We start from the raw sequence: 55,922 nt of genomic DNA on the forward strand, positions 1-55,922 counted from the left end.
CCCTCGCCACCGCCGCCGGCTTCGCCCTCGTCCTGAACGCCGGTACTGCCGGCTCTGTGGGTACCGACGGCAGCGCCGGTGGAGACACCAGCGGCACCGGCACCATCGGCACTGATACCGGGAGCAGCACCGGCTCCGGCAGCGACGGCCTGCTGGGCGTCCAGGGCTCCGGCGGCGCCGGCATTGACGGCAGCGGTTCTGCTGCCGGAACTGTAGACGGCACCGACTCAACCATCGGCGCCGGCGGCACGCTGGGCGCCGCTGCGGCGGGATCCACGTCCGCAGGCGGAGCGATTGCCGCAGCTGTTGAAGGAAGCAACGCGAGGAGTTCCGCAGGCCTGGCAGCCACCGGCGCCGACGCGTCACTGGCTCCGCTCGCGTTGCTCCTGGTATTCGCAGGACTCCTGATGCTGCGTCAGCGGAAGACGGTTTAGGCCCCCTGGCCGGCACCGCATCAGGCACCCGGACAGGAAGGAGGACAGCCCACCAGAAGCACGCGTAAAGCAGAACATGTCATCAGCACACATGTCCTTGTAACCGGTGGTCCGGCGGCGAATGCGCAAGATATCCGCTGCCGGACCGTCGGCATGCCCGGCCGCCGGAAGCGGCCCTGCAACCGGCGCTGGATCCGGTTCTCCCGTTACGCCGGTATAATTTGGGGTACGACAGTGCCACAGCGCACCGGGAGGAACGGGACATGGTGGCGGAATCGCCTAGCTCCATCAAAAATGAAGTGGTTGGCGGACGTTATCGGCTGGGCGAGGTCATTGGCCGCGGCGGAATGTCATCCGTCTACTGCGCGCACGACGAAAACCTGCACCGCGACGTAGCCCTGAAGCTCTTTGCACCGCAGGCCCCTGATGCGGATGAACTCAAACGGCAGGAAGCGGAAATCCAGCTCCTGGCTACCCTCAACCACCCCGGACTGGTCACCCTTTTCGACGCCGGCATCGACAACCGCGTTCCGGATGAGCCCCGCCCGTTCCTCACCATGGAACTGGTGGAGGGCCAGGATCTCCGCAGCCGTATCCGCCACAGCCGGGTCCCGCTGGAGGAGCTGGCCGTGATCGGTGCTGGCATCGCCGACGCCCTCGCCTACGTCCACGGCCTGGGAATCATCCACCGGGACATTAAGCCCGGCAACATCCTGTTGGTCCAGATCCGCCCCGGCGAACCGCTCCGCCCCAAGCTGACGGACTTTGGCATCGCCAGGATCGTTGACGCCACCCGCTTGACGGCCACAGGCACGATGGTGGGTACCGCCGCCTACCTGAGCCCGGAGCAGGCGATGGGGCAGCCGCTCTCCCCCGCCACCGATATTTACTCGTTCGGCCTGGTTCTGCTCGAATGCATCAAGGGCACCGTGGAATACCCTGGCGGCGCCGTGGAATCCGCGGTTGCCCGGCTTCACCGCGCCCCCGAAATCCCGGAGGACGTCCCGGCCGAGTGGGCGGACCTGATCCGCTCCATGACCGCGCTGGATCCATTGGACCGCCCCGCTGCGGAGGATATCGAAACCGTCCTGCGCCAGGCGCTCGTCTCGCCGGCATCCACGCCCGGCGAACTGGCGGCCGAAACCACCAGGGTCCTCCCGGCGATGCCGCTCCGGCCGCCCACCATCACGGCTGAGGAGTCGGTGGACGACCTGCAGGAGGCAGCAGCGGCGGCCACCTCCGGCAAACGACGACGCCGCGCGGCGTCGTCGCGTGCCAAGGGTTTCTGGATCGCGGTGACGCTTGCCGCCGTGGTGGCCCTGGCGGCGGTGGCGGCACTGATGATGAGCCTGTCCACCCAGACCGCTCCCGACGTCGTGCCTTACCCCACGGTGACCGGGACGCTGGGCGCCCACCTGGAGGAACTGCAGGAAAGCGTGAAGCCGTGAAACGCGCGTGGGTTAGCGCGGTGCTCACCGCTACCCTCCTGCTCACCGGCTGTGGGCAGGCCGAGACCGGGCTGGAGCGGGACACTGCCCGGCAGCTTCAGGCCCGGGTCCTGGAGATTACACAGGCGTCGTCCCAGAACAAGCCCGAGGCCGCGCTGAAGGCCCTGGACGGGCTTGAGGCGGAGCTTCGGGCAGCCAAGGACAGCGGCCGCATCACCGAGGAGCGGCACCGCAGTATCACCACCATCGCCACAGCTGTACGCGCCGACCTGGATCGTGCCATTGCCGCCGCGAAAGCCACGCCGCGGCCTTCGACAACCCCCACGCCGCAGCCCACTGTCCCGGCCACCCCCGAGGCCACGGAATCGACCCAGTCAAACCAGAGTGACGCGGGCAAGAGCGATGACAAGAAGCCCGAGGCGCCCGAACAAAAGGGCAGGGACAAGGACTAAAAAGCGGACGACGCCGGCGCCCCCTTGGGCGGCTGCGCCTCCTGATCCGCGTCCCCGGCTGCGTTTCGCGCCCGTTCCCGGACCAGCTCCAGTACCGCTGCTGCTGCGGGCCAGGCACCCCCGCCCCGTCGTGTGCGGGCATAGGCGCGCATCCGCAGGTCAGGGTTTGCCAGCGGCAGCAGTGCGACTCCCGGGCGCGGGGTCCGGTCGGCGGGCAGCAGTCCCACCCCCATCCCGGCGATGATGAGGTCCTCCACCAGTTCCAGGCTGTCGGCCTGGTGCCGGACTCGGATTTCGAACCCCGCCATGGAAGAGACCAGCCGCAGCACTTCCTCGTCGGCGCTGTTGCGGGAGTTGCCGATCCAGTCCGCATCCCGGAGGCGGTGGAACAGGTCGGGCGCGGGCAGCGGCCACTCCCCCGGGTTCGACCGGCGTGCGGGTCCAATGGCGGCGGCCACGTCGGCGGGCACGCCCAGGCTCCATGGGGTGCTCCACAGCGGCGTTGACTCGAAGCCGGCCGCGCTTGCGTCCGGCGCCAGGTTGTAGTCGTAAGTCAGGGCCAGGTCCACTGCGTCCGAGGACAGCAGAGCCAGTGCCTCTGCCGGCTCGTGTTCCCGGACATCGATGCGCACCTCCGGATGGATCCGTGCCAGGTCTCCGACGATGGGCATCAGCACCTTCCTGACTGCCGTGGCGAAGCCCGCCACCCGGACGGTTCCGGCTGGCTCGGCGCGCGGATCGAGTTCCGCCGTTGCCGCTTCCACCGAGGCGAGGATGTCCACGGCGCGTTCGGCCAGCCGCCTGCCAGCAGGAGTGAGACGGACGCCGCGGCCGAGGGGCTCCAGCAGCGGCGTCCCCGCCTCACGGGCCAGGGCCGACAGCTGCTGCGAGACCGTAGAGGTGGTAGTGCCCAGGGCGTCAGCGACGTTTCGCATGGACCCGTGCCGAGCCAAAGCAACAAGCACTTCCAGCCGGCGGGTCTCCATAGAGGCCATTGTCCGCAAATCCTGAACGATTTGCCAGTCATTCCCACGTGGACGCGGAAGGTCCGGGACCGTTCTACTTGATTCATGGGATTCTCAACAACGGCCGGGAGCCGATTTGCAGGAGCCGGCACGGGCACGGCGATGGCCGGTGCAGCGATGGTTTTCGTCCAGCTGGGCCTCGCGGCGTCGGTGGGCTTGGCGGACCAGCTTGGGCCGGACGGCGTAGCCTGGCTCCGACTGTCCTGGGCGGCAGTGATCCTGGTGGTCCTTGCACGGCCGTGGCGTGCCGCGCTGAGCCGCAGCGGGCTAATGACCTGCATCCTCCTGGGCCTGGTCACCGCCGGAATGACGCTGCTGTTCATGGCGGCAGCCGTCCGGATTCCGCTGGGCACGGCCAGCGCCCTTGAGTTCCTGGGTCCGCTGGGCGTCGCAGTGGTCCGTGGGCGGGCGGCCGGGCGGTGGTGGGCGCTCGTTGCCGCGGCCGGCGTGGCTGCCCTGACCGAGCCGTGGCACGGTGGCGCGGACCTGCCCGGCATCCTCTTCGCACTCGGTGCGGGCGCCTGCTGGGCGGCCTACATCCTCCTCACCCAGCGCGCCGGCGACGAAGCCAGCGGCCTGCAGGCCCTCGCCATCTCCATGCCGGTCGCCGCCGCGGCCACCACCCTCGTAGCGGGCCCCGCCGTCGTGGGTCACCTCGACTGGCCCGTCCTGCTGGCCGGCGCCGGCCTGGCGCTGCTGATGCCCGTCATCCCGTTCAGCCTGGAGCTCATGGCATTGCGCCGGCTGAAGGCGGCGGCGTTCGGCACGCTGATGAGCGTAGAGCCGGCCATCGCCGCCGCCATCGGCCTGGTTGTCCTGGGGCAGGTGCCCGGGCCGACGGTCCTGGCCGGAATCGCCCTGGTAGTGGCAGCCGGTGCTGGGGTGACCCTGCAAGGCACCGGGGAAGCCGCCGCTGATCAGGCTTTGACGGCCCCGACACGAACGGACACAACAGCCACGGACGTATCACCCACGGACGACGGCGGAACCCGGATTTTGAGCCAATAGCGCCAGAGGCGGTGCTCCGGGCTGTCCGGGGCACCGCCTCTGCCGTGTGCGCCGTCTGGGTTGCCGGCGGCGGCACGGGAATTAACCCAGGGTTGCCAGAACCTTGTTCAGGGTGGCAGACGGACGCATCACAGCGGACGTCTTCGTGTTATCCGGGTGGTAGTAACCCCCGATGTCCACTGGCGAGCCCTGGACCTCAGCCAGCTCGCCTACGATCGTCTCTTCCTGGGAGGACAAGGCGTCGGCGACGGCAGCGAACGAGGCGGCCAGGCCGGCGTCGTCCGTCTGCTTGGCCAGTTCCTCGGCCCAGTAGCGGGCCAGGAAGTAGTGGCTGCCGCGGTTGTCCAATTCGCCTGCGCGGCGGCTCGGGGACTTGTTTTCCAGCAGGAAGGTGCCGGTGGCGCGGTCCAGGGTGTCGGCCAGGACCTGTGCACGGGCGTTGCCGGTCGTGGTGGCCAGGTGCTCGAAGCTGACGGCCAGGGCCAGGAACTCGCCCAGGCTGTCCCAGCGCAGGTGGTTTTCCTTGAGCAGCTGCTGGACGTGCTTCGGGGCGGAGCCGCCGGCACCGGTCTCGAAGAGCCCGCCGCCGTTCATCAGGGGAACCACCGAGAGCATCTTGGCGCTGGTGCCCAGTTCCAGGATGGGGAACAGGTCCGTGAGGTAGTCGCGGAGGACGTTGCCCGACACGGAGATGGTGTCCTGGCCCTTGCGGATCCGCTCCAGGGTGAAGGCGATGGCCTTGACCGGGGACATGATCTGGATGTCCAGGCCCTCGGTGTCATGGTCCTTGAGGTACTCGTTGACCTTGGCGATGAGGTTGGCATCGTGGGCGCGCTCCTCGTCCAGCCAGAACACGGCGGGGGTCTGGGAGGCGCGGGCACGGGTGACGGCCAGCTTCACCCAGTCGCGGATGGGGAGGTCCTTGGTCTGGCAGGCGCGCCAGATGTCGCCCTCGGAGACCTGGTGTTCGATCAGGACGTTGCCGGAGCCGTCAACGATCTGGACGGTGCCGGCTTCCTGGATCTCGAAGGTCTTGTCGTGGCTGCCGTATTCCTCGGCCGCCTGCGCCATGAGGCCCACGTTAGGGACCGTGCCCATGGTGGTGGGGTCGTAGGCGCCGTTGGCGCGGCAGTCATCGATGACCACCTGGTAGATGCCGGCGTAGGAACTGTCCGGCAGGACCGCCAGGGTGTCGGCTTCCTTGCCGTCCGGGCCCCACATGTGGCCGGAGCTGCGGATCATGGCGGGCATGGAGGCGTCGACGATCACGTCGGAGGGGACGTTCAGGGTGGTGATGCCCTTGTCCGAGTCCACCATGGCCAGCGCCGGGCCGTCCTCCATGCCCTTCTTGATCAGGTTCTGCACGCCCTCGCGGACGTCCTCGGGAAGGTCCTCGAGGCTGCTGAGGATGGCGGCCAGACCGTTGTTGGGGCTGATGCCGGCGGCGGCGAGCTGCTTGCCGTAGGTCTCGAACAGCTCGGAGAAGTAGGCCTTGACCACGTGTCCGAAGATGATGGGGTCGGAGACCTTCATCATGGTGGCCTTCAGGTGGGCGGAGAACAGCACGCCCTCTTCCTTGGCACGGGCCACCTGGGCCTTGAGGAACTCGTCCAGGGCGGCGGCGCGCATCACGGTGCCGTCGATGACCTCGCCGGCCAGGACCGGGAAAGCCTTCTTCAGGACCTTGACCGACCCGTCTTCACGGACCAGCTGGATGGCGATGGTGCCCTCGGAGTCCATGACCACGGATTTCTCGTTGGAGCGGAAGTCGTCCTGGCCCATGGTGGCCACGTTGGTCTTGGAGTCTGCGGTCCAGGCACCCATGGAGTGCGGGTTCTGGCGTGCGTAGTTCTTCACGGAAAGCGGAGCGCGGCGGTCCGAGTTGCCCTCTCGCAGGACCGGATTCACTGCGGAACCCTTGATCTTGTCGTACCGGGAGCGGACGGCGGTCTCTTCGTCCGAGGAGGGGTTGTCCGGGTAGTCCGGCAGCGCGTAACCCTGGGACTGGAGTTCCGCGATGGCGGCCTTAAGCTGCGGAATGGACGCGCTGATGTTGGGCAGCTTGATGATGTTGGCTTCCGGCGTCTTCGCCAGTTCGCCCAGTTCAGCAAGGGCGTCACCGATCTGCTGCTCCGAGGTCAGGTAGTCACCGAAAACGGCGATGATGCGGCCGGCGAGCGATATGTCGCGGGTCTCCACCTCCACACCTGCGGTCGAAGCAAAAGCCTCGATGATGGGCAGGAACGAATAGGTAGCCAGCATCGGCGCTTCGTCGGTGTGGGTGTAGATAATCTTGGACATGCGCGGGCGTCTCCCTGTGGGTCGGCTAGGTTGTGAAATATAGGTCTGTTTCACCGTCTCTAACTTACCCGAGTAGTGCCGTTTGAACCCCACGGCCGGCGCTGGTTACCCGTCCGGGCGCAGCATTACAGCGCTACATGATAGGTCACTCCTATTTACAAAGTTGTCATATCGCGGTAGGTTCACTTCGTCAACTCCGGCCCCCGCGGGGCAGTATTCACAGTTCAGACAGGACAAACATGACACGCACCAGGTCTCTTGCCTCCGGCCTCCTGAGCCTCTCGGCAGCTGCCGTTCTGGCCCTCACTGGAGCCGGCGGAGCCACCGCCACCCCGGCCGCATCCGACGATCAGCGAACCCCGTCCGTTGCACGCGCATCCCTGGCCACCGCCGGTGTGGCCGAGTACTGGACGGCCGAGCGCATGCGCAACGCCATCCCCGGCGACGTGCTCGCCAAGCGTGCGGTGGAACGCGGCGTTGCCTCCGGTGCGTCGAAGGCTGTCCAGGGCAAGGCCACCAAGGTTCCCTCCACCAAGGGCAAGCCCACCATTGCCGCCGCCGAGAACCCCGTTTCGCACATCGGCAAGGTGTTCTTCACCATGGGCGGCTACAACTATGTCTGTTCCGGAAACTCCGTGGCCTCCACCAACAAGAGCACAGTGTCCACTGCCGGCCACTGCCTCAACGAGGGCCCCGGCGCCTTCGCCACCAACTGGGTTTTCGTCCCTGCCTACGAGAACGGTGCAGCCCCCTACGGCAAGTGGGCCGCCAACCAGCTCTTCGCCCCCACCCAGTGGAGCGCCAACGGCGACATGACTTATGACACCGGCTTTGCCGTCGTCAACACCAACGCCGGCGGCCAGCGCCTGGGCGACGTCGTGGGCGGCTCCGGCGTTGCCTTCAACCAGGACCGCGGCCTCTCCTACAAGGCTTTCGGCTACCCGGCAGCTTCACCCTTCAACGGCGAAACCCTCAAGAGCTGCACCGGCGCCGCGTCCAACGATCCCTACAACCCCCAGTTCAACAGCCAGGGCATCAGCTGCGACATGACGGGCGGTTCCTCCGGCGGCCCGTGGTTCATCGGCACCAGTTCCAGCGGGGTACAGAACTCCGTGAACAGCTACGGCTACAACCGCATGGCGGTGATGTACGGCCCGTACTGGGGCCCAGTCATCCAGTCCACTTACAACAGTGCAGCAGTCTCCTGACCAGCGGTCTTCCGGGCCTGGGCCCTCTAAGCAGGAGCACCCCGACCGGGACACCGTCAGCAGCTCACCGGTGAACCCGGCACCGGAGGAAAGCCTGGAGTACTGGACGCCGGAACGCATGGCGGAGGCCAAACCGCGGGAAATCGTCCTGCCGGATCCGGAAGCCCCGGACCCCGAGGGCCCGCACCCCGCCGGCCCGGACTCCCGGTAGAACCACCGACGGGGCCCGTTCCCTGGAAAGGGGACGGGCGCCGTCGCACGTTAAGCACCGTCCATTGCTCCGTACTGGTCGTTATCACGCGGGAAAACGACCGGTACGTGGGCCCACACCGGCGGGGTTCCCGGGCCGAGCTTGCGATGGCAGTGAGCCCGGGGCGGACGAAGCGAGGTGAGGGTGCCGGTGGGGCCTAGTGGAAGAAGTGGCGGGCTCCGGTGAAGTACATGGTGATGCCCGCGGTGTTCGCTGCCGCGATGACTTCCTCGTCCCGGACGGATCCGCCGGGCTGGACGACGGCGCGGACACCGGCGTCGATCAGGATCTGCAGTCCGTCGGCAAACGGGAAGAACGCGTCGGAGGCCGCAACGGCACCCCGGGCGCGCTGCGGCGCTCCGGCACCGCTGGCGTTTGAGGCACCGCCGGCGCCTTCGACGTCGGACTCCACCGTGACGCCGAGCGTGTTGGCCCGCTCCACGGCCAGGCGGCAGGAATCCAGTCGGTTGACTTGGCCCATGCCGATGCCGACGGCGGCACCGTCCTGGGCGAGCAGGATGGCGTTGGACTTCGCGGCGCGGCAGGCGGTCCAGGCGAAGGCGAGGTCCGCGAGGGTCTTCTCATCCGCAGCGTCGCCGGCGGCGAGGGTCCAGTTGGCGGGGTTGTCGCCGTCGGCGTCCACCTTGTCGCTGGCCTGGACCAGCATGCCGCCGGACACTTGGCGGAACTCCGTGGGGTACCGGCCGTAGCCCTCGGGCAGGGCGAGCAGGCGGATGTTCTTCTTCTTGGCGAGGATCTCGACGGCCTCCGGCTCGAAGCCCGGGGCGATGACGACCTCCGTGAAGATGTCCTTGACCGTGTTGGCCATGCCCGTGGTGACCGTGCGGTTGGCCGCGATGACGCCGCCGAAAGCGGAGACGGGGTCGCACGCGTGGGCCTTGGCATGGGCATCGGCGATGGGGTCCGCGGCGTCCGTGGAACCTACCGCGACGCCGCACGGGTTGGCGTGCTTGATGATGGCGACGGCGGGTTCGCTGAAGTCGTAGGCGGCGCGGAGTGCGGCGTCAGCATCCACGAAGTTGTTGTAGCTCATGGCCTTGCCGTGTAGCTGGTCGGCCTGGGCGATGCCCACGGGCGCAGCCTTGTCCACGTACAGGGCGGCCTGCTGGTGCGGGTTTTCGCCGTAGCGCAGCACCTCGGAACGTTCCAGGGACAGGCCGGCGTAGGCGGGCCAGTCAATGGTGCCGTCGCCGTCCTCATCCAGGAACTGGCTGGCGGTCCAAGTGGCCACGGCGTTGTCGTAGGAGGCCGTGTGGGCGAAAGCCTTGGCGGCCAGGCGCCGGCGGGTCTTCAGGTCGAAGCCGCCTTCCGCTGCCGCCGCGACCACCTGGCCATAGAAGCCGGGGTCAACCACGATGGCGACGGCGGCGTGGTTCTTCGCGGCGGAGCGCACCATGGCGGGGCCTCCGATGTCGATCTGCTCCACGACGTCGTCCTGCGCGGCTCCGGACTTTACCGTTTCCACGAAGGGGTAGAGGTTCACCACGACGAGGTCGAAGGCTTCGATCTCCATGCTGGCGAGGGTGTCCATGTGGGCCGGCACGCGGCGGTCGGCGAGGATGCCGCCGTGCACGCGCGGGTGCAGGGTCTTGACGCGGCCGTCGAGCATCTCCGGCGAACCGGTGACTTCTTCGACTTCCTGGACCGGGATCCCGGCGGCGGCAATCTTTTTGGCGGTGGAACCGGTGGAGACGAGCTTCACGCCGGCGGCATGCAGGCCCTGGGCGAGCTCCTCCAGACCGGTCTTGTCGTAAACCGAGATCAGCGCCCGGCGGATGGGAACACGGTCGATGGATACGCGCTCATGCTGCGTGAAGCTCACAAATGTCTCCGTCTTATCTCGCGGACCAGTGCCGCGGTTGGTGGGGATAGGGCCAGTTTATCGCGAAGCGTCCGTGGCCAGGCGTGTGTGCGCGACTGTGAACGGCTGCGGCCCGGGCTAGAGTTTTCACAGGAGGCTGCAATGAACATTTACACCACGGTGCCCAGCGGCGAACAGGTGGTCCAGGAACTGCCCTGGCGGTGGAAAGTCCAGGGGCGGATCTTCCTGATCGGCGGACTTGGTTTCATGTTCGACGCTTGGGATGTGACACTGAACGGCATCCTCATTCCGCTGCTCTCCAAGCACTGGTCCCTGACACCCGGGGAAGCAGCCTGGGTGGGAACCTCCAACCTGATCGGCATGGCGCTGGGCGCGTTCATCTGGGGAACCATCGCGGACACCATCGGCCGCAAGAAAGCCTTCACGGCCACGCTGCTGATCTTCTCCCTCTTCACGGTCCTGGGTGCCTTCTCCCCCGACTTCGTCTGGTTCTGCATCTTCCGCTTCATGGCCGGGTTCGGATTGGGCGGCTGCATCCCGGTGGACTACGCGCTGGTGGGCGAATTCACCCCCCGCAAGCAGCGCGGCAAGGTGCTCACCGCCATGGACGGCTGGTGGCCCGTGGGGGCCGCGCTGGCCGGTTTTGTTTCTGCCGGGCTGATGGCTGCTTTCGCCGACTGGCGGTTCACCATGGTGGTCATGGTCCTGCCGGCGCTGCTGGTTTTTTGGGTCCGGCGCAGCGTACCGGAGTCCCCGCTGTTCCTCATCCGCAAGGGACGGCGGGAGGAGGCGGCCAAGGTCATCGACGGCCTTGTCGCCGCCACCGGCGCTGAGACCCGCGCCTACAGCCTGCCCGACGCGCAGTCCGTGCCGCGGCTGTCCGCCGGCAGTGCGTGGCAGCAGCTGCGGCTGGTATGGCAGTTCAACTGGAAGATCACTGCCGCTGCCTGGTCCTTGTTCTTCAGCATCCTGTTGGTCTACTACCTGGCCCTGACCTGGATGCCGCGCATCCTCATTGGCGCCGGGTTCGCCGAGTACAAGGCTTTCGTCACCACAGCGTCCATGGCCGCCGTCGGGCTCCTGGGTGTCGTGGTGGCCGCCCTGCTGGTGGAACGCGTGGGCCGCAAGTGGATCCTGGCGGTCACCGGCCCGCTGTCCGCGCTCACGTTGGTGATTGTCGCCGTCGTGGTTGATATCCCCACCGCGGCGGTGTTCTGGCTCCTGGCCTTCGGGTTCGTGGTGCAGGTGGCCATCCCCGTGCTCTACGCCTATGTGTCCGAGCTCTACCCCACGGAACTCCGCGGGACCGGCTTCGGCTGGGCGTCCACGTTCTCGCGGCTGGGTGCCGGTTTCGGGCCGTTGGTCTTTGCGAACTACTTCTGGCCGGAGCTGGGCCTGGCCACGTCCTTCGCCCTTGCCGGCGGACTGGTGCTGCTGGCGATCATCTGGATGGCGTTCTTCTCGCCGGAGACCAAGCAGCGCCGGCTGGAGTAGCTTACGTTTTCGACGCTCGTCTCGGGAATCGACGCTCTGGTGCGCGGGCGCGCCTCATATATGGGCCGCACCGGCGCACCAGCGGGTCGATAACGAATATGCGCGTCGAAAACGTTCAGGCCTGGGCGGTGGCCAGGTCTGCGAGGGTTGAGACCAGCAGCCGGCGCTCCACCACCTTGATGCGCTCGTGCAGGGTTTCTTCGGTGTCGGTGTCCTCGATAGCCACCGCTTCCTGCGCGATGATGGGGCCGGTATCCACGCCTGCATCCGCCCAGTGCACAGTGCAGCCAGTGACCTTGACGCCGTAGGCCATCGCATCCCGGACGCCGTGCGCCCCGGGGAAAGCCGGCAGCAGCGCGGGGTGGGTGTTGAGGTACTTGCCGCCGAATGCATCGATGAATTCGGGGCTGGCAATCCGCATGAAGCCGGAGGAAACCACCACATCCGGGGCGTAGGATGCCACGGCTTCGGTGAGCGCAGCGTCCCAGTCCGCCCGGTCGGCGTAGGCCTTGAAGTCCACCACGAACGTGGGGATGCCGGCGGCCGCGGACCGTTCCACGCCGTACGTCCCTGGCCGGTCGGCACCTACGGCGGCGATCTCCACGTCCAATTCTCCGGCCTTGACTGCGTCAATGACCGCCTGGAGATTGGACCCGGTGCCGGAAACGAGGACTACGATGCGCATTGGTCTAGCTTATGGGCACGCTCGCGTACGCTGGAAAACATGAACACCCCGCCGGAACCGGGCGCACCGCTGCGCAGCAAACCTCCCCTCAGCGACGCGGCCAAAGCCTCCCTGGCCACGACCCACACCCTGTTCCGGATCTTCGTCCCCACAGTGCTGGGCGCCTTCTTCGTCTACCAGCTGGACGTCAGCCACCTGTGGCTCACAGCCCTGCTCACCGCAGCGGGCCTGGTTCTGGGCGTGGTGCTGCTGATCCGCTGGGCGCGGCTTAAGGACTCCCGGCTGGTGCTGGTGGGGACCATCTCCGGGCTGGTGGTGTCGGTGCTGATGGTGCTGATCATCCTGGTCAGCGCGGTCTTCTTCGAACCGGTGCGCGCTTACCAGGACTGCTCGCGGCAGGCGCTGACGGAGCAGGCCCTTTCCGCGTGCCGGGTGCAGCTGGAACGCTCGCTTCCCACCCAACTGCGGTAGCTGCCGGGCGTCAGGATGCGTGCGCGGGTTCGGCGTTGGCTGCCTGCTCGCGTTCCAGCCAGGGGCCGGCCGCATAACCGATCACGACGCCGACGCCCACTTCCGCGGCCAACCAGACTGCCGTCCACAACGGGTCGGGCCCAATGTCGGTGAGGCGGCCGATACCGGCCGAACCATGTGCCACCCAGGCAAGTCCCATGGCCATGATGCCCGCCACCAGCCCGGCCAGTACGCCCAGCACCAGAGTGGAAAGCGACGCGGTAAACCAGCGGGCGTGGACCTTGATGGAGAGCCATTCGTCAAAGTGGTTCTCCCCCTCGCGGAGAAACCACCAGCCGCCCAGCACACCCGCGAACACCGGAATGATGAGGACCGCGAACGCGTAATCCAGCGGCCCGGACGGAATGGCGGCCAGTACCGGGATGGAAGGCAGCGGACCCACGGCGGTTCCGAGCGGGCCCACCTGGGAGCCGACGCCCATGGCAAAGCCTGCGCCGGAGGTCCAGGCGAGGGCCAGGATCACCAGATTGGGAAGGAACCCCAGCTGCGCGATGGTGAGGACGGCACCTCCGACAATTCCGGCGTCGAGCGCTTCATAGACAGAAACCACAAGGTTCCAATGGATGAAAAGGTCCAGGGCGAGCAGGAAGGCGGCGAGCGCCACGGCCGCGACGGCAGCCACGAAGCCGGCCTTTACCACCGAGGCGATGTAGGAGCCCGCCCAGCGCGAATGCTGGCTGGTGCGGGAGATCCAGTCAACGGCGTCCACGCCGATGAGCCTGCTCCAGGAGCCGGCTTCGCGGCGGGCGCCGATGATCATGCCCAGCGCGAAGGGAATGAGCGGAACCAGAAGGGCGTGGAGGGGGTTAATGCCGACATCCGCGGTACGGCAGACGAAACCGGTGGCTGTTCCAAAGGCGGCGTATACCACCCAGGAGCCCAGGAGAGCTTGCCACAACTGGTCGGAGTATGAGGCCCGCGCGAGCCGGCGCCCGGCCCGCCAGGCCAGGAGGAACGGGATAAGGGTCAGTCCCAGCGGAACGAGGGTGAGGACGCCGGAGTCGATGTTGGCCGCCGCTTCGGTGCCTCCTCCGGAGAGCTCCAGCGGTACGCCGTGGACCAGGAGCCAGGACTGTCCGGCCAGCCTGGCAAGGGTGGCGAAGTCTCCCTGCTGGAATCCGGCGGCGGCCCACACAGCCACGATGGGCGCGATCACCGCCAGCGCGGAAATGAAGGCCGCCTGCGCCGTTTCGAGGGCGCCCTGCAGCCACAAGGGCATGGGAAGGCCACGGTCTCCGGTCTGATCAGCACGCAGTTTCATCGTGCTCAATGGTGCCACGGCAAGCCCTGCGCTCCGGTGACCGACAGGCTCTGCAGCCGCCGTTCCCGGGCGGCCCGCGGACGGGTTCCAGCGCTTTTTTCCTGTGCTGGCCGTAAAATTGCAGGTAACTGTAAGCAGTGTCACACCCACCGCCGGCGTCCTCCAAAAGGCCCACGATTGGGTCGGTGCCGACCGGGCAGATGCTTTTTACATCCGGCCGTAGCTGCCGCGGCCGGCCAAGGCCCGGACCCCAACACCGGGAAACAGGAGCCGCGAATGAGAGATGAACCGTAAGTTCTGAAGATGTTCGTACTACTGGCTGGTGCAGCCAAGCCCCCCGGCTTCGGCTGCATCAGCGTTTTCGTCGATCCGGGAGCGGCGTCAATAACGCGGTCGCCTGCTACTGCCGCACACACCGAAGGTGCTGCCGCACGTGGCGGCAGCACCTTCGGTTGCTTAGCGGCAGCAGGGCTTAGAGCCTGCGGTCTTCATCAAGGCCGTCGGCTTCGATGCGCTCCTTGCGGACGTCGTCACTGACGGTGACGTCATCCTGGACCACGTCCTTATCCAGGCGGACCCGTTCCACCGGAACGGTTTCCTTCTCCACAACGGGCCGCTCCTCATGGAGGGTGACCTCGTGCTCCTCCTCGCTGAGGTCCGGCCCGGAGAGTGCCGCGCCACGGTTCGCGTCCGTGATGGGCTCCCGCTCCAGGCGGACCTCCTCGCGCTGCACGGGAACGGTGGTGGTGACGTTCTCCGTGGTGACGTACTTGCGCAAGCGGGCCCGGCCTGTGGCCTGCCGCTCAGTGCCGACGTGGAGCTGCTCTTCCGAGCGCGTCATGGCGTCGTCGGTGTTGGGGCCCGAGGTGTCGTGGCCCGCCGTACGGCCAAGACCCGCCGTGGGCGTGCCGGCATTCAGGTCGGCATCGCCCTGGAGGTCCACGTCATTACGGGTATCGGCGTAGCTGCGGGTTTCCCGGTTGTAGTGCGTATAGAGCCGGTCCTCTTCCTCCGGGGTGAGGTGGCCGTCCACCTCTACGCGGGGAGCGTCTTTGACGTGCTCCTTGGCGAACGGGACCACGAGGTCATCGCCCTCAGTGCGGGCCCCTTCCACCGGTACAAAGGACTGCGAAGTTCCGAACAGCCCGGTCTTGACAGTCACCCACGTGGGCTCTCCGGTGTCATCATCCGCGTACAGCTGGCCGATGCCGCCAATCTTCTCGCCGTCAGACCCAATGACATGGCCGTTCCGGGTGAGCAGGTCTTCAATGTTTTCCCTGTTGAGCATGACGTCTCCTTTGGATATGTCGTTGCGTGGGGTCGCCAGCAATGGAGCTACCGGCCCCGGGATGTTCCCCGGCGGCCGCCTCCGCCCCGGCTGCTTGAGGCTTCGTGCTGGCTGCCCCTCTACAGTAAGCATGCTTAGTACAAAAAGAAAAGCCTACTTAGTAAATTGCCGCCGGCGGCCGGAGGTCTGCCCCCTCCCAGGCTGCTGTTTACCCAACTTTTCCCTCCGCGCCACCCCTTCTCCCCCACCGAGTCAAGGGGGACGCCCACGGTGGAGGAGTGAGGATCGCAATTGTCGCTGAATCATTCCTGCCCCTGATGAACGGGGTCACGCACTCCATCCTGCGGGTCCTGGAGCATCTTCAGGAGCGCGGCGACGACGTCCTGGTCATCGCTCCGGCGGGCCAAGAGGGCGGAGACGCTGGACCGCAGAAAGTCAGCGGAGCACGTATCCACCGCCTGCCGGCAGTGCCGCTGGCAGGCTACACGAATGTCAGGGTGGCGATGGGCGGTGTGTACCGGGTCAAGCGAATCCTTGCCGACTACGCACCGGACGTGGTCCACCTGGCCTCCCCGTTCATCCTGGGCTGGCGGGCCGCACAGGCGGCGCACCAACTGGGAATTCCCACCGTTGCCATCTACCAGACCGAGGTCCCCAGCTACGCAGCCCGCTACGGCGTCCCGTTCCTGGAAAACTGGGCCTGGAGCCGGGTGGAAAACATCCACCTGCTGGCCACCCGGACCCTGGCGCCCTCCACGTTCGCACTGAACCAGCTGCGCGGCCGCGGCATTCCGCGGGTGCAGATGTGGCGTCGAGGTGTGGATACTGCAAGGTTTTCGCCGGACAAGCGCGACGACGCCTGGCGGGCCGCCGTTGCCCCGGGCGGCGAACGCATCATCGGTTACGTGGGCCGGCTGGCAGTGGAAAAGCAGGTGGAGGACCTGGCGGCCCTGGCCGCCGTGCCGCGCACGCGCCTGGTGATCGTGGGAGACGGCCCGCAACGGGCTGCGCTGGAGGACGCCCTGCCGGATGCAGTCTTCACCGGTTTCCTCGGCGGCGACCAGTTGGCCCGGGCGGTCGCGTCCTTTGACCTGTTCATCCATCCGGGCGAATTCGAAACCTTCTGCCAGACCATCCAGGAAGCCATGGCCTCCGGCGTTCCGGTGGTGGCCACCGGACGCGGAGGGCCGCTGGACCTGGTTGAAAACTCCCGGACCGGTTGGCTCTATGAGCCAGGCGACCTCTCCGCCCTGCGCGCCCACGTGGTGGATCTGATGGGCGACGATGCCAAGCGCCGGGCCTTCGCGGCCGCAGCGCATGCGTCCGTCCAGGACCGGACCTGGCCCGCGTTGAGCGCCGAACTGGTCCGCCATTATTCAGCCGCCATCCATGAAGGTGCCCCTGCAGCCCGTGGCCGCGGAGCGCAGTTGGCGGCCCGCCAGGCAGCATCAATCCCGGCAACCCGGGCCGGAGCACCCCAGTGAAAGGCATCCCCATGAAATCCCGTGTCCTCAATATCTCGGTCATCGGCTGTGGCTACCTCGGAGCCGTCCATGCCGCCACCCTGGCCGCCATGGGTCACAACGTGGTGGGTATCGACGTCGACACAGCCAAGGTGGAGCAACTGGCCCGCGGGAATGCCCCGTTCCATGAACCCGGGCTCGACGAACTGCTGCAGGATGGCCGCGCCACTGGCCGCCTGCGCTTCGCCACCGATCCGGCAGCAGCCCGCGATGCCCAGGTGCATTTCCTCTGCGTTGGAACACCGCAGGACAAGACGTCCGACGCGGCCGACCTCAGCTACCTCCTCTCCGCCACCGAAGCCCTGCTTCCGCACCTGGCGCACGGTGCCGCCGTCGTGGGCAAGTCCACGGTTCCCGTGGGCACGGTGGAGATGCTCCGGGGCGTCCTTGCCGGACGCCCGGACGTGCACGTGGGGTGGAACCCGGAATTCCTGCGGCAGGGAACGGCCGTGAAGGATTCGCTGGTGCCTGACCGCCTGGTCTATGGCGTTCCCGGCGGCCGGGCCGGTGCCTTCAGTCCTGCCACGGGGGCTGCGCAGGGCGTCACGTCAGCCCTGGACGCTGTGTATGAACCGCTGCTGCGGGCCGGAATCCCCCGGCTGGTCTGCAACTTCGCCACGGCCGAACTCATCAAGTCCGCGGCCAACGCCTACCTGGCCACCAAAGTCAGCTTCATTAATGCCGTCTCTGAACTCTGCGATGCAGCGGGAGCAGATGTGGCTGAGCTGAGCGAAGCGATGGGACTGGACCCGCGGATCGGCAACCGGTACCTGCACGCAGGGCTGGGTTTCGGCGGTGGCTGCTTGCCCAAGGACATCCGCAGCTTCCGCAAGCAGGCCGGGGACCTCGGCGTCGACGCCATTGGGGACTGGATGCGCCTGGTGGACTCGGTGAACCTTGACCAGCGGCAGCGAACGGTGGACCTGGCGGCGCAGATGTGTGGCGGAAGCGTGTCCGGCCGGACCATCGCGGTGCTGGGCGCCTCCTTCAAACCGGACACGGACGACATCCGTGATTCGCCGGCACTGGACGTGGCCGACCGCCTCGCCGCCGCCGGCGCCCATGTCACCGTTACCGACCCCAAGGCCGTGAACAACGCGTGGCGGCGCTACCCGCGGCTTCGTTTCGAGAGCCGAACCGCGCCCGCCCTCGAGAATGCCGAACTGGTGCTGCTCCTGACTGAGTGGGATGAGTACCGCAGGCTCTCCCCCGGTGATGCGGGCACGCTGGTACGACGGCGGATGGTCCTGGACGCCCGTAATGTCCTGGACGCGGCGGCCTGGCGGAATGCCGGCTGGACGGTCCGGGGCCTAGGGACCTCTCCTGCGGCGGCGCATCAGGAAAGCGGGCTGGCCGGCGCCCCGGCCGCACGGCAGGCATCGGCAAGCCTGTCGTAGGACACCGGGAAGCACTCAAAGCCGCTATGTGGATAGCGTGGACGCGTCCGGCGCCAGCAGGCCCAGCTCCGCGAAGGCAAGCGCCACGCCATTGCCCGCCGGCCCGGCAGTGACGCGGTCCGCGACCGCCAGCACAGCCGGGTGTCCGCCTTCCACAGCGATGCCCGTCCCGGCGTACTCCAGCATTTCGATGTCGTTGGAACTGTCGCCGATGGCCACGATGTCCGCCCGGTCCAGCCCCAGGCGCTCTTCGATCACCTGGATGCCCACGGCTTTATGCGTGCCGGCCATGAAGATTTCCCCGGCCCCGTCACCCAACGCAGACAGCGAACTGGGGATCAGGCCGACGCCCGGGCCCAGCGCATCGGTTAGTTCGCGCAGCGGCAGGGGCGCATCGAAGCAGGAAATCTTGGCGTAGGAAGCCCTTCGGAGGTCTCCGCCGTACTGGACCGGGCCAAGGATGTCCTCCAGCGGATCCGGCCGGCCGGCATGCTGACCGGCGGCATGGTGCCCTGCGCCATTCCCAGCGGCCGGGGAACCGCCCTCGGCTGCCGCCCTCTTTTCGAAGATGGGGCCGAGGACCCGCCGGAGCCGCTGGTCCACGCCTTCCCGGCCGTAGAGTGCCTCGGGCGCTTCCAGAATGTAGGCGACATCGTGGGCGTCCAGGACCTCCACGATCCGCGCCGCGAGGTCCTGCTCGAACCGCGTATCTTTCAGGACCTCCCCGCCGAGTTCCACCCGCGCGCCGGCACCGGTAATGGTTCCGTCGAAACCGGCCGCCAGAATGTGGTCCGGAACCATGGACAACGGCCGGCCGGTGCAGACAAAGACGAGGTGGCCCAGCTTGCGGGCGGTCTGCACGGCGTCCACGTGGGCTTCCGGGGCCAGTCCGTGGTCCGCATAGGTGCCGTCGATGTCGAGAAAAATGGCCCGGGCCGCCGGGGTGCTGGTCATGCCGTTCCTTAGGTTTGGGGCGTCCGGACGGGCAACTGCCCCCGCCAGGCGAAGACCCAATCCTATCCAAAGCGCCCTTGGGCCGCCGCGCCCGCGGCTCCCAGCGGGGCAAACCTGGGAAATCCGGCAGCCGAAACCCGGAAACCCTGAAATTGACAGTCATCCCGTGATATTTGAAGTCTTGAAGTGCAGTAAGCACGCTGATTGAATGATGGAACCGGAAATGGGGGCACGGCACAACTTACTGATAAAGGAGTGACAACATGGGTATTCTCGGATTTCTCATTTTGGGCCTGATTGCCGGAGCCATTGCAAAGGCCGTCCTCCCGGGACGCCAGGGCGGGGGCTGGATCGTGACGATGATCCTGGGCGTCGTCGGGGCTATCCTGGGCGGCTGGATCGGCTCGCTGATTTTCGGCGGCGGGCTCGCCGAGTTCTTCGACATCCGCACATGGCTGCTTGCTATTCTCGGTTCCGTGATCGTGCTTCTTGTGTACGGTGCCATTACCAACCGGAGCCACCGCAGGGTATAGCAACTCTTCCAGCAAAGCGCCGTCTTCCTTCAAAAGGGGCGGCGTTTTTGTGTAAGGAAGACTTTATGATGACCAAGGGGGTGGTCTCATGAACGACCCGATGCAGGGACAAGTTCATATGGCGCAAGCGCTGGAAGCCGTGCTGGACCTCAGCCCCGATGCGCTGTTGGTCGTCGCCGCTGACGGGACCGTGGCCGCCGCCAATGCCCCTGCCGGCAGACTGTTCGGAATGGCTGTGCAGGACCTTGCGGGCCTGGACCACCGCTCGCTGCTGGCGGGCGACTTCCGGGAGGACATCCGCAAGCTGTTCCGCCGGCTCCTGGTGCACCCGGAGGAACACCCGGAACCGGTGCAGACGTACTGCGTGGACCGCGGCGGCACCGAGTTTCCGGCAGAACTGGCCGCCTCGTTCCTGCCCGGGGCCGGCCGGCAGCGCTCAGACGCCGGCCAGCTGCTCCTCTCGGTCCGCGGCACGGCCCACCACAAGTCCGCCGACCATCGCCGCGAGGCCATGTCCCTCCTGGCGGCAACCCTCGAGTCCACCGCGGACGGAATCCTGGTGGTGGACTCCGATTGGAACATCGCCGGGTACAACGACAAGTTCCTGGCGATGTGGGCCATACCGGCAGATCTACTGGACGGCACGCAGGCCATAACGGTGAGCACCCAGCACGAAGTCATGCCCCTGATCCTGGACCAGCTATCCGATCCCCGGCAGTTCATGGCCAAGCTGGGTGAACTGGAGGCCGATCCGGCAGCGGAGAGCCACGACGTTCTCGAATTCAAGGACGGCCGGACCATCGAACGGTATTCCCGGCCACACCGTTCCGGCGACGGGATCGTCGGCAGGATCTGGAGCTTCCAGGACGTGACCGAGCGCCGCCAGGCGCAGGAACAGGCTCACCGGGCCATGGCGGACCTCGCGGCACAGACCGAGAAACTCCGCGGCATGGCATTCCGGGATCCGCTGACCGGCTTGGCCAACCGGGCCGTGTTCAATGATGCCCTCGGCGAGGCCGTGAGGTCGCCCCGGCTCAAATCCGTGGACGTCCTGCTCCTGGACCTTGACGACTTCAAGGAGGTCAATGACGTCCTCGGCCACCAGGCGGGCGACGACATGCTCATCGAGGTGGCCCGCCGGCTCCGCGGCTGCGCGCCGACGGCGGACGTGGTGGCCCGGCTGGGCGGCGACGAGTTCGTGGTGCTGCTGACCGCGTGCCCCAATGCGGACGAGATTGCCACGTGCATGGTGCGCTGCCTGCGCGTCCCCCTGACCGCGGGAGGGAAGGTTCTGCGCCCCAGCCTGAGCCTGGGGCTTGCGTCCCTGACCTCCGAGGACCAGAACGCCTCGGAGCTGCTTCGCCGGGCGGACATCGCCATGTATGCGGCCAAAGCGGCGGGGAAGAACCGCTTCCTCCGGTTCCAGCCGGACATGATGACCAAGCTGATGCAGCGCACCGCCATGGAGTCTGGCCTGGTCCGGGCCGCAGAGCACGGCGAAATCTCGATAGAGTTCCAGCCGATCGTGTCCTACCAGCGGGGTCAGGTGGTGAAGGTCGAGGCGCTGGCTCGGTGGGACAGCGAGGGCGGCCGGGTGCCGCCCTCAGTCTTCATTCCGCTCGCTGAGCGGACCGGACTGATCGGCGGCATAGGCATGGAGGTGATGGGGCTGGCCATGCGGCGCATCGCAGGCTGGCTTACCGGCGATCCGTCGCGGTCCCTCGCCGTTAACGTGTCAGGCGTGCAGTTGCAGGAGCACGACTTCGCCGAGCAGGTGCTTCGACTGGCGGAGGCCAGCGGCGTCGCGCCGTACCAGCTGGTGATCGAAGTCACCGAAAGCGTGTTCTTCGACGCCGACTGCAGCCTGGTCAAACAGCTCAGCACCCTCCGGGAGGCCGGCGCGCGCGTCGCCCTGGACGATTTCGGCACCGGTTATTCGTCGCTGGGGCGGCTGCAGGACCTTCCCGTGGACACGGTTAAGATCGACAAGTCTTTTGTATCCATGATCCGCACCGGACGTGAGCGGCTGCCCATTCTCAGCTCCATGATCAACATGGCGCACAGCCTGGGCCTGACGGTCACAGCCGAGGGCATTGAGACCGTTGAGCAGGCGCAGTACCTGGCTGCCCTGGAATGCGATTCGATGCAGGGCTACCTGTTCTCCCGGCCGGAGCCGGAAAGCCGTCTGACCCTCGCCTTGAGCCACGCCGAAAAGGTCCTCCGCACACTGAAGGAGGGGTAGGGATGGCCGCGGTGGAGTCCGGAAGCGATCAGGAAGGACGGGCCTGGCCCGCCGCCGGCAGGGGCCGGATCCTGGTGCCGGCCGCGCTGACGGCTGCGGTTCTGACCGCGCTGGGGATCTTCTTCGCGGCAAACAACGGAAGCGCGCCGGCGCTCGTCATGGGGGATTTCCTCATCCTTGCGGCGTCCTTGCTGGCCGGTGCGAGCTGCGCGAAGGCCGCCAGGCGCGGCGGCCCCAACGCCAGGGCCTGGGCCCTCATGGCGATGGCCGTTTTCTGGTGGGCCGCCGGCATGGCCGTCTACGCGTACTATGGCCTCGCCTACAATCACGCCTATCCCTTCCCATCGCTCGCCGACGTCGGCTTCATCGGGTACTCGGTTCCGGCCGTCGTCGCGCTTTTCGCTTTCAAACGCCGGCCAGGCAATCCGGTGGCCCTGTACCGGGCGGTGATGGATGCGGCCGTAATCGCAGGCTCGGTGCTGGTGGTCAGCTGGTACACCGCGCTCGGCCCTGCGTACAGCGCGGAGGGTGATCCGCTGGCGCGGTTCACCGGCATGGCCTACCCGGTGGCGGACTTGGTGATCACGTCCCTGGTCCTGGTCCTCGGGATGCGGCGGAGGCCGGGCGAGCGGCTGCCCTGGCTGTTCTTCGGCGGCGGGTTGGTGGTGCTTTCAGTTACGGACAGCATCTACATCCGCCTCACGTTCGACGGCGTCACGGGCACCACGGGGTCGCCCCTCGCCTTGGGCTGGATCGTTGCGTTCCTCCTGATCGCACTGGCGCCCATGGCACCTTACGCCGAGAACGCGGAAGCCGAACGGCGCGGGTACACGCTGGCCCTGGAGCTGCTGCCCTACGCGCCGCTCCTGCTGGCCATCATCCTGTTTACCGGGCCGCATCTGCACGAACTGGAGCCCTTCCTGCTGGCTGTTTCCGCGGCCGTCCTGGGGGCCGTGTTTATACGCCAGGTGCTGATCATCTTCGAGAACATCACTCTCACCAGCGGGCTCGAGGAGGAGGTGGCGGCCCGGACAACGGAACTCGAGGCAGCGCGGAGGGAAGCGCTGGAATCGAGCCGACTGAAATCAGAGTTCCTGGCCACCATGAGCCATGAGATCCGCACTCCCATGAACGGCGTCGTGGGTCTGACCTCCCTCCTCCTGGAAACCCGGCTGGACCAGACCCAGAAGCAGTACGCAGAGGGCGTCAAGGGTGCGGGCGAAGCGCTGCTGGCCCTCATCAACGACATCCTGGACTTCTCCAAGCTGGAGGCGGGGAAGGTTGACCTCGACGTCCGGCCCTTCGACCCGCGGGCGCTCATCGAGGAGGTGGCGGGCCTGTTGGCCGAACAGGCGCAGGCGAAGCGCCTGGAACTTATCGCCTACTGCGAGCCGGACGTGCCGGCCAGGCTGCTGGGAGATGCCGGCAGGATCCGGCAGATCCTCCTGAACCTCGCGTCCAACGCTGTGAAGTTCACGGCATCCGGGGAGGTTTCCATCCGGGTGCGGTGCGAAACTCCCGGCGACGTTCCAGAGACAAGCGTTCCGGTCTGTTTCGAGGTGCGGGATACGGGGATAGGCATCGAACCCGCGCAGCACACCCGGCTGTTCGAGTCATTTTCCCAGGCCGACGCGTCCACCACACGGCGGTACGGGGGCACGGGCCTGGGCCTTGCCATCTGCCGCCGGCTCACCGAGGCCATGGAGGGCGAGATCGGCGTTAAGAGCGCACCGGACCAGGGCAGCACCTTCTGGTTCCGGCTGCCGCTGCGGGTGGCCCCGATCTCCACGGATCCGGTTCCCGCGGCAGGTTTCCTCAACGGCCTGCGCGTATTGGTGGTGGACGACAATGCCACCAACAGGCTGGTGCTCGAATCCCAGTTGCGGGGCTGGGGGCTGCAGCCTGAGGCTGCGCCGGATGCCCGTTCGGCCCTTGCGCGGGCAACCGAGGCGGGAAAGGCAGGGACTCCCTTCGACCTTGCCGTCCTGGACTTCTGCATGCCGGACACCGACGGGCTGGAACTGGCCCGCCGGATGAAGGCTACGCCTGGGCTGGCGGACATCGAGCTCATGATGCTCACTTCCACGATGCAGGTGGACGCCGGTGAAATTGCCGCCGCGGGTGTCCGTGAGTGGCTGATGAAGCCGGTCCGCAGCTCCGAGTTCTACGACCGGCTGGTCCGCCTCATGTCCACGCGTGGCCCGGAGGTTCCTGCACCGGAAGCATCCTCCGCTCCACAGCCAGCCGGTGCAACCGCTGCCGGATCGCACCGCGGGCGCATCCTGGTGGTGGAGGACAACGAGGTGAACCAGCTCGTGGCCCGCGCCATGGCCAGCAGGCTGGGCTACCTGGTGGACGTGGTGCCGGACGGCGCCCGGGCCGTCACCGCCACCAAGTCCGCCAATTACGCCGCAGTGCTGATGGACTGCCACATGCCGGTGCTGGATGGCTTCGAGGCCACCCGGAGGATCCGGGACCGCGGCGGCAGCGGTGCCGTGCTGCCCATCATCGCGATGACGGCCGGGGCCCTCGACGGGGACAAGGAGCGCTGCCTGGCCGCCGGCATGGACGACTACCTCGCAAAGCCGGTCGACCCGGCAGCCTTGGAGGCGGTGCTGTCCCGTTGGATTCCCGAACCGCAGCCGCAGCCGCTGGCGGTCACCGGGGGCGGACGCACCGGCGTCGGAATCCGCCCCGCACTGGACCCGGACCGGCTGGCGATGCTGCGCAACCTGGGAGGGAACGGACAGGACCTGTTTGCCGCTGCCGCGGCGGCCTTCCGGGACAGCGTTCCGGCCCGTCTGGCGGCGCTTCGGTCTGCAGTCCACGCTGGCGGCGGTCCGGCCCTCGTGGAGGCCGCCCACGCCTTGAAGGGTTCAGCGGGCAACATTGGGGCAGGCGCCGTTGCGGCGCTCTGTTCGGAGCTCGAAGGGATGGGCCGCAGCGGCAGTCTCACGGCAGCCGCCGCTCTCCTCCCCCGGCTGGAGGCAGAACTGCAGCGGGCGAACGACGCGCTGGATAAGGAGGTGGCGCAGTGAAAGTGCTGGTGGCAGACGACGATCCGGGGTCGCTGCTGGTGGCCCGCGCCGCCGTCGAACGCGCCGGACACGAATGCCTGGCCGCCGCTGACGGTGACGAGGCCTGGAAGCTCTTCCTGGCCCACCGGCCGGACGCGGTGGTGACGGACCGGATGATGCCCGGCATGGACGGGCTGGCCCTGTGCCGGGCCATCCGAGCCAGTGAAACCGACCTCTATACGTACATCGTGCTGCTCACCTCCCAGGATTCACGGGAGGACATGCTGGCCGGACTGGAGGCGGGAGCGGACGATTACGTCACCAAACCGCTGGACCCGTTCGTGCTGCGCGCCCGGCTGCTGGTGGCGGTCCGCGTGACCACGCTGCACGCCGACCTGGCGCACTACCGTAAAGTGCTCTCCCGGCAGGCCCGGACCGATCCGTTGACCGGGTTGTACAACCGCCTCAAGCTGTCCGAGGACCTGGAGCAGCTCCATGCCCGCAGTGCCCGGTATGGCGAGGAGTACAGCGTTGCCATGTGCGACGTGGACAATTTCAAGAGCTACAACGACATCTACGGCCACCAGGCCGGCGACCTTGCGCTCCGGAACGTAGCAGCGGCGCTGCTGGGCCAGGTGCGCAAGAGCGACGGCGTCTACAGGTTCGGGGGCGAGGAGTTCCTGCTGGTGTTGCCGCGCCAGGGCATTGCTGAGGCGAGGGTGCTGCTGGAGCGGGCGCTGGAGGCTGTGCGGAAGCTGAAGATCGAGCACCACGGCGACCCCTCCGGCGAATTGCGCCTCAGTGCAGGGATCTCAATGTTCGGCGCCGGACACGCCGTGGACGCCGACATGTTGCTGGGAGAAGCGGACACGGCCCTCTACTCAGCGAAGGCAGCGGGCAGGAACCGGGTGGAAGCAGCCTGGTAGCTCCGAGGGTTGGCAACCCTCGGGCGCGGACGGGTCAGGCGGCCTTCCTGGAGCTTGACTTTTTAGTGGCGGTCTTCTTGGTGACCGCCTTCTTACCGCCGGGGGTCTTCGGCGCGGGCTCTGGGATGTGCGGATTCCGGATGCGGGGCCCGGGACGCGGAGCCTCCACGGCTGGCGCTTCGGCGGCGACCGGCCCTTCGGCAGACACTTCCGCCTGCCATGCGTGGTCCTGAGCAGCGACCCGGTTGCGGCGCCAGCGCCGCACGAGGTCCACAAGGGCGAGTGCCCCGGCCAGCGGGGTCAGCGCAGCCGACGCGTAAACGAACAACAGCCACGTGAGGGTGGTCAGGGGCGGCTGGTTGTTGTGCAGCAGGGATAGGCCGCCCAGCAAGCCCACGGTCCAGTAAATGAGCACGGCACCCAGTACTGCGGCAGCAGGAAAATACTGATTGGTCACGATTTTTTTCAGGGTTTCCACGCACTTCCTCCTGCCTGGCCGGGGGACGGCTGAAGCCGTTCAAGACAAGTATGGGCCCGCGCTTTGGGGAAACCCTGCAAGACGGCGCGGCGAGTGATGAACATAACGCGACGTCCCGTCGTCGGGCGTTTTATCGCGGGTGCCGGACCCGCTCTACGGCGGCAGCGGACGCCCCCAGCCCCTCGGCGCGGAGGCCGGCCGCGACGCCCCGCGCGTCGTCGTCGGACCTGTTCTGGCTGTGCTTCTCCTTCGCCTCGATCCGCGTAATGAGCAGCTCCACTCCTACGATGGCGCGCAGCTGGCCGCCGATGAACGGCGCAGGGGCGTCGTCGACGGACCACGGGTGTTCCCGGCCGTCTTCGTGCAGGCCGGTGAGGCGGCGGACGTGGCAGGCAAGCCAGGCCGGGGCCTCGTGCACCACCAGCCGGCCGTACACATGCACGGTGGTGTAGTTCCAGGTGGGCACCACCCGGCCGTGCTCTGCTTTCGAGGCATACCAGGAGGGCGAAATGTAGGCATCGGGGCCCTGGATGATGACGAGCGCTTCTCCGGCCGGGGCGCAGGACCACTGGGGATTGTTCCGCGCGAGGTGTCCTTGGAGGGAACCGTAGCCGTCCCCCGCGTCCGCCCCGGCGCCCTCGTCCCCGGGCGGCTCATAGACGAACGGCACCAGGGTGGCCAGGAGTCCGGCGTCGGTCATGGTCACCAGGTTGGCGGCGCCGGGGTGCGTCAGGAGGTCCCGGACCGTGGCCGGGCTTGGGGCGAAGTGGGCGGGAATGTACACGGGGATCCTTTCGGCGGGTGGATTCAACGTCAGGCGGGCCGGCGGGACCGGACCCGCACCGCTGCGCCGGCGCATCCCATCACGGCGAGTCCGCCCAGCACGGTGGTCCACGTGAGCGCTTCGCCGAGGAGCAGCGCCGCCCAGCAGATGCTGAGGACGGGCTGGACCAGCTGCACCTGGCTGACCTGCGCGATCGGGCCGATGGCCAGCCCCCGGTACCAGGCGAAGAACCCCAGGAACATGCTGACGACGGCAAGGTATCCGAATGCCGCCCACTGTGCCACAGTAGCGGCCGGCGGCTGGTCCGCCACGGTAAATGCGGCCAGCGCCAGCATCGCCGGGGCGGCCAGTACGAGCGCCCATGCAATGGTCTGCCACGAGCCGATTTCACGGGCCAGCAGGCCGCCCTCGGCATACCCGACGGCGGCCGACCCCACCGCGGCGAGGAGCAGCAGGTCCGCCCAGTGAAGGGGGCCGATGCCGCCCGACTGCATGAACGCGAACCCCAGAGCCGCCAGGGACCCGAGCGCCGCCACCGCCCAGAACGCGGGCCGGGGGCGCTCCCCGGTGCGCAGCACGGCGGCAGTAGCAGTGGCGGCGGGGAGCAGGGCGATCACCACAGCGCCATGGCTGGCGGGAACCGCGGTGAGGGCGTAGGACGTGAGTATCGGAAAGCCGACGACGACGCCGCCGGACACCAGCGCGAGCCGCCCCCAGAGCCTGGGGCGCGGGAGCCGCTGCCGGGCCAGGAGGAGGGCTGCGGCCGCGAGCGCTGCGGCGATCACAGCCCGTCCTGAGCCGATGAACAGCGGAGACAGGCCGGCTACGGCAACCCGGGTAAAGGGAACAGTGAAAGAGAAGGCCATGACGCCGAGCAGTCCCCACCAGACACCGGCAGCTGGGGAGGAAGCCGGGCCGGACCCGCCGGCCCCGTTGGGAAAGCTGCCTGCGGGGCCTGTCCGGCGCGGTACCGCTGTCTCCTCAGGAGCAGTAGCGCTACTATTGTTCTTCATGAATAACGATAGCAGTTCTCGGATCGTTCTGGCACTCAAGGAATGGATCAGCCGTGCCGCACCAGGCGCACGGCTGCCCTCCACACGCCAGCTGGTCGCAGAATACCGGGCCAGCCCCGTGACGGTGCAAAAAGCCCTGCAGACGCTCACGGCGCAGGGACTCGTGGAGGGGCGTCCCGGCGTCGGAACCTTCGTGCGTGCCGCGCGGACGGTGAAGCCAGCCGATTACGGCTGGCAGACCGCCGCACTGCGGGCACCGCAGTCGCTGCTGCCGGCGGCGTCGGGCACCATGCGGAACGTGCCCAACGATGCCATCAGTTTCCATTCCGGCTATCCCGACCGGGAGTTGCTGCCCGAGCGGCTGGTGCGGGCGGCACTCACGCGGGCAGCGAGGGGCGATGCTGCCCTGTCGCGGCCGCCGGCGGCCGGACTGCCGGAACTGCAGGCCTGGTTCGCCCACGAACTCGGTTCCGTGACTCCTGCAGGCACCACTCCCCCGACGCCCAGCGACGTGATCGTTCTTCCCGGAAGCCAAAGCGGGCTCAGCTCCATCTTCCGGGCGCTGGCCGGGGCGGGGCAGCCGGTCCTGCTCGAGTCGCCCACCTACTGGGGCGCCATCCTGGCCGCCGCCCAGACCGGGGTACGGGTGGTTCCGGTGCCCAGCGGACCGGAAGGGCCGGAGCCGGCGGTGTTGGCCCGCGCGTTCGAGGAAACGGGCGCCCGGGTGTTTTACGCACAACCCAACTACGCCAACCCCACCGGCGCGCAGTGGGCTCCAGGACGCGGCGAAGAGGTGCTGGACGTGGTCCGGACCCATGGCGCCTTCCTGGTGGAGGACGACTGGGCCCACGATTTCGGCATCACCTCCGACCCCGTTCCGGTGGCAAGCCGCGACGATTCAGGGCACGTGGTGTACATCCGCTCCCTGACCAAGAGTGTGTCCCCCGCCATCCGGATTGCTGCGGTCATGGCCCGGGGCCCGGCGCGCGAACGCATCCTGGCCCAGCGCGCGGCCGAATCGATGTACGTCAGCGGGCTGCTGCAGGCGGCCGCGCTGGACGTGGTGACGCAGCCCGGGTGGCAGACCCACCTGCGCAGCCTGCGCCATCAGCTGCAGTCGCGCCGGGACCTGCTGGCAGCCAGCATCGCCGAGCACGTGCCCCAGGCCCATCTGGAACTGCTGCCCAAAGGCGGCCTGAACCTGTGGCTGCGGCTGCCCGACGGGACAGACCTGCCACAGCTGACCCGGGACTGCGAGGACGCCGGCGTGGTCATCGCCGCCGGCACGGAATGGTTCCCGGCCGAACCCGCCGGCCCGTACATCCGGCTCAATTATTCGGGCCCGAACCCGGCCGCCTACCCCGAAGGCGCACGGATCATAGGAGAGGCGCTGGCCAACAACGCGCACGCCTGACGCGGGGGGGGGCAGGCGTGCGCGGGAGGGTCAGGCGGCGGTCAGCTCTTCGCTCTTCTCCCACAGGCCCTGCGCCAGGCCGGCGTCGTAGGCCTGGGGGTTGGCTTTGGCGATGGCCCGCTTGGCGTAGTAGGCGCCGGATACCCAGTCGGTGCCGGGAGTGCCGTTGATCAGCCACAGCAGGGTGTCCGCGCCCTGGTCAGGGGTGAGCATGAAGCGGTTCAGGAGGGTCTTGTACGCGTGCCGGAACCAGCTGCTGGACTCCGCCGCAAAGTTGGTGCGCACCACGCCCGGGTGGAATGCCGCCGTCGTAATTCCCCGGTCATGGAAGCGGCGGTGCAGCTCCGACGTGAACAGGATGTTGGCCAGTTTCGCGGTGCCGTAGGCGCGGTTGGTGGAATAGCTGTGTTCGGAGTTGAGGTCGAACAGGTCCAGTTTGCCGAATCCGTTGGCCATGCTCGCCGTGTTGATGACCTTGGCATCGCTGGCAACGAGCGTATCCATCAGCAGCGTGGTCAGCAGGAACGGCGCCAGGTGGTTGATTTGGAAGGTGGATTCGTTGCCGTCCACGGTGAGCGTGTGGGTGCCCATGATGCCACCGGCGTTGTTGGCCAGGACGTGGATGCGCGGGTAGTCGGACTTCAGCCGGGCGGCGAGGTCGCGCACCTGGGCGAGTTCGGCGAAGTCGGCCACGAAATAGTCCGCGTCCAGTTCCTTGGCGAGCGCGCGGGTCTTCTCCGCGGAACGGCCGACGACGACCACCCGCTCGCCTGCCCCGGCCAGCGTCCGGGCGGCTGCCGCGCCGAGGCCGTCGCTGGCGCCGGTGATCACAATGGTGCGTTGGGGCAAGGGGTGTCCTTTGGTTGGCTTGCGGCGCCCGCTTCAGGCACACAATAGGAAACAACGACGGCGGCGCGCCAGGTGTTCCCGCGGGTCACCCCGCCCCCCCCAAGTAGGTAGCGCCAAGTGCCGTTTTGGGGGTCCAAAACGGCACTTGGCGCTACTCAGTTGGGTGGGGGTCAGCCGGCGACGCCCGCCACCATGAAGATGACCGCGGCGATGCCGAAGCCCATCACGCCGATCAGGGTCTCCATCACGGTCCAGGTCTTCAGCGTGGTCTTGACGTCCATGCCGAAGAAGCGGCCCACCAGCCAGAAGCCGGAGTCGTTCACGTGCGAGACCACCACGGAACCGGCGGCAACGGCGATGACCAGGGTGGCCAGCTGCATGCCGTTCATTCCGGCGGCGGCAACGGCGGGGGCGATCAGGCCGGCCGTGGTGGTCAGCGCCACGGTGGCTGAACCCTGGGCGATGCGCAGGATGGAGGAGATCAGGAAGCCGGCCAGGATCAGCGGGATGCCGAGGTCGCCCAGGACGTCGGCCAGCGCCGCTCCAATGCCGGAGGTGCGCAGGACGCCGCCGAACATGCCGCCGGCACCGGTGATCAGGATGACGGAGCAGACAGGGCCCAGGGAGGACTCGAGCAGCTTCTCCAGCGCCCCGGCGTCCTTGCCGCGCTTGGCGCCCAGAACGAACATGGCCACCAGGACCGCGATCAGCAGGGCAACAGGCGTTTCACCGATGGTGCGCAGGATCTGGTACCACTGCTGGTCCTTGGTGCCTTCGGCGAGCACGCCGGACGCGGCAAGGGTGTTCAGGCCGGTGTTGAGGAAGATCAGGCCCAGCGGCAGCAGGAGCAGGCCAACAATGGTGCGGAAGCGCGGCGGGTTCTTTTCAGCCTCTGCGGAGGCGTGGCCCAGCAGTTCCGGCACGGGCAGGACCAGCTTCTTGCCGGTGTACAGGCCGTACAGGTAGCAGGTGACGTACCAGGTGGGGACGGCCACGATGATGCCGACGATCAGGACCAGGCCGATGTTGGCGTCAAAGAATGCGGAGGCGGCAACCGGGCCGGGGTGCGGCGGAAGGAAGATGTGGGTCACGGAGAATGCGCCGGCGGCAGGCAGGCCATAGCGCAGCACTCCCCCGCCCATGCGGCGTGCCACGGCGAAGACCACAGGCAGCATGACCACCAGGCCGGCGTCGAAGAAAATCGGGAAGCCAAAGATCAACGAGGCAAGGCCCAGCGCGAACGGTGCGCGCTTTTCGCCGAAGACGCCAATCAGGTATTCGGCCAGCACCTTGGCGCCGCCGCTGGTCTCCACGATGCGGCCGAGCATCGCGCCGAGGCCGACCAGGAGGGCAACCGTGCCCAGCGTGGTGCCGAAGCCGTTCAGCAGTACCGGGACCACCTGGCCTGCAGGGATGCCGGTGGCGAAGGCCGTGGCGAGGCTGACGAGGATCAGCGCGATCAGGGCGTGGACGCGCAGCTTGATGATGAGGAACAGCAGGACGACGATCGCGGCTGCGGCGATGAGCAGCAGCGGACCTGCTCCCAGCGTCTGGGTCCATCCTTCGATGGTCATGGTTCTCCTTTGAAACAGATATTTTGGGTGGTTTTTTCGGTCGGTTCAGGGGTGCCGGGCGCCTATTGGGCGGAGAGGCCCAGGGCCTCCACGACGGCGGCAGCCAGCTCCTCCGGCGAGCGTGCGATATCGAGGCGGAGGCTGCCTGCGCGGAGCTCTTCCCCGGTCAGCGGCTCAAGGGTGGCGAGCTGGCTGGGAAGCAGCGCCGGCGGCATGAAGTGGCCTTCGCGGCCCTGCATGCGTTGGCTGATCAGGTCCGCGCCGCCCTCCAGGTGGAGGAACACGACGCGCCCCTCGGCCGCGGAAAGCAGCTGCCGGTAGCTTTGCTTCAGCGCCGAACAGGTGAGGACGGTGCTGGCCCCGGCGCGGGCCTGGGTTGTCATCCAGTCCCGGATTTCGGCCAGCCAAGGCCACCGGTCGGCATCTTCAAGCGGGATTCCCCGGCGCATCTTGTCGATGTTCTGCTGCGGGTGGAACTCGTCCGCCTCCGCGCAGGTCCAGCCCAGCCGCTTTGAAAGCGCGGCCGCCAGGGTGGTTTTGCCGGACCCGGCCACGCCCATCACCACGAGGTGCGTGGGTTGCTGCATGTCATACCTCCGGAGAAGACGTCGTTGGCTTTGGAAGAAGCTCGGTGTGGGCCCGCCGTGGAGTGGGCTACGCCATAAGGTATCACCTTTTGAAAGCAAAGATACTATCTTTTCGTGTCACAAGTCATACCTTTACAGATCTTCGCTATCCTGTAGGGGCGCTGCGGCGCGGAAGAGAGAGCGGGAAGATGTCGACGGCGACAGTACAGGGCGCAGACAACGCGGACGACGGCGGGTCCTCACCCGCGATGCATGAGCGCGTCCTCGAAGCGGTGGGGATAGCGATCGCTTCGGCTGAGCTTCCGCCGGGCAGCCGACTCACCCTTGAGGGGCTGCAGCAGGATTACGGGATTTCCCGCACCGTCGCACGGGACACCATGAAGGTCCTGGAATCCATGAACTTGGTCTACTCGCGCCGGCGGGTGGGGATTGTGGTGCAGGAGCGCAGGTTCTGGAACGTCTTCGACCCCAAGCTGGTGCGCTGGCGACTGGCCTCAAACCGCCGCGAGATCCAGTACAGCAGCCTGACCGAGCTGCGTATCGCCGTCGAACCCATTGCGGCGGCAGGTGCGGCGCGGCGGGCGACGTCCACCGAACGCCACCAACTGCTGGCCCTGGCAGCGGACCTGCGGCGGCTCGGCGAAGCAGGGGACCTCAAGGGATTCCTGGCGGCCGACATTGAGTTTCACCAGCTGCTGCTGCGCAGCTGCGGCAACGAAATGTTCCAGGCGCTCGAGGGCATGGTGGCGGAAGTCCTGACCAGCCGGACGCAGCAGGGGCTTATGCCGTTCAAGCCACGGAACGAGGCGCTGCAGGCGCACGAGGACGTGGCGGCAGCCGTGGCAGCGGGCGACACCGTGGTGGCCGAACAGGCTATGCACCACATCCTCAACGAAGTGCGAGAGGCGATGGGCCTGCACTAGCGGCCGCGCGGCTGCTAGGCCAGGGAGAGGAAGAGCTTCTCCAGGTCCTTGCGGTCCAGGCTGGCGTCCTCCTGGACGATGCACTGCTCCAGGCCGCTGGCGATAATGGCGAAGCCTGCGCGGTCCAGCGCCTTGGACACGGCGGCGAGCTGCGTGACGATGTCCTTGCAGTCGCGCCCCTCTTCCAGCATGCGCGTTACGGCAGCAAGCTGCCCCTGCGCGCGCTTGAGCCGGTTGACCACCGGGGTCAGTTCAGTTGTGTCCAGTTGCACGGCGATCTCCCATTTCCAGAATTCGTACCCCACCATCGTATACCCAGAGGGGTGTTTTGCCTACCCCCTGGGGTATATAGGATACTCGGTGGGGTATTGAGCAAGGCGGCCGCTGCCATGGCAGAGTGCAACAACTCAACCGGCACGGCCCCTCATCGTGATCTCAGGAAAAGCACCGGCACGCCCTCTTTTCAAGATACCCCTAGGGGTAGACGATATTTATTAACCGAGTTCAGGAGATCCCATGCTTATCGAACGCATCTATGACGAAGACCTCGCGCAGGCCAGCTATTTCATCGGCTGCCAGTCCAAGGGCGAGGCCATCGTGGTGGACGGCCGCCGCGATATCGCCGTGTACCAGGACCTCGCCGCGAAAAACCACATGAAGATCGTGGCGGTGACTGAGACGCACATCCACGCCGATTACCTCTCGGGGACCCGTGAGCTGGCTGCCGCTACCGGTGCCACGATGTACGTTTCCGGTGAGGGCGGGCCGGACTGGCAGTACGGGTTCGACGCCGAGCGCCTCTATGACGGGGACGCCATCACCCTGGGCAACATCAGTGTCAAGGCCCTGCACACCCCCGGGCACACCCCGGAGCACCTGTCCTTCCTGGTGACCGACGGCGCGTTCAGCGACCAGCCCGGCTACCTGCTCTCCGGTGACTTTGTATTCTCCGGAGACCTGGGCCGCCCGGACCTGCTCGATGAGGCAGCAGGCGGCATCGACACCCGGTTCGAAGGCGCCAAGCAGCTCTTCGCCAGCCTGCGGGATAAGTTCCTCACCCTGCCCGACTACGTCCAGGTCCACCCCGCCCACGGCGCCGGCAGTGCCTGCGGCAAGGCCCTCGGAGCCATCCCCTCCTCCACCGTGGGCTACGAACGCCTCTACGCCTGGTGGGGCCCGTACCTGGCCGCCAACGACGAGCAGGGCTTCATCAACGAACTCCTCGACGGCCAGCCCGACGCACACGCCTACTTCGCCCGCATGAAACACGAAAACCGTGAGGGCCCGGCCGTCATGGGTAAACGTGCACCGCTGCCGGAACTGGACGCTGCCGCCGTCGTCAAGGGCTTGGAAGAGGACACGCTGACGTTTGTCGATACCCGCGGCAACCGCGAGGTGCACCGGGGAACGGTGGCCCGCTCGCTGAACATTCCCGCCGGCAAGATGGCCAGCTACGGCGCCTGGGTGGTGGACCCGGAGAAGGGCAAGAACCCCCTGGTGCTGCTGGCGCCAGGCCGGGAAGCCGCCCAGGAGATGTGGGACCACCTGGTCCGCGTCGGCATCGACAACGTGGCCGGTTACGTCACCACCCTTGACGGCCTGCCGATGACCACACCCCGGCTGCTCCAGCCCGAGGAACTGGACGGGTTTGACGCCGCGCTCCTTCTGGATGTCCGCAACCGATCCGAGCACGCCGCCGGGCACATCCCCGGCTCTGCTCAACTCGGTGCCGGCCGCATCATGTGGCACCTGGACCAGCTCCCCGAGGACGGACCCATCGTGACGTACTGCCAGAGCGGGGCGCGCAATTCGGTTGCCGCCAGCGCCCTGCGGCGTGCGGGGTACGACGTCGTCGAACTCGACGGCAGCTATGCCGCCTGGAGTGCCTCGCGGCTCAGCGCCCAGTCGTAAGCCGCAGTACGGCTCCCCAGCAGATGGACATTTCCCCCTGGGACCCCGGCGGGAAATGTCCATTCGGCGGGGACAAACGGCAGCAGGCACCAAAAAAAACAGGACCCGCCGTGTTGAAACGGCGGGTCCTGCTTTTAAGTGGAAACCTAACGGTCCCGGAACTCTAGGAAATTAGAGAGCCTGGATGTTGGTGGCCTGGGGACCCTTGGGGCCCTGCTCGGTGTCGAAGGAAACCTTCTGGTTCTCTTCGAGGGAGCGGAAGCCGTTGGAGTTGATCGCGGAGTAGTGCGCGAAAACGTCCTGCGAGGAGTCGTCCGGGGAGATGAAGCCGAAGCCCTTTTCAGCGTTAAACCATTTGACGGTACCAGTAGCCATTATTTTTGTCCTTCGTGAAGGTGGAGGGATAGTCCCGACTTTCGGGCCCTCCGGTGTGGGGTGTTCAAAACCGCTACTTCAGAAGAACGCGGACTTTCGACCGCGCGTACTGCCTGAACTACCAACTGCATAAACACAACAACAGTTTCGAGACTACAGGAGTTTTCCGCCGCACCCTAAACGGCTGCCGCCGCGTCCCTCGACCGCCCCGGGTATATCCTGCATCCGGATCCGAAGAACGCCTGCCCCCGGGAGATGACGCCATGGATATGCCCAAAGCCACCGACGCCGAGAAAGCACACTTCCGCGCCCTGGTCCCGGACCGGCCGGATGTGGTGGTCAAACCGATGTTCGGCAACCTGGGGGCCTTCGTGAACGGCAACATGTTTGCGGGGCTGTTCGGGCCCACCGTCGGCGTGAAGCTGTCCGCCGAGGACCGCCGAGTGCTCGAAACCACCGAGCGGACGGTCCCGTTCGGTCCCGCGGAACGCCCCATGGGTGGGTACACCGGACTGCCTGAGATGTGGAATGAAGAGGGCGACGGCGACGAGGCCCGGGCGCGCGCGTGGGTGGAGAAGGCGCTGGACTACGTTTCCACGCTGCCGCCTAAGGCGCCCAAGGCCCCCGCCCGGAAAGCCCAGCCCCGGAAGTAGCCGCTCCCCCGCCGCGAGATGGCACCAACGGCCGGGACCAGTCAGCCGGGGAATCCGAAGCAGGGGAAGAACCCCTCCACCCCGGGACGGGCGACTTCAATGCACCGTGACTTCACCTGTTCCAGCACAGCGTTGGGATCCGTGCCCGCGGCCGTCATGCCGTCAACTGAGACCGCCACGTCGGCAGCGGCGGCCCGGCGCAGGTTGTTGTCCGTTGCGTTGACGGTGCCTTCATCCGGGTAGTTGCTGTGGGTATGGACGGTATCGTGCTCCAGTGGACCGGTGGCGGTCCACGTTGCCGAAAGGCTGATGGTCACGGGGTTGCCCTCGCCATCCGTGCCGGCCATGCCGGTACTGATGGAGGCGGTGTTCAGCCGCGGGTCAACCACCAGCGGCGCCATGTTCTGGCCTTCGGCCTGGAACAGGACCGTACCGCCGCCCGCAGCTGCAGTGACCACACCGGCCGGAGCGGCGCAGATGTCCGTGACGCGCACAAACACGGCACTGAGTCCCTGCTTGTTGACGGGCCCGGGCTGGCTGGCGTACATCGCCACACTGGAGGAGACAAAGACTTCGGTCTGCTCGCAGCCGCTGGTGCTGGTCACCGTTGCGGAGCCATGCGTCGACGAGATGGTGTGGTAAATGTTCGGGGCCGCCCCGGCCGGGGCCGCGGCCAGGACCATCGAGGCTGCGGTACAGAGAAGAACGGGAAAACGCTTCATGACAACTCCTTTGTATGAGGGGAGGCTACTCCCGGCTGCAGGCCGCCGGCAGGGCCCAATGGCCCAAAAGTTTTCCCAGGTCACCCATCCGACCTGCGGCAGCAGCCGAATAGCTTGCATAACCCTTTGGGTCGGCAGCAAGCGTTCTGCTGATCCATGAATCCATACCGCATTCAGGAGAACATCATGGCTACACACACCAGCACCGGCACGGCAGTCCGCACCAACGTCCAGAAAGCGTCCATGGCAGTAGGCGCCGTATTCCTGCTGGTCGGCGTCCTGGGCTTCGTCCCGGGCATTACCGGCAACTTCGAGCAGCTGCACTTCGCAGGGGCGCACTCCGAGGCCATGCTGCTGGGCCTCTTCCAGGTGTCCGTGCTCCACAACGCGGTCCACCTGCTGTTCGGCGTTGCCGGCCTCGTCCTGGCCAAGACCGCCGGCGGCGCCCGTTCGTTCCTGCTCTACGGCGGCGTGATCTACCTGGTCCTGTTCGTCTACGGCCTGGTGGTTCCCCAGGATTCGGCCGGCAACTTCGTCCCGTTGAACCTGTTCGACAACATCCTGCACCTGCTCCTGGGCATCGGCATGGTCGGCCTGGCGCTGGTCCTCACCAAGGGCCACAAGGCACACGCCTAACCACGCAACGCACGACGCCGGGACCCGCCAGATATGGCGGGTCCCGGCGTCGTTTTCGTGGCTGGGCGGGTTGGGGCCGGCTACTGCACGGCCAGGCGCCCTTCGATCTGCGGATCAACCGGTGAGTGGTGCTCCAGGTAGTGCACCACGGTGTCCACCAGGTTGATGCCGGTGTCCACGGTGCCGGCGCCCTGGGTGAAGGTGGTGAACTGGTCGCCGCCGGTGGCCATGAAGTTGTTCGTGGCCACGCGGTAGGTGGCACCCGGATCCAGCGGGGTCCCATCCGGGAGGGTGACGGAGGTGACCCGGGCGCCGAAGGGTGCGCCGGCGTCGTACGCCCACTTCAGTCCGGAGACCTGGACGGTGCCGTACTGGCTGAAGGCGCCTTCCTCCAGTACCTTGCGCACCTGGGCTCCGGTGAGGTCCATGGTGACCAGCGTGTTGTTGAACGGCAGGACGGCGTAGACCTCTTCGAGCGTGATGGGCCCGGCGTCAATGTCCGCGCGCAGGCCGCCGGCGTTGGTGAAGGCGAAGTCCACCCCGTCAATGTAGGAGCGCATGCTGTCGGTGACGAAGTTGCCCATCTCCGACTCGACGCCGCGGCTGGAGCCGCGCGTGATGGACGTGGCCGCCTCCCCCACGCTCTTGCCGAGCTCTTCGCCCAGCTGAGCCTGGTAGCCGTCCACGATCGCCTTCACCGCCGGGTCCGGGGCGATGGCGTCCGTCCAGGTGGCATCCAGCTCGATGCCGGTGCCCACTACGTCCTTCGTGGCGCGGTCCACGGTAAGGGTGACATCCGCGTAGCCACGGGTGTTGCCGTAGGGCTGGACCACGGGAATTCCGTTGATGACGGTGTTGTATTCGAGCGGAATGTGTCCGCCAAGGACCAGGTCCACCTCGCCGGAAAGCTGTCCCACCAGGTCCGCGAGCGCGCCGGTGGAGGCTGTTTCCAGGCCCTGGTGGGCGCTGACCACGATGGTTTCCACGTGGCGTTCGCGGAGTTCCGCCACGGCATCGTTGACCGCCGCCGCCGTCTGGTTCAGGTCCAGGAAGCTCAGGCCCTCGGTGGCGGCGGGGAGGGTGACGTTCTTGGTGTCAGGGTTTGCGACGCCGATGACGCCCACCTTGACACCGTCCAGTTCCTCGATGACGTAGGGGCTGACGCCGGCTGGGGCGGCTCCTGTGGCGTCGTCGACGATGTTGGCCGCGATGAACGGGAAGTCGGCCTGCTCCACTCGTTCGGCGAAGGCGTCCTGGCCCCAGTCGAACTCGTGGTTGCCCACGGCGGCCGCATCCACGCCGATCGCGTTGAAGATGTCCACGGTGGAGGCGCCCTCGAAGTAGGAGGAGATGGCCGGGCCCTGCATGAAGTCGCCCGAGTCCAGGATCAGGGTCCGCGGGTTCTCCGCTTCCTCTGCCTTGAGATAGGCGGCGAGCGCGGCCGCTCCCCCGGCCAGGCGGCCCGAGCGCTTGAGCGGGGTGAGCTGGCCGTGGGTTTCGTTCAGGCCGAGGATCTGGATGTCCACGGTGCGCTGGGACTGGGGTTCGGCCTGCGCCGGCGGCGTGCGGTCAGCGGCGGTGGCCGTGCCGGGGACGACGGCGGCCAGCAGCACCGCGGTCACCGCGGCTGCGGTGCCCCTTTGGAGGGCAGGGGCCAGGTGGGTTCGAGGGGTCATGAGGGCATCTCCTGGTGCGTAGCAGTGGGATGCCGCGAACCTAGCAGCACCGGTATAACCGCTGGTGAACGGCAGGTTGCTGGCTCGGTACCTGGGGTCTGCGCACGGAACGTTCACGTATGGTTCACTCAGGCAACAGCCCGCGGTCAACCTGCCTCCCTAGGTTCGAAGCCATGGACAACATCTCCCGCAGATCCCTCATTTCCGCCGGTCTCGGGGCAGGCCTTGTCGCCGCCCTGCCGGGTACCGCCGTCGCCGTTTCCACCGCAGACGACGCCGGCCTCCGCACCGATCCCTTCATGCTCGGCATCGCGTCGGGTGAGCCGTGGCCGGACGGCTTCGTGCTGTGGACGCGCCTTGCGCTGGACCCCTTGGCTGCGGACGGCCTGGGCGGAATGCCGTCCCGTCCGGTCCCGGTGGCCTGGGAAGTGGCCGAGGACGCATCAATGCGCACCGTGGTGGCACGCGGCGTCGAGGAGGCCCGGATCGAGACGGCCCACTCCGTGCATGTGGAGCTGCGCGGACTGAAGCCCGGCCGCGAGTACTTCTACCGCTTCCGCAGCGGCCGCCACATCAGCGCCGTCGGCCGTACCCTGACCGCGCCGGCGCTGCACGAAACACCCGCCGCGCTGGCCATGGCGTTCGCCAGCTGCTCGCAGTACGAGCACGGCTACTTCACCGCCTACTCCCGCCTGGCGCAGGACCACCCGGACCTGGTGCTCCACCTCGGCGACTACCTGTATGAGTACAAGAAGAACCACTACGTCATCGGCGGTGGCAACCCCCGCGACCACCAAGGACCCGAGACGGTCACGCTGGAGGGTTACCGGCAGCGGCACGCGCAGTACAAGTCCGACGCCGACCTGCAGGCCGCGCACGCCGTCGCACCCTGGCTGGTCGTGTGGGATGACCACGAGGTGGACAACAACTGGGCGGACGAGATTCCGGAGAACCGCGACGCCAACCAGATGAACGACACCACCGAGCGCTTCCGGCAGCGCCGCGCAGCCGCCTTCCAGGCATACTACGAGAACATGCCGCTGCGAAGGTCCTCCGTTCCCGCCGGATTCGACATGAAGATCTACCGCACCATCCAGTGGGGCCAGCTTGCCAACTTCCACATGATGGACACCCGCCAGTACCGCGACGACCAGCTCGCCGGCGACGGCTGGAAGAAGAACGTGGCCGAGCGCCTCGCCGAGGACCGCAGCATCACCGGTGCCGAGCAGGAAAAGTGGCTGCTGGACGCGTTCCGGAACTCCACCCAGCGCTGGGACATCCTGGGCCAGCAGGTCTTCTTCGCCGAGCGCGACCGCAACGCCGCCCCCGAAATCGACGACGTCTCCATGGACGGCTGGGACGGCTACGCCGCCTCCCGCCGCCGCATCACCCAAGGCTGGGTGGACGCGAACGTCCGCAACGCCGTCGTGCTCACCGGGGACGTGCACCGCAACTGGGCCAACGACCTCAAGGTGGACTACAAGGACCCCGCCTCCCCCGTCGTCGGCTCGGAACTGGTGACCACCTCGATCACGTCCACGGGCAACGGCTCAGGCTCCACCGCGGACCCGGTCATGGCCTGGAACCCGCACCTGAAGTTCTACAACGACAACCGCGGCTACGTGAACACGAAGATCACCAAGGACGCGATGACCGCCGACTTCCGGACGCTGGACTACGTCACGACGCCGGGCGCCCCCGTGTCCACGAAGGCCTCCTTCGAGATCCGCGACGGCGTGCCGGGGCTGCACGCCCGCGCCTAGCACGCAGGACGTCGGGACGCACCGAAAGTAGTGCGTCCCGACGTCGTTCAGCGTCAGCGCTTGGCGTAGTCGGACGATCCCTGCCAGTCGATCATCACGCAGGGCTCCTCACCCACTACCCAGGCATCATGGCCCGGTGCGATGGTGGCGAAGTCGCCGGGCCCGTACTCCATCTCCTGGCCGTCATCCATCACCACGGTCATGCGGCCCGAGACGAAGTAGCCGGTGTGGCTGGCCTGGCAGCTGTCGGTCTTGGCGATCGGCTTGACGTGGTCGGACCAGCGCCAGCCTGGCTGGAACGTAGCGCGGCCAACAGCACCCCCGTCCATATTGACCAGTTCGAGCTGGCCCTTGCCGTCCTCAAACGGGCGGGTTTCCTCGGGTGAATTCAGACTTTTGCGGACTAAACCTGCCATTTCAACTCCTCCAAACGGCGCTGCTTCTGGTGTGGAAAGGACTACTAGTGAAGCGCCGATATCCGCAGCGGAGGAGATATGGAACCCCGCCAGTGAGCACATTCTCCGCCTGCACCGCGGCGGCGGCAAGGGTCCCGGAAAAGCGCTGTGGAAACCCCGTAGCCGGGCAACCGAAGGGGGCGTAGCATCCAACCATGGAACCCCTCCGGGCACTCCTCCTGCCTGGCAGCGTCCTCCCAGCCGGGCCTGCCTACGGAGCGCTGATCGAGGCGCTGGGACCGGACGTGCATGCCGTCGCCAAGGACCGGGAACTGTACGCGGATGCCGCTCCCCCGCCCGGCTGGACCCTGGACACCGAGGTCGACGGTGTCCTCCGCGAAGCCGGCCGGCTCGGCTGGGACACCTTCCACCTTGTGGGCTATTCCGGCGGCGGTGCTGCGGCCCTGGCGCTCACCGCCAAGCATCCCGAGCGGTTACGGAGCCTCACACTCCTCGAAGCAGCGTGGGCCGGGAACTGGGACTGGAGCCCCGCCCACGCCGCGGTCTGGGAAGAGTACGCAAAGCTGGAGTCCCTGCCGACGGAGCAGTTCATGCCTGCCTTTATGCGGCTGGGGGTGAAGTCCGACGTCGTCCTGCCGCCTCCGCCGCCGGGTCCCCCGCCACCGTGGATGGCCAAGCGGCCGGCGGGCATCAGCGCGTTCCTGGCGGACTTCAAGCGCTACGACCTGGACCGGGCCCGCCTGGCTGCGTTCATCAAACCGGTGCTGTTCGTCCTGGGCGGGCGGAGCAATCCGGATGACTACGGCGAGGTGGCGGACCGGCTGGCCACCGTGTTTCCGGATTTCACGCTGGAGGTATTCGAGGCGCGGCACCACTTCGACCCGCCGCACCGGATCGAGCCTGAACGGCTGGCCGGGCTGCTTCGGCAGCACTGGGAGCGGGCGGGTCAGGGTGCCCGCACGGCGTCGTAGGCGTTGACCCGGCCGTGCTTCCAATGACTTCCGGTGCCCGCCACGGTTGGGTCGGCCGTGGATTCGACGATGCCTCGTACCGTGGCGTTCGTGGCGGTGGGGTGCGAGCCCAGCGCCAGCGCGGCCACGCCGGCAACTACCGGGGAGGCCATCGATGTGCCGCTGGCAATGTCATACCCCTCAGAACGGCCGTTTGATTGCAACGCGAACGGGTGGTTGGGGAAGGTCGAGTAGATGCTGACCCCTGGCGCTGCCACGTCTACCCACTTGGCGCCGTAGCTCGAGAAGGAGGCCTTGGCGTCGTTGTTGTCCGTGGCTGCTACGGCAATGACATTGGGGTAGGCACCGGGGTAGATCTTGGCCTGGCTGCCGCCGTTCCCCGCTGCCGCCACGATGACCACCCCCGCCTTCCAGGCATTTTGGACCGCGGTTTCAAGCGTCCGGGACGATACGCGCTGGCCCAGGCTCATGTTGATGATGTCGGCGTTTCCGTCGCCGGCCTTCGCGCTGGCCGCCCACGCAATACCGTTGACGATGTTGGACGTGGACCCGGACCCGGAGTCGTTGAGCACCTTCACGTCCACGATGTCGCACTCCGGGCACACGCCGGCTACACCGGTGGAGTTATGGACCGCGGCCACAATGCCGGCCACGTGGGTACCGTGCCCGTAGTTGTCCTCCTGCGTTGCGGTGCCGCTGAAGTTCGCGCGCGCCACCACCTGGGTGCTGATATCAGGGTTGTCCGACGCGACACCGGTATCGAGGACGGCTACCCTGACGCCGGCTCCGGTGGCGATGCCCCAGGCTTCAACAGCGTCGACGTCGGCGTCCGGGGTGCCTGCGGGGACAGTGGCCGTCTCCAGGGTGTTCTGGAACGATTGCCCGTCGTTCTTGAGGGCGTACTGGCGGTCGAAGTAGGTGTCGTCCGTGACGGCGGTAACCACGGCGTCAGGTTCTGCATACTCCACCGCGCGGTTGTGGCCCAGGGCCTCAATCAGCCGGAGTTCCCTGCCGGCCGGCACCTTGATGACCTGGGCCCCGGTAGTCCCCACAAAGTTGCCCTGACGCAGACCGTGCTGGCGTAGCACGCCGTCGGCCGACCCCTGGTCCCGGAACTTAACCAGAATCTGCCCTGCCACGTGGGACGGGTCGGGGGCCGCGTTCCCGGGAGCCGCCAGCGTGGTGGCGCCAAGACCAACGAAGGCTGCAGCGAGGCCGGCGATCAGGAGTTTTTTCATAGCTCATAGTGCGCCCGCTGAGGGCCTGCTGGATAGGGCTGACGGAAAGTGTGTGTTTAACGGCAGGGAGCACCTCAGGCCAGCTGAAATTCGGTCAATTGGACTCATAGCCGAACCACGTGAGAAACTTCACAGGTTTGTGTGGCGCCCACCACGGGCTAACCTGCCCGTCCCTGCGCCCCGCCAAACCGCATCCGTTTCGCATCACCCACGCTCTTCATGGAGGGAACCCACTCATGAGCGATGTCTTATCCGCTATCAATGGCGTTATTTGGAGTGACTGGCTCGTTTACCTGTGCCTCGCCACCGGCGTCTACTTCTCCGTCCGCTCCCGCTTCCTGCAGGTGCGCCACGTCAAGGGAATGGTCCAGCAACTGCTGAACGGCGAAAAGTCCGCCGCCGGCGTCTCCTCGTTCCAGGCCCTGGCCATGTCCCTGTCCGGCCGCGTCGGCACCGGCAACGTCGCCGGTGTCGCCACCGCTGTCGCCTTCGGCGGCCCGGGCGCACTGTTCTGGATGTGGGCTGTCGCCTTCCTGGGCGCCTCCACCTCCTTCATCGAGTCCACGCTCGGCCAGATCTACAAGACCCGTGACCCGCAGACCGGTGAATACCGCGGCGGTCCGGCATACTACTTCTCCCGCGCCTTCGCCCACACCAAGGCTGCCGGTTTCTTCAAGGTCTACGGCTATGTCTTCGCCGCCGTAACCGTCCTCGCCTGCGGCGTCCTGATGCCGGGTGTCCAGGCCAACTCGATGGCCACCGCCATCGACGGCGCCTTCACCGTCCCGGCCTGGGTTGTCAGCGTCGGTGCCGTCATCGTCCTGGCACTGGTCATCATGGGCGGCGTCAAGCGCATCGCCAGCGTCGCTGCTTTCGTCGTGCCCTTCATGGCCCTCGGCTACATCATCCTGGCCCTGGTGGTCGTCTTCGTCAACGCCGGCCAGCTGCCGGGCATCCTGGCCATGGTCTTCCGCAGCGCCTTCGGCATGGACGCCGCACTCGGCGCCGTGATCGGCCTGGCCGTGATGTGGGGCGTCAAGCGTGGCGTCTACTCCAACGAGGCCGGCCAGGGCACGGGCCCGCACGCCGCCGCCGCGGCTGAGGTTTCCCACCCGGCCAAGCAGGGCCTGGTCCAGGCGTTCGCCGTCTACATCGACACCCTGTTCGTCTGCAGCGCCACCGGCTTCCTCATCCTTTCCACCGGCGCCTACCGCGTGTTCTCCGGCGGCAGCGAGGACGGCGAGGTCCTGGTTGAGGGCGGCCTGCTCTCCGCCACCGCCACGGTTGGCCCGCAGTACGTCCAGACCGGTTTTGACTCCGTCTTCCCGGGCTTCGGTGCCGCGTTCATCGCCGTCACGCTGATCTTCTTCTGCCTGACCACGATCATCGCTTACTACTACATGGCCGAAACCAACCTGCGCTTCCTGGTGGGCAAGTCCGCCAACAAGCTGGTGCCGGGCATCCGCGCCAACCTGGGCCGCGTGACCACCCTGGTCCTCCAGGTGGGCATCCTCATCGCCGTCGCCTACGGCTGCGTGAACACCGCCGCCGATGCCTGGACCATGGGCGACATCGGCGTGGGCCTCATGGCGTGGCTGAACATCGTGGGCATCCTGGTCCTCCAGAAGCCGGCATTCCAGGCCCTGAAGGACTACGAGCGCCAGATCAAGCTCGGCCTCGACCCGGTCTTCGACCCCCGTCCCCTCGGCATCACCGGTGCCACCTTCTGGGAGTCCTACAAGGTCGCCGAGCGCGAAAAGGAAGACGCACGCGTCTAAGCTGCACAGAACTTCCTGAAGTACGACGGCGGGGTGCCGGCTTTTCTGCCGGTACCCCGCCGTCGTCGTTCCCCGCCGCGGCGTGCGGTTCCGCCGTCACCGCCGCGGGCGTATCCTGAAAATCCAGCTGGTGGCGATCAAAGGAAAGTGATCAGGATGGCGTCCGAACCTGCCACACCCGGAGGACTGCCGCCGAAGCCGCCGTCTGACGTACCGGCCCCGGGAACAGCGCCTCCCGCTTCTTCCAGTACCAGGCCCCAACCGACCCGCTCCGGAGTGGTCTGGGTAGCCGTGGTCGTAGCGCTCCTCCTGCTGGTGCTCCTGATCATCTTCATTCTGCAGAACCAGGAGACCGCCAGGGTGATGTTCCTGGGCTTCGAGGGCACGCTTCCTCTGGGGATGGCCATGTTCATCGCCAGTGTCGCCGGCGGCATAGTCGTGGCCGTTGCCGGCGCAGCGCGGATCATTCAACTCCGTGCCAACGCCCGCAAGGTGCGGATGCTCCACAAGCGCCGCTGACGGCGACAGGATTACGGCCAGGAGCGCGGCGGAACTTTCGGGCGTGCCGAACGTTGTGCGGGTATGAAATGTCCTTTGGATTCAGTGGAACTTGTCATGACCGAACGCAGCGGCGTTGAGATCGACTATTGCCCGCAATGCCGGGGTGTGTGGCTTGACCGGGGGGAGCTGGACAAGATCCTGGACCGTGCTGCCGCGTCACCCGCTCCCGCCAGTCCGGCACCGCCCGCTCCCCTGCCAGTCCCGCCGCCTCTCTACACCGGCCATGATCAGCGGCGGGACGAGCGCAGCTACGACGGCCGCCGCAATGACAAACCGGGCTATGACCGAGACTACGGCCGGCGGCCTAAGAAGAAGGAAGGCTGGCTGGGCGACCTGTTCGACTTCTAAAGTCCCCGCCCGTTCCGGGCCGCCCGGCCCGGAACGGCACCCTCCCGGCAGCCCGGTCCCATATACTCTGACCATGCCGATCACGCTCCTGAACCGTGCCCTGGACGCTCAGCCGTCCGCCGTCGAACAGTCCGGAAGCGACCTGTGAGCGGCGGTCTGGTCGCCCTCCTGGACGACGTCGCAGCCCTCGCGCGCATAGCCGCCGCCTCGGTGGACGACATCGCCGCCGGGGCCGCGAAGGCGGGAACCAAAGCCGCCGGCGTGGTGATCGACGACGCCGCCGTCACCCCGCAGTATGTGTCCGGAAAGGACCCGTCCCGCGAACTGCCGATGATCCGGAAAATCTTCTGGGGCTCGCTGCGGAACAAGCTGCTGATCATCCTGCCGGCGCTGCTGCTGATCAGCACCTTCGCCTCCTGGGCCATCCCGTTCATCCTCATGATCGGCGGCACCTACCTCTGCTACGAGGGCGCCGAGAAGGTCTGGCACAAGATCCGCAAGGACCACGCGGATGAGAAGGCACCGGCGGTCGAGCGCGGCCCGGAGGCCGAGGCCAAGGTGGTCAAGGGCGCCATCACCACGGACTTCATCCTGTCCTGCGAGATCATGGTCATCTCGATGAACGAGGTGGCAGACGAATCCCTCTGGGCCCGGGCATCCATCCTGGTGGTGGTGGCCCTGGCCATCACGGTGCTGGTGTACGGGGCTGTCGCCCTCATCGTCAAGATGGACGACATCGGGCTGCACCTGGCTGCCAAGGACTCCGCAAGCTCCCAGCGCATCGGCGGGCTGCTCGTCAAGGGAATGCCGGCCGTGCTGGCCGCCATCACCCTCATCGGAACCGTCGCCATGCTCTGGGTCGGCGGCCACATCATGCTGCAGGGCGCGTACGACCTTGGCTGGCACCTGCCCTACGACCTGGTCCATGCCGTGGAAGAGCCGGTGGCCCACGTCGCCGTGGTGGGCGGCTTTCTGGCCTGGCTGGTGAACACGCTGTTCTCCGCGATCCTCGGACTCGCATGGGGGTTGCTCGTCATGGCCATCGTCCACCCGCTGCTGCACGCGCTGCCGTTCGGCAAGGGCAAGGGCGGCCACGAGGAAGGCGACGTCCGCGCCGAGCTCGCCGGGTACCGGCCGGGGAAGCACGACGGCGGTACGGCGCCTTAGCGAGGAGCCCGCCCACTTCGCGAGATGTTGGCGGCCGACCCGTACAGCAAAGAAAGGAAAACAGTTGATTTTCATTACCGCCAAGTTCCCGGTCAAGCCGGAGCACGCCGACGCGTGGCCGGAGATCTCCCGCGAATTCACGGAAGGGACCAACGCAGAAGAAGGCTGTCTGCTCTTCGAGTGGTCCCGTTCCGTGGAGGACCCCAATACCTACGTCCTGATCGAAGCCTTCCGTGATGACGAGGCCGGCGGAGCGCATGTGAACTCGCTTCACTTCAAGAAGGCCACCGCCGAACTGCCGGCGTACCTGGCCCGGACCCCGGACATCATCAATGTGAAGGTGGACGGCTGGTCCAGGCTCGGGGAACTTGCGGTCGAGTAGAGCCTAAAATCCCTTCGCCCGAGGACACCATGGATAAGAGCACAGCATCGCCGGCCACGTGGAGCCTGCAGCGGGAATGGTCCCGGGCGTTCATTGTGATGCTGCTCGCACTGCTGCTGGGCGCCGTGATCACCATCGTGGGAGTCCGTTCCGTGCTGGGCCAGGTTGAAGGCGCTGCCGCGCGGCTCCAGGCCGAGTACGCCAGTGTGGCTACGCTGGCTGAAGCGGTCGACGGGCACGAACAGTTGGGGCATCAGCTGCTCTCCGGGGCCCGGGTCAACAGGGAGGCTTTTGTTCTCGAACAACAGGACATCGAGGAGCTCTTCCAGGCTGCTGCGGAGACCGGAGACCGCGGCCGTTCCGAAATCCTGTCCCGGGCGCGGCAGTACTGGCAGTCGGGCCTGGAAAAGGGTGGCCTTTGGGGGGCAGCCGCTCTGAACCATGCCGGGAACGATCCTGCTGCCGGGACGGATTTGGCGGCTGCGGGTTCGAAGGTCCGGACGCACCTGAGCGAGGTCCAGCGTTCCTCGATCCAAGCGCTGAACAGCGGGCTCGTGGATACCAGCGCAATGGAGCGGCTCCTGACGATCGCCAGGATTGGACTGCTCTTGGCGGCGATCGGCGTCACACTGTACTTCCGGCGCCGTATGGTGACGGACCTGATCCGGCCGGTGAACAGCCTGCGGCAGGGCGTGCAGAAACTGCAGGCCGGGGACTTCGGCTACCGCGTGGAGGTGGCCCGGCGCGATGAACTGGGCGAAGTGGCGGTGGCGTTCAACGGGATGGCTGCCGCGCTTGAGGACAGCCACCAGAGCCTGACGTATCGGGCCACGCATGATGCCCTGACGGGGCTGGTGAACCGTGCCGGCCTTGCCGAGCGCCTGGCGGCATGGTTCGAACAGGACGATGCCCCCGGGCCTCCCAGCGTCGGCCTTCTGTTCATCGACATCGACGATTTCAAGGACGTCAATGATTCCCTGGGCCACGAGGGAGGCGACGAACTGCTCGTCCAGCTCGCCCGGCGGCTCCGGTCCAGCGTCCGCGCGCACGACGTCGTCGCCCGGCTGGGAGGCGACGAGTTCGCCGTCGTGGTTTTCGGCAAGGACGCCAACAGCCCGCCCACGGAGTCAGTCATAGAACGCATCTACGCTGCCACGAATGAACCGTTCATGGTGGGCGGACGGCCGGTCGGCGTGTCCCTGAGCATGGGAGTCGCCCGGCGGGCCGGGCAGTTCCCTGATCTTTCCGAGCTGCTGCGGGAGGCCGACGCAGCGATGTACCGGGCCAAGCATACGGGCAAGGCCCGGTACGAGAACTTCAGCTAAGCGCTGGACCGTCCAGCAGCACGGGTCTCAACGGCCACGAGTTACCCCTGCTGGCGCGGCGGGCCGCTCGATTCACGCGGAATGAGCGTGGGGATCGACTTCCTGATCCGGGGTTCCTGGGTTGGGTCGATGATGAGGTCGATGGCCGTCCTGGCGATCTGGTCCAGGGGTACATGCACCGAGGTCAGCGGGGTGGGCAGCCTGGCGGACAGCGGTGTGTCGTTGTAGCCGACCAGTGCCAGATCAGATCCGATTCTCAGGTCGTGGCGGTGGGCGGCCGCCATGATGCCCATGGCGGTGTTGTCGTTGGCGGCAAACACTGCGCTCGGCCGTCTCCTATCGCTCCCGGCCAGGAGCGATTCCCCGGCAGCGAAGCCGTTTTCAATGCCATAGCCTGCCGCCACGAGCCAGGGCCCGGGCGGGGTGATCCCTGCTTCGTCCATGGCCTTGCGGGCGCCGGCCAGGCGGGCGATGCCCGTGGAGGTGAACGATGGTCCCGTGACGACTGCGATGTCTCGGTGCCCCAAGTCGATGAGGTGGCGTACGGCGAGGTAGCCGCCCACTTCGTCGTCGCCCAGTGCTGACGGGCTGACGCCGTCAGTGCGCAGCACCAGGGCGTGCGGGACGCGGCGTTCGCGCAGGAAGAGCGGAAGGCCGTCGTCGAGCCTGGCCGTAGCCAGGATCAGCCCGTCCACGTTGCGGTCCAGCAGGGTCTCGGCGGCACGCCGTTCATCGTCCGGGTCATCGCCACTGGTGGCCACCATGGCGAAGTAGCCGCGCGAGGACGCCGCCCGTTCCAGCTCTTCGAACATCAGCGCCATGACGGTGTCGCTCAGCCGCGGGACGAGGACGCCGAGCGTGCGGGTCTCTCCCCGCCGCAGGCTGGAGGCGAAGGAGTTCCGCCGGTAGCCGAGTTCTTCGGCGACTTTTCGCACATGCGCAGCAGCCGCGGAACGGGATGTTGTCCGCTCATCCAGCGCCCGGCTGGCCGTGGAGATGCTCACGCCGCTCGCTGCCGCGACGTCCTTGAGCGTGACGATGGTGCCCGGGGTGGCCGGTTCCATGGGCTGTTCTCCTCTTCAGCAGGCGTGTAACAGACACTCTATTCCCCTTTTTGCAAACGTTCTCTTGACAGTGAGCTGCGACACGTGCAAACTTGAAAACGTTCCCGCAAACGTTTTCACCGAGGCGGGACGACCGACCATCAAAGAAGACATGAGGTAGCTCCAATGACCATCGATCTCCGTGGGCTGGTCCCCGCACCCGTCACCCCGTTCAACCGCGACGGCAGCGTCGACGTCGACGCGATCCACCGCTTGGGCGGCTGGCTGGCCAGCGTCGAGGGCGTCAAGGGCCTGGTGGTCCTGGGCCACGCCGGCGAAGGAACGTTCCTGACCCAGGACGAGCAGGCCCTGGTGATTCGCGAATTCAAGAACGCCGTAAACGGCGAGATCCCCATCATCGCCGGCATCACCGGCGAAGGAAACACCGTCGCAGCCCTTGAAGCCAAGCGGGCGGTGGAAGCCGGCGCTTCGGCAGGCCTGGTGTACCCGTCCCACGGCTGGCTCCGCTTCGGCTACCAGAAGGGCGCCCCGCAGACCCGCTACAAGGAAATCTACGAAACCTCCGGCCTGCCGCTGATCCTGTTCCAGTACCCGGACGCCACCAAGGCAACCTACGACCTGGAAACCCAGCTCGAGATCGCCGGCCAGGAGGGCGTGTTCGCCACCAAGAACGGCGTCCGGAACATGAAGCGCTGGGACACCGAGATCCCGGTCCTGCGCGCCACCTTCCCTGACCTGCAGATCCTCACCTGCCACGACGAATACCTGCTCCACACCATGTTCGACGTCGACGGCGCCCTGGTCGGCTACGGCGGACTGGCACCGGAGCCCCTGGTGGAGCTCATCGCCGCCGGCAAGGCCGGTGACTACAAGGCAGCGCGTGCCATCCATGACCGCCTCCTGCCGGTGACCAAGAACGTGTACCACCGTGGTTCCCACATGGAAGGCACCGTCGCCCTCAAGGAAGGCCTGGTGGCCCGCGGCATCCTCGAGCACGCCACAGTCCGCCCGCCGCTGCTTCCCCTGGCAGAGGGTGCGGACCAGGAGATCGCGCTGGCCCTGAAGTCCGCCAACCTGGGCAGCGTCACTGCCCGCGTCTGATCCACCCCTTCACGGATCCTTTCGGGCGGCGGGTCCCGCTACCCGCCGCCCGGCCCCAAAGCTTCACACTCTCCATTCCGGTCAATGACGACCACCCAGCAACGCCGCTGAATAAGGAGGACTCGCCAATGCGCGAGCAGAATAGGACCATCACACACCCCGGCACCAGGGACGAGCAGATGGCAACGCAGCACGGAACCCCTAACCAGGGGACCACCAAGAAACAACGCACGTTCCTGGGCTACCTTGCCCTCATGGGCCCGGCCTTCGTGGTCGGGGCATGGCAGTTCGGTCCCGGCAACCTCACCACCGCCGTGCAGGCCGGTAGCCGGTTTGACTACTCCCTCGTGTGGGTCATCGCCGTCTCCACCGTCCTGATGATCTTCTTCACGGACATGAGCGTCCGGCTCGGCATCGTCACCCCCGTCTCCCTGATCAGCTCGATCAAGGAGCACCTGGGCAAATGGGTCGGGGTGCTGGCAGGCTTCGGCGTCTTCGGCATCACCCTGATGTTCTCCGTCGGCAACGCCGTGGGATCGGGCCTGGGCCTGTCCCTGGTCTTCGGAGGATCCCCGGTGCTGTGGACGGTCGTCTGCACGGCCGCCGTCGGCTTCGTCCTTGCGTTCCGGAACGTCTACGGCGTCGTGGAAAAGGTCCTCCTGGGCATCGTGGTCCTCATGGGCCTGGCCTTCATCGCCAGTACCATCGTGGCCCAACCCGACTGGTACCGCTCCATGGCCGGAATGGTCCCCCAACTGCCGGCCGGCAGCGAAATCCTCATCGTGGCACTGGTGGGCACCAACTTCTCCATCAACGCCGCCTTCTACACCTCGTACGGAGTGAAGGAACACCGGCGCACCCGGGCTGACTACCGGGACATCACCCTCGCGGATACCATCCCCGGCATCGTGGCTCCCGGGATCATGACCGCCCTGGTCATCCTCGTGGCCGCCGCAGTACTCGGAAAGACCGGCGGCGAGGCCGGCACCATCAGCGCCCTTGCCTCCGTCTTCACGCCGCTGGCAGGGCCGGTCGGCTCGATGGTGTTCGCTTTGGGCCTGTCCGGAGCAGCGTTCTCCTCCATGATCGCCAACGCCACCGCCGGCGGCACCATGCTCTCCGACGCGCTCGGCCGCGGCCCGAAAGCCGGTTCCCCTACCGCCCGCATCTTCACCGGACTGATCCTGGCCTTCGGTCTGATCATCACCCTTTCGTTCCAGTCCTCGCCCGTCGGGCTCATCGTGATCGCCCAGTCCCTCACCGTGCTCATCGCGCCACTGCTCGGAATCCTGATCGTGACCATGGCCAACAAGACCGCCGTCATGGGCGATCTCCGCAACAAGTGGTGGCACAACGTCTTCGCCGTCGTAGGCCTCATCGCCATCATCAGCTCCTCCATCAGGCTCATCACCATCCTCCTGGGATAAGGGACTGACGGCTGCTGCGACCGAAGTGCCCCCGCCGGCTGGCGGGGGCACTTCCCGCTGCAGCGGCGTCCCCTGCACCACCCCTGCACGCGGGCCATTTCTCCCCTACTGCCAGCGGCTGCGCAGTCCTACACTGGCTGTAAGCGCAGCGGTTACCGAATGAAGGAGAAGGCCATGGCGGTCATCGAACAGGTGCGTGAAGGAATGCACGTCGTAGCATCCGACGGGAGCAAAGTCGGAAAGGTCGAGGACCTGAAGATGGGTGACCCGGAGGCGGTTACTGCTGAAGGGCAGACGGATCCGGAAACAGGGGGCCTGGTTAACACCGGGATTGCCTCCTTTGCCGCCGATTCAAAGTTGCCCCACCATACCGCGGAGAGGTTGCTGCGGATCGGCTACGTAAAGGTCGACAGGGCCGGCCTGTTCGCGGGTCACGCGTACGTCGCCTCGGATGAGCTCGACCGGGTCGAGGGCGATACCCTCTGGCTCAAGGAAGGCCTGTCCCTGGACCGGTGATCCGGTAATCCTGCGGAAGCGTTCGGCTGCCCGCCGCTCCTTCGCGCCGCCCCGATACTGGAGCAGGACCACCCCGCCCGGCACCAGGTCGCCGCCCGCCTGCGCCTTCAGCGCCGCGATCTGTTCAGGCACCTCCAACCGGTCCCAGACAAAAATCAAACGTTTGGATTTTCCTATTGATTTGCTCATTTGCTTGCATATAGTCTGTCCCTTGGCGGATTCGAGCCGCGGTTATTTTGGGGGTAATCCGTTGTAGTTTGCCATTTTACAAATCACTCGTATCCGTAAGAAGGTATTCGATGCTGTTAGCTCTGACTGATTATGCAATCGGCGCCCATGTCGCCACTCAGAACACCATCGCACGTGCTGTTGATACCGCCCTCGACAAATCAAACGGTTTCCGTTGGGTATGGCTTGTTCTCATCGGCATCTTCGTTATCGCCGCCGCCATCGCGTGGATCTACTGCCGGAACGCCGGTTACCGTGGATTCACAGGGCACATCGAAGCGGTCAGGGGCCCCTGGGGCATCAAGATCGGCATTAAACTTGGTTGCTACTAAGGCCGAAGCCCGCTAATTAAGGACTGAAAATGGACTTGCCTGACCCGCTGCAGGTAGCGGAATTAACCAAAATTTATGGATCCCGGCCCGGGATCGAAAATCTGTCCTTTACGGTCGGTGCCGGACAAATAACCGGACTTCTGGGACCGAACGGGTCAGGCAAGTCCACCACCATACATTGCATCACCGGATTTATTAAGGCTTCTTCCGGCCGGATCCTGTTGGGCGGCGCCGCCCACCATTCGGTGGAAGCCAAGGACCGGTTCGGGTTTTTCCCGGATGACCTGCCCATGCCGGATTCGCTCACCGGCTCCGAAACGATCGCGTTCTACCGCCGGCTGCGCCCCCTGTTTTCAGATGCGACGGCGGACGGGCTGGTGGAACTGCTCGGACTTTCGGCCCACCTGGGGAAGTATGTGGGCGAGTACTCGCACGGAATGAAACGCAAACTTCAGCTGGTCGTCGCCCTGGCCCACCGGCCCGAATTGCTGATCCTCGATGAACCGATGCGCGGACTGGACCCCGAAGCCGGGCTGTTGATGAACGCCCTCCTGAGGACCTTTACCGAAGAAGGTGGCGCCGTCCTGCTGGCAACCCACGACCTCACCGCGGCGGAGCGGGTGTGCGGCTCGGTGGTCATCCTGGCGCAGGGCCGGATGGTGGCTGCAGGCGCACCCGGAGACCTCATGGCACGTCACGGCACCGCGTCCCTGGAAGAACTGTTTGTCCACGCCACGGGTCTGCACACGGCAATGCTCGGAAAAGAACTGGAGCTGCAGCGGCTGCTGCAGCTGCCCTGACAGAACATAGGAGAAGAGCAGATCATGACCTTCGCTAAGTCCCTCGGGTTTGGAGCAGCGCTGTCCCTGCTGACGCTGGCAGCGGTCTTCCTGATCACCTTTGTCACGAACGGCGACTTCTCACTGCCGGCTTTTGTTGTGGTGGAATCGACCACCACCGCCACGGGTGCACCGGAAACCAGCATGTTTTTCAACCCGTTGGGGCCGGTTCTTCTTGCACTGCTGGCCGGAGCCCTGATCTGGCTGGTATCCCGGGGCATGAAACGCCAGGCCAGTCAGCAGTGACGCTCCCGCTACGCCGCAGCCCGGCACCGCCGGGGGCGTTCACCGTCACTGCCGCAGTCCACAGCATCACGTGGCGGATCTGGTTCAACGATCTGGCCCGCTCACTCGGATCCCCGGCCCGGGCGAAGTCGCTGCTGATCGGTATCGGCGCCGCCATGGCAGCTTGGACTGCCTGGTCGAGTGTGGAGCTCGGCCGCCAGTTGGGACTCGATGCGGAATCCGGGTGGCAGATAGCCGGTCCCGTTGCCGGTGTCATGTTCACCATGCCGGCCCTTGCCACACTCATGGCCGTCCTGTACGCACCCAGCCGCACACTGCTGACGGAGATGCTGTCCGTGTTGCCTGTCAGGCAGGCGCACACCAGGGCTGCCGTCCGGTGGCTCACCGTTGCAGTCGGGCTGTGCGGGGGGCTGCTGATCGCCGCACCCCTTGCCCTGCAGTTCGCTTTTGCCGGAAGCGTGCGGGTTGCCGTCATCGGATTGAGCAGTGCCGTCTACGCAGCCCTGCTCGGCGCGCTGACCACCCAGGTGCTGGTCGAAGTGACGCAGGTAGCCGGTGGCCGGCTCCTTGGCCGCAACACTGTCATTATCCAAGGCATCAGCGGATTGGCCGTTGCAGCGCTGCTGCTCCTCGCCTTCATCGCCACGATGCCGCTCAACGGCAGGGAAAGCGGCGGGCCGCTGCGGCCGCTCGGCGATGTCCTGGCCTGGCTGCTCGGGGGGCCCGCCCCCTCATGGTGGGCGGCCGCCGTCGCGTTCGGCCTCCCGGTTCTGCTGATTGTGGCGCTGCGCCTGCTGGAATCGGC

53 protein-coding genes and 1 pseudogene (1 of these 54 cut by a window edge) are annotated in these 55,922 nt (G+C 66.8%); 34 read left to right on the plus strand and 20 right to left on the minus strand.

Annotated elements, in window-relative coordinates:
• The 3 genes and pseudogenes from ACIQC0_RS01700 to ACIQC0_RS01710 all read left to right on the plus strand — a co-directional run.
• Window positions 1–434 (plus strand): annotated as a pseudogene (locus tag ACIQC0_RS01700) (hypothetical protein); the annotation flags it as partial.
• A gap of 263 nt (window positions 435–697) precedes the next feature.
• Complete coding sequence (locus ACIQC0_RS01705) at window positions 698–1,882, plus strand: serine/threonine-protein kinase (RefSeq protein WP_400532291.1); 1,185 nt, start codon at window positions 698–700, stop codon at window positions 1,880–1,882.
• Window positions 1,879–2,334: an FIMAH domain-containing protein gene (locus ACIQC0_RS01710; RefSeq protein WP_400532292.1), complete on the plus strand. Its 456-nt coding sequence runs from the start codon at window positions 1,879–1,881 to the stop codon at window positions 2,332–2,334. Before ACIQC0_RS01705 ends, ACIQC0_RS01710 begins: the two co-directional genes overlap by 4 nt.
• Here the strand turns inward: ACIQC0_RS01710 and ACIQC0_RS01715 are convergent.
• Window positions 2,331–3,329 (minus strand): LysR family transcriptional regulator, encoded by a 999-nt coding sequence (locus ACIQC0_RS01715; protein ID WP_400532293.1) that lies wholly within the window; start codon window positions 3,327–3,329, stop codon window positions 2,331–2,333. The genes ACIQC0_RS01710 and ACIQC0_RS01715 overlap by 4 nt on opposite strands.
• Window positions 3,330–3,404: 75 nt before the next feature.
• Between ACIQC0_RS01715 and ACIQC0_RS01720 the strand changes: the two genes are divergently transcribed.
• Window positions 3,405–4,367, plus strand: a complete 963-nt coding sequence (locus ACIQC0_RS01720; protein WP_400532294.1) for an EamA family transporter — start codon at window positions 3,405–3,407, stop codon at window positions 4,365–4,367.
• 81 nt (window positions 4,368–4,448) lie between these two features.
• On the opposite strand, the gene ACIQC0_RS01725 is transcribed toward ACIQC0_RS01720, so the two are convergent.
• On the minus strand, window positions 4,449–6,668 hold the full coding sequence (locus ACIQC0_RS01725; RefSeq protein ID WP_400532295.1) for an NADP-dependent isocitrate dehydrogenase: 2,220 nt from the start codon (window positions 6,666–6,668) through the stop codon (window positions 4,449–4,451).
• Between the two features lie 239 nt (window positions 6,669–6,907).
• Between ACIQC0_RS01725 and ACIQC0_RS01730 the strand changes: the two genes are divergently transcribed.
• A complete protein-coding gene (locus ACIQC0_RS01730; protein ID WP_400532296.1) occupies window positions 6,908–7,876 on the plus strand; it encodes a trypsin-like serine peptidase in 969 nt (322 codons plus the stop codon).
• A gap of 70 nt (window positions 7,877–7,946) precedes the next feature.
• A complete protein-coding gene (locus tag ACIQC0_RS01735) occupies window positions 7,947–8,087 on the plus strand; it encodes a hypothetical protein (RefSeq protein WP_377215242.1) in 141 nt (46 codons plus the stop codon).
• 196 nt (window positions 8,088–8,283) lie between these two features.
• Here ACIQC0_RS01735 and purH read toward each other — a convergent pair whose 3' ends face one another.
• Window positions 8,284–9,969, minus strand: coding sequence for a bifunctional phosphoribosylaminoimidazolecarboxamide formyltransferase/IMP cyclohydrolase (gene purH, locus ACIQC0_RS01740; RefSeq protein WP_400532297.1), 1,686 nt, complete (start codon window positions 9,967–9,969; stop codon window positions 8,284–8,286).
• A 141-nt stretch (window positions 9,970–10,110) separates the two neighbouring features.
• Here purH and ACIQC0_RS01745 point away from each other — a divergent pair, with 141 nt between their 5' ends.
• The gene (locus tag ACIQC0_RS01745) at window positions 10,111–11,463 is read left to right on the plus strand and encodes an MFS transporter (protein WP_377215240.1); all 1,353 of its coding nucleotides are present in this window, start codon (window positions 10,111–10,113) and stop codon (window positions 11,461–11,463) included.
• Between the two features lie 115 nt (window positions 11,464–11,578).
• On the opposite strand, the gene purN is transcribed toward ACIQC0_RS01745, so the two are convergent.
• Window positions 11,579–12,148, minus strand: coding sequence for a phosphoribosylglycinamide formyltransferase (gene purN, locus ACIQC0_RS01750; RefSeq protein ID WP_400532298.1), 570 nt, complete (start codon window positions 12,146–12,148; stop codon window positions 11,579–11,581).
• 39 nt (window positions 12,149–12,187) lie between these two features.
• Between purN and ACIQC0_RS01755 the strand changes: the two genes are divergently transcribed.
• Window positions 12,188–12,619: a hypothetical protein gene (locus ACIQC0_RS01755; RefSeq protein ID WP_400532299.1), complete on the plus strand. Its 432-nt coding sequence runs from the start codon at window positions 12,188–12,190 to the stop codon at window positions 12,617–12,619.
• A gap of 10 nt (window positions 12,620–12,629) precedes the next feature.
• On the opposite strand, the gene ACIQC0_RS01760 is transcribed toward ACIQC0_RS01755, so the two are convergent.
• Entirely contained in the window at window positions 12,630–13,940 is a 1,311-nt protein-coding gene (locus ACIQC0_RS01760) for a DUF6350 family protein (RefSeq protein ID WP_377215237.1), read from the minus strand.
• 472 nt (window positions 13,941–14,412) lie between these two features.
• Entirely contained in the window at window positions 14,413–15,228 is an 816-nt protein-coding gene (locus tag ACIQC0_RS01765) for a DUF2382 domain-containing protein (RefSeq protein ID WP_377215236.1), read from the minus strand.
• Window positions 15,229–15,506: 278 nt separating this feature from the next.
• On the opposite strand from ACIQC0_RS01765, the gene ACIQC0_RS01770 reads away from it, so the two are divergent.
• Both ACIQC0_RS01770 and ACIQC0_RS01775 read left to right on the plus strand, forming a co-directional pair.
• On the plus strand, window positions 15,507–16,712 hold the full coding sequence (locus ACIQC0_RS01770; protein WP_400532300.1) for a glycosyltransferase family 4 protein: 1,206 nt from the start codon (window positions 15,507–15,509) through the stop codon (window positions 16,710–16,712).
• 11 nt (window positions 16,713–16,723) lie between these two features.
• Entirely contained in the window at window positions 16,724–18,148 is a 1,425-nt protein-coding gene (locus tag ACIQC0_RS01775; protein ID WP_377215234.1) for a UDP-glucose dehydrogenase family protein, read from the plus strand.
• Between the two features lie 24 nt (window positions 18,149–18,172).
• Here ACIQC0_RS01775 and ACIQC0_RS01780 read toward each other — a convergent pair whose 3' ends face one another.
• Window positions 18,173–19,102, minus strand: coding sequence for an HAD hydrolase family protein (locus ACIQC0_RS01780; protein WP_400532301.1), 930 nt, complete (start codon window positions 19,100–19,102; stop codon window positions 18,173–18,175).
• Window positions 19,103–19,365: 263 nt separating this feature from the next.
• Between ACIQC0_RS01780 and ACIQC0_RS01785 the strand changes: the two genes are divergently transcribed.
• From ACIQC0_RS01785 to ACIQC0_RS01800, 4 genes are all read left to right on the plus strand, one after another.
• A complete protein-coding gene (locus ACIQC0_RS01785) occupies window positions 19,366–19,635 on the plus strand; it encodes a GlsB/YeaQ/YmgE family stress response membrane protein (RefSeq protein WP_377215232.1) in 270 nt (89 codons plus the stop codon).
• Window positions 19,636–19,753: 118 nt separating this feature from the next.
• On the plus strand, window positions 19,754–21,877 hold the full coding sequence (locus ACIQC0_RS01790; RefSeq protein WP_400532302.1) for a putative bifunctional diguanylate cyclase/phosphodiesterase: 2,124 nt from the start codon (window positions 19,754–19,756) through the stop codon (window positions 21,875–21,877).
• Between the two features lie 2 nt (window positions 21,878–21,879).
• Window positions 21,880–24,915 (plus strand): response regulator, encoded by a 3,036-nt coding sequence (locus ACIQC0_RS01795; RefSeq protein WP_400532303.1) that lies wholly within the window; start codon window positions 21,880–21,882, stop codon window positions 24,913–24,915.
• Complete coding sequence (locus ACIQC0_RS01800) at window positions 24,912–25,820, plus strand: diguanylate cyclase (protein WP_400532304.1); 909 nt, start codon at window positions 24,912–24,914, stop codon at window positions 25,818–25,820. The genes ACIQC0_RS01795 and ACIQC0_RS01800 overlap by 4 nt, the downstream gene beginning before the upstream one ends.
• Before the next feature lie 34 nt (window positions 25,821–25,854).
• Here the strand turns inward: ACIQC0_RS01800 and ACIQC0_RS01805 are convergent, their stop codons facing one another.
• From ACIQC0_RS01805 to ACIQC0_RS01815, 3 genes are all read right to left on the minus strand, one after another.
• The gene (locus ACIQC0_RS01805) at window positions 25,855–26,298 is read right to left on the minus strand and encodes a hypothetical protein (RefSeq protein ID WP_400532305.1); all 444 of its coding nucleotides are present in this window, start codon (window positions 26,296–26,298) and stop codon (window positions 25,855–25,857) included.
• Window positions 26,299–26,428: 130 nt separating this feature from the next.
• The gene (locus ACIQC0_RS01810) at window positions 26,429–27,082 is read right to left on the minus strand and encodes an FMN-binding negative transcriptional regulator (RefSeq protein ID WP_400532306.1); all 654 of its coding nucleotides are present in this window, start codon (window positions 27,080–27,082) and stop codon (window positions 26,429–26,431) included.
• Between the two features lie 29 nt (window positions 27,083–27,111).
• Window positions 27,112–28,095 (minus strand): DMT family transporter, encoded by a 984-nt coding sequence (locus ACIQC0_RS01815; protein ID WP_400532307.1) that lies wholly within the window; start codon window positions 28,093–28,095, stop codon window positions 27,112–27,114.
• Between ACIQC0_RS01815 and ACIQC0_RS01820 the strand changes: the two genes are divergently transcribed.
• Window positions 28,094–29,509 (plus strand): PLP-dependent aminotransferase family protein, encoded by a 1,416-nt coding sequence (locus ACIQC0_RS01820; protein ID WP_400532308.1) that lies wholly within the window; start codon window positions 28,094–28,096, stop codon window positions 29,507–29,509. The two genes, ACIQC0_RS01815 and ACIQC0_RS01820, sit on opposite strands and share 2 nt — an antisense overlap.
• Before the next feature lie 30 nt (window positions 29,510–29,539).
• Here the strand turns inward: ACIQC0_RS01820 and ACIQC0_RS01825 are convergent, their stop codons facing one another.
• From ACIQC0_RS01825 to ACIQC0_RS01835, 3 genes are all read right to left on the minus strand, one after another.
• A complete protein-coding gene (locus ACIQC0_RS01825; RefSeq protein WP_400532309.1) occupies window positions 29,540–30,358 on the minus strand; it encodes an SDR family NAD(P)-dependent oxidoreductase in 819 nt (272 codons plus the stop codon).
• Between the two features lie 170 nt (window positions 30,359–30,528).
• Window positions 30,529–31,932, minus strand: coding sequence for a GntP family permease (locus tag ACIQC0_RS01830; protein WP_400532310.1), 1,404 nt, complete (start codon window positions 31,930–31,932; stop codon window positions 30,529–30,531).
• A gap of 62 nt (window positions 31,933–31,994) precedes the next feature.
• A complete protein-coding gene (locus ACIQC0_RS01835; RefSeq protein WP_377215222.1) occupies window positions 31,995–32,519 on the minus strand; it encodes a gluconokinase in 525 nt (174 codons plus the stop codon).
• A 188-nt stretch (window positions 32,520–32,707) separates the two neighbouring features.
• Here ACIQC0_RS01835 and ACIQC0_RS01840 point away from each other — a divergent pair, with 188 nt between their 5' ends.
• Window positions 32,708–33,442: a FadR/GntR family transcriptional regulator gene (locus ACIQC0_RS01840; RefSeq protein WP_400532311.1), complete on the plus strand. Its 735-nt coding sequence runs from the start codon at window positions 32,708–32,710 to the stop codon at window positions 33,440–33,442.
• Window positions 33,443–33,456: 14 nt separating this feature from the next.
• On the opposite strand, the gene ACIQC0_RS01845 is transcribed toward ACIQC0_RS01840, so the two are convergent.
• Window positions 33,457–33,714: a metal-sensitive transcriptional regulator gene (locus ACIQC0_RS01845; protein ID WP_377215220.1), complete on the minus strand. Its 258-nt coding sequence runs from the start codon at window positions 33,712–33,714 to the stop codon at window positions 33,457–33,459.
• A 244-nt stretch (window positions 33,715–33,958) separates the two neighbouring features.
• On the opposite strand from ACIQC0_RS01845, the gene ACIQC0_RS01850 reads away from it, so the two are divergent.
• On the plus strand, window positions 33,959–35,353 hold the full coding sequence (locus ACIQC0_RS01850; protein ID WP_400532312.1) for a rhodanese-like domain-containing protein: 1,395 nt from the start codon (window positions 33,959–33,961) through the stop codon (window positions 35,351–35,353).
• Window positions 35,354–35,524: 171 nt separating this feature from the next.
• On the opposite strand, the gene ACIQC0_RS01855 is transcribed toward ACIQC0_RS01850, so the two are convergent.
• Window positions 35,525–35,728 (minus strand): cold-shock protein, encoded by a 204-nt coding sequence (locus ACIQC0_RS01855; RefSeq protein WP_009372930.1) that lies wholly within the window; start codon window positions 35,726–35,728, stop codon window positions 35,525–35,527.
• Between the two features lie 263 nt (window positions 35,729–35,991).
• On the opposite strand from ACIQC0_RS01855, the gene ACIQC0_RS01860 reads away from it, so the two are divergent.
• Window positions 35,992–36,381 (plus strand): TfoX/Sxy family protein, encoded by a 390-nt coding sequence (locus tag ACIQC0_RS01860; protein WP_377215218.1) that lies wholly within the window; start codon window positions 35,992–35,994, stop codon window positions 36,379–36,381.
• 41 nt (window positions 36,382–36,422) lie between these two features.
• Here ACIQC0_RS01860 and ACIQC0_RS01865 read toward each other — a convergent pair whose 3' ends face one another.
• Entirely contained in the window at window positions 36,423–37,103 is a 681-nt protein-coding gene (locus ACIQC0_RS01865; RefSeq protein WP_400532313.1) for a hypothetical protein, read from the minus strand.
• Window positions 37,104–37,289: 186 nt separating this feature from the next.
• On the opposite strand from ACIQC0_RS01865, the gene ACIQC0_RS01870 reads away from it, so the two are divergent.
• Window positions 37,290–37,739, plus strand: a complete 450-nt coding sequence (locus ACIQC0_RS01870) for a DUF4383 domain-containing protein (RefSeq protein ID WP_377215216.1) — start codon at window positions 37,290–37,292, stop codon at window positions 37,737–37,739.
• An 80-nt stretch (window positions 37,740–37,819) separates the two neighbouring features.
• Here the strand turns inward: ACIQC0_RS01870 and ACIQC0_RS01875 are convergent, their stop codons facing one another.
• Complete coding sequence (locus ACIQC0_RS01875) at window positions 37,820–39,415, minus strand: bifunctional metallophosphatase/5'-nucleotidase (protein WP_400532314.1); 1,596 nt, start codon at window positions 39,413–39,415, stop codon at window positions 37,820–37,822.
• Between the two features lie 173 nt (window positions 39,416–39,588).
• Between ACIQC0_RS01875 and ACIQC0_RS01880 the strand changes: the two genes are divergently transcribed.
• Window positions 39,589–41,178, plus strand: coding sequence for an alkaline phosphatase D family protein (locus ACIQC0_RS01880; RefSeq protein WP_400532315.1), 1,590 nt, complete (start codon window positions 39,589–39,591; stop codon window positions 41,176–41,178).
• 53 nt (window positions 41,179–41,231) lie between these two features.
• On the opposite strand, the gene ACIQC0_RS01885 is transcribed toward ACIQC0_RS01880, so the two are convergent.
• The gene (locus ACIQC0_RS01885; protein ID WP_377215213.1) at window positions 41,232–41,594 is read right to left on the minus strand and encodes a cupin domain-containing protein; all 363 of its coding nucleotides are present in this window, start codon (window positions 41,592–41,594) and stop codon (window positions 41,232–41,234) included.
• A 194-nt stretch (window positions 41,595–41,788) separates the two neighbouring features.
• On the opposite strand from ACIQC0_RS01885, the gene ACIQC0_RS01890 reads away from it, so the two are divergent.
• Window positions 41,789–42,565: an alpha/beta fold hydrolase gene (locus ACIQC0_RS01890; RefSeq protein ID WP_400532317.1), complete on the plus strand. Its 777-nt coding sequence runs from the start codon at window positions 41,789–41,791 to the stop codon at window positions 42,563–42,565.
• Here ACIQC0_RS01890 and ACIQC0_RS01895 read toward each other — a convergent pair.
• The gene (locus ACIQC0_RS01895) at window positions 42,541–43,803 is read right to left on the minus strand and encodes a S8 family serine peptidase (protein ID WP_377215211.1); all 1,263 of its coding nucleotides are present in this window, start codon (window positions 43,801–43,803) and stop codon (window positions 42,541–42,543) included. The two genes, ACIQC0_RS01890 and ACIQC0_RS01895, sit on opposite strands and share 25 nt — an antisense overlap.
• A gap of 236 nt (window positions 43,804–44,039) precedes the next feature.
• Here ACIQC0_RS01895 and ACIQC0_RS01900 point away from each other — a divergent pair, with 236 nt between their 5' ends.
• The 6 genes from ACIQC0_RS01900 (at window position 44,040) to ACIQC0_RS01925 (ending at window position 49,364) form a co-directional block, all read left to right on the plus strand.
• Window positions 44,040–45,581: an alanine/glycine:cation symporter family protein gene (locus ACIQC0_RS01900; protein ID WP_377215210.1), complete on the plus strand. Its 1,542-nt coding sequence runs from the start codon at window positions 44,040–44,042 to the stop codon at window positions 45,579–45,581.
• A 291-nt stretch (window positions 45,582–45,872) separates the two neighbouring features.
• The gene (locus tag ACIQC0_RS01905; RefSeq protein WP_377215209.1) at window positions 45,873–46,100 is read left to right on the plus strand and encodes a lipopolysaccharide assembly protein LapA domain-containing protein; all 228 of its coding nucleotides are present in this window, start codon (window positions 45,873–45,875) and stop codon (window positions 46,098–46,100) included.
• Window positions 46,101–46,163: 63 nt separating this feature from the next.
• Complete coding sequence (locus tag ACIQC0_RS01910) at window positions 46,164–46,490, plus strand: zf-TFIIB domain-containing protein (protein ID WP_377215208.1); 327 nt, start codon at window positions 46,164–46,166, stop codon at window positions 46,488–46,490.
• 144 nt (window positions 46,491–46,634) lie between these two features.
• Entirely contained in the window at window positions 46,635–47,657 is a 1,023-nt protein-coding gene (locus ACIQC0_RS01915) for a DUF808 domain-containing protein (RefSeq protein ID WP_377215207.1), read from the plus strand.
• A gap of 64 nt (window positions 47,658–47,721) precedes the next feature.
• Window positions 47,722–48,039, plus strand: a complete 318-nt coding sequence (locus ACIQC0_RS01920) for a putative quinol monooxygenase (protein WP_377215206.1) — start codon at window positions 47,722–47,724, stop codon at window positions 48,037–48,039.
• Between the two features lie 29 nt (window positions 48,040–48,068).
• Entirely contained in the window at window positions 48,069–49,364 is a 1,296-nt protein-coding gene (locus ACIQC0_RS01925; RefSeq protein WP_377215205.1) for a diguanylate cyclase domain-containing protein, read from the plus strand.
• 41 nt (window positions 49,365–49,405) lie between these two features.
• Here ACIQC0_RS01925 and ACIQC0_RS01930 read toward each other — a convergent pair whose 3' ends face one another.
• Window positions 49,406–50,428 (minus strand): LacI family DNA-binding transcriptional regulator, encoded by a 1,023-nt coding sequence (locus ACIQC0_RS01930; RefSeq protein WP_377215204.1) that lies wholly within the window; start codon window positions 50,426–50,428, stop codon window positions 49,406–49,408.
• Between the two features lie 165 nt (window positions 50,429–50,593).
• On the opposite strand from ACIQC0_RS01930, the gene ACIQC0_RS01935 reads away from it, so the two are divergent.
• The 7 genes from ACIQC0_RS01935 to ACIQC0_RS01965 form a co-directional block, all read left to right on the plus strand.
• On the plus strand, window positions 50,594–51,529 hold the full coding sequence (locus ACIQC0_RS01935) for a dihydrodipicolinate synthase family protein (RefSeq protein ID WP_377215203.1): 936 nt from the start codon (window positions 50,594–50,596) through the stop codon (window positions 51,527–51,529).
• 128 nt (window positions 51,530–51,657) lie between these two features.
• On the plus strand, window positions 51,658–52,956 hold the full coding sequence (locus tag ACIQC0_RS01940; protein WP_400532320.1) for an Nramp family divalent metal transporter: 1,299 nt from the start codon (window positions 51,658–51,660) through the stop codon (window positions 52,954–52,956).
• A 174-nt stretch (window positions 52,957–53,130) separates the two neighbouring features.
• A complete protein-coding gene (locus tag ACIQC0_RS01945; protein ID WP_400532322.1) occupies window positions 53,131–53,472 on the plus strand; it encodes a hypothetical protein in 342 nt (113 codons plus the stop codon).
• A 299-nt stretch (window positions 53,473–53,771) separates the two neighbouring features.
• A complete protein-coding gene (locus ACIQC0_RS01950) occupies window positions 53,772–54,032 on the plus strand; it encodes a hypothetical protein (RefSeq protein WP_400532324.1) in 261 nt (86 codons plus the stop codon).
• Between the two features lie 29 nt (window positions 54,033–54,061).
• Window positions 54,062–54,832 (plus strand): ABC transporter ATP-binding protein, encoded by a 771-nt coding sequence (locus ACIQC0_RS01955; protein WP_400532325.1) that lies wholly within the window; start codon window positions 54,062–54,064, stop codon window positions 54,830–54,832.
• A 24-nt stretch (window positions 54,833–54,856) separates the two neighbouring features.
• Window positions 54,857–55,117, plus strand: a complete 261-nt coding sequence (locus tag ACIQC0_RS01960) for a hypothetical protein (RefSeq protein WP_377215199.1) — start codon at window positions 54,857–54,859, stop codon at window positions 55,115–55,117.
• On the plus strand, window positions 55,114–55,922 hold the 5' portion of the coding sequence (locus tag ACIQC0_RS01965) for a hypothetical protein (protein ID WP_400532326.1). Its footprint extends 697 nt past the window's final position; 809 of the gene's 1,506 nt are visible here — the first part of the coding sequence; it begins with the start codon at window positions 55,114–55,116; the stop codon falls past the right edge of the window. The genes ACIQC0_RS01960 and ACIQC0_RS01965 overlap by 4 nt, the downstream gene beginning before the upstream one ends.

This window comes from Pseudarthrobacter sp. NPDC092419, assembly GCF_044755045.1.
Taxonomy (GTDB): Bacteria; Actinomycetota; Actinomycetes; order Actinomycetales; family Micrococcaceae; genus Arthrobacter.

Coding starts and splice junctions, on each gene's coding strand:
- ACIQC0_RS01780 (WP_400532301.1), bottom strand. CDS start 19,102: ATGACCAGCACCCCGGCGGCCCGGGCCATTTTTCTCGACATCGACGGC.
- ACIQC0_RS01910 (WP_377215208.1), top strand. CDS start 46,164: ATGAAATGTCCTTTGGATTCAGTGGAACTTGTCATGACCGAACGCAGC.
- ACIQC0_RS01820 (WP_400532308.1), top strand. CDS start 28,094: ATGAATAACGATAGCAGTTCTCGGATCGTTCTGGCACTCAAGGAATGG.
- ACIQC0_RS01940 (WP_400532320.1), top strand. CDS start 51,658: ATGCGCGAGCAGAATAGGACCATCACACACCCCGGCACCAGGGACGAG.
- ACIQC0_RS01885 (WP_377215213.1), bottom strand. CDS start 41,594: ATGGCAGGTTTAGTCCGCAAAAGTCTGAATTCACCCGAGGAAACCCGC.
- ACIQC0_RS01860 (WP_377215218.1), top strand. CDS start 35,992: ATGGATATGCCCAAAGCCACCGACGCCGAGAAAGCACACTTCCGCGCC.
- ACIQC0_RS01705 (WP_400532291.1), top strand. CDS start 698: ATGGTGGCGGAATCGCCTAGCTCCATCAAAAATGAAGTGGTTGGCGGA.
- ACIQC0_RS01730 (WP_400532296.1), top strand. CDS start 6,908: ATGACACGCACCAGGTCTCTTGCCTCCGGCCTCCTGAGCCTCTCGGCA.
- ACIQC0_RS01850 (WP_400532312.1), top strand. CDS start 33,959: ATGCTTATCGAACGCATCTATGACGAAGACCTCGCGCAGGCCAGCTAT.
- ACIQC0_RS01755 (WP_400532299.1), top strand. CDS start 12,188: ATGAACACCCCGCCGGAACCGGGCGCACCGCTGCGCAGCAAACCTCCC.
- ACIQC0_RS01830 (WP_400532310.1), bottom strand. CDS start 31,932: ATGACCATCGAAGGATGGACCCAGACGCTGGGAGCAGGTCCGCTGCTG.
- ACIQC0_RS01930 (WP_377215204.1), bottom strand. CDS start 50,428: ATGGAACCGGCCACCCCGGGCACCATCGTCACGCTCAAGGACGTCGCG.
- ACIQC0_RS01790 (WP_400532302.1), top strand. CDS start 19,754: ATGGCGCAAGCGCTGGAAGCCGTGCTGGACCTCAGCCCCGATGCGCTG.
- ACIQC0_RS01715 (WP_400532293.1), bottom strand. CDS start 3,329: ATGGCCTCTATGGAGACCCGCCGGCTGGAAGTGCTTGTTGCTTTGGCT.
- ACIQC0_RS01840 (WP_400532311.1), top strand. CDS start 32,708: ATGTCGACGGCGACAGTACAGGGCGCAGACAACGCGGACGACGGCGGG.
- ACIQC0_RS01935 (WP_377215203.1), top strand. CDS start 50,594: ATGACCATCGATCTCCGTGGGCTGGTCCCCGCACCCGTCACCCCGTTC.
- ACIQC0_RS01870 (WP_377215216.1), top strand. CDS start 37,290: ATGGCTACACACACCAGCACCGGCACGGCAGTCCGCACCAACGTCCAG.
- ACIQC0_RS01815 (WP_400532307.1), bottom strand. CDS start 28,095: ATGAAGAACAATAGTAGCGCTACTGCTCCTGAGGAGACAGCGGTACCG.
- ACIQC0_RS01960 (WP_377215199.1), top strand. CDS start 54,857: ATGACCTTCGCTAAGTCCCTCGGGTTTGGAGCAGCGCTGTCCCTGCTG.
- ACIQC0_RS01925 (WP_377215205.1), top strand. CDS start 48,069: ATGGATAAGAGCACAGCATCGCCGGCCACGTGGAGCCTGCAGCGGGAA.
- ACIQC0_RS01895 (WP_377215211.1), bottom strand. CDS start 43,803: ATGAAAAAACTCCTGATCGCCGGCCTCGCTGCAGCCTTCGTTGGTCTT.
- ACIQC0_RS01775 (WP_377215234.1), top strand. CDS start 16,724: ATGAAATCCCGTGTCCTCAATATCTCGGTCATCGGCTGTGGCTACCTC.
- ACIQC0_RS01795 (WP_400532303.1), top strand. CDS start 21,880: ATGGCCGCGGTGGAGTCCGGAAGCGATCAGGAAGGACGGGCCTGGCCC.
- ACIQC0_RS01765 (WP_377215236.1), bottom strand. CDS start 15,228: ATGCTCAACAGGGAAAACATTGAAGACCTGCTCACCCGGAACGGCCAT.
- ACIQC0_RS01900 (WP_377215210.1), top strand. CDS start 44,040: ATGAGCGATGTCTTATCCGCTATCAATGGCGTTATTTGGAGTGACTGG.
- ACIQC0_RS01785 (WP_377215232.1), top strand. CDS start 19,366: ATGGGTATTCTCGGATTTCTCATTTTGGGCCTGATTGCCGGAGCCATT.
- ACIQC0_RS01855 (WP_009372930.1), bottom strand. CDS start 35,728: ATGGCTACTGGTACCGTCAAATGGTTTAACGCTGAAAAGGGCTTCGGC.
- ACIQC0_RS01955 (WP_400532325.1), top strand. CDS start 54,062: ATGGACTTGCCTGACCCGCTGCAGGTAGCGGAATTAACCAAAATTTAT.
- ACIQC0_RS01890 (WP_400532317.1), top strand. CDS start 41,789: ATGGAACCCCTCCGGGCACTCCTCCTGCCTGGCAGCGTCCTCCCAGCC.
- ACIQC0_RS01835 (WP_377215222.1), bottom strand. CDS start 32,519: ATGCAGCAACCCACGCACCTCGTGGTGATGGGCGTGGCCGGGTCCGGC.
- ACIQC0_RS01720 (WP_400532294.1), top strand. CDS start 3,405: ATGGGATTCTCAACAACGGCCGGGAGCCGATTTGCAGGAGCCGGCACG.
- ACIQC0_RS01760 (WP_377215237.1), bottom strand. CDS start 13,940: ATGAAACTGCGTGCTGATCAGACCGGAGACCGTGGCCTTCCCATGCCC.
- ACIQC0_RS01865 (WP_400532313.1), bottom strand. CDS start 37,103: ATGAAGCGTTTTCCCGTTCTTCTCTGTACCGCAGCCTCGATGGTCCTG.
- purN (WP_400532298.1), bottom strand. CDS start 12,148: ATGCGCATCGTAGTCCTCGTTTCCGGCACCGGGTCCAATCTCCAGGCG.
- ACIQC0_RS01945 (WP_400532322.1), top strand. CDS start 53,131: ATGGCGGTCATCGAACAGGTGCGTGAAGGAATGCACGTCGTAGCATCC.
- ACIQC0_RS01745 (WP_377215240.1), top strand. CDS start 10,111: ATGAACATTTACACCACGGTGCCCAGCGGCGAACAGGTGGTCCAGGAA.
- ACIQC0_RS01950 (WP_400532324.1), top strand. CDS start 53,772: ATGCTGTTAGCTCTGACTGATTATGCAATCGGCGCCCATGTCGCCACT.
- ACIQC0_RS01725 (WP_400532295.1), bottom strand. CDS start 6,668: ATGTCCAAGATTATCTACACCCACACCGACGAAGCGCCGATGCTGGCT.
- ACIQC0_RS01880 (WP_400532315.1), top strand. CDS start 39,589: ATGGACAACATCTCCCGCAGATCCCTCATTTCCGCCGGTCTCGGGGCA.
- ACIQC0_RS01875 (WP_400532314.1), bottom strand. CDS start 39,415: ATGACCCCTCGAACCCACCTGGCCCCTGCCCTCCAAAGGGGCACCGCA.